The following is a 57,671-nucleotide window of genomic DNA, read 5'->3' as shown; positions in this document are numbered from 1 at the left end:
CTTGATCTGGGCATACGAACCCGGCACAAAGTCCATGTGTTCGCCCGGAGGCAGAGCCACGATAAACTCTTTGATAAACGTAGCCACGTTCTTGTTCGAGATCACCTCGCACTCCCACTCTTTCACACCCAGGATAGACTCGTCGATCTTGATAGACATATCCTGTTTCACCTTCACCTGGCATCCGAGGCGCCAGTGATCGGCCTGTTCTTTACGAGAGAAGAAACCGGTTTCGGTAGGCAAAATCTCGCCACCGCCTTCGAGCACCTGGCAACGGCACTGTCCGCATGAACCCTTACCACCACAAGCCGATGAAAGGAACACATTGTTGGCAGACAACGTACCCAGCAGAGTACCACCCTGAGATGTTTTCAGTTGTTGCTCTCCATTCATCGTAATCGTAACCTCGCCCGAAGGAGAGAGATAGCTCTTCGCAACGAGCAGTATAATGACAAGCAGGATGATCACCACAAGGAAGACTCCGATACTTGCTAATATTAAAGACGTCATTGTTTTATTCTTTTTACTTTAGTTATAATTTCAATCCAGAGAAACACATAAAGGCCATAGCCATCAGTCCTACTGTGATAAACGTAATGCCCAGACCTTTCAGCGGAGCGGGAACATCAGAGTAAGCCATCTTTTCGCGGATAGCGGCCAGACCGACGATAGCCAGCAACCAGCCAATACCGGAACCGAGTGCGTATACTACAGCACTGCCCACGCCGGTAATAGCCTGCGGGTTCGACGGATCCATCGTGATTCTCTGCTGCATGAACAGTGAAGCACCCATGATGGCACAGTTAACGGCGATCAGCGGAAGGAAGATACCCAGTGAAGCGTAGAGCGAAGGGCTGAAGCGTTCCACCACCATTTCTACCAACTGCACGATACCGGCAATAACGGCAATAAAGAGAATAAAACTCAGGAAGCTGAGGTCAACACCTTCAATGATCGCATTGGCAGCCAGCACCTTAGTTTGAAGCAAGTAGTTGACCGGCAACGTAACCACCAATACGAAAGTTACGGCGATACCCAGTCCTACAGCAGTTTTCACATTCTTCGACACAGCCAGATATGAACACATACCCAGGAAGAAGGCGAATATCATGTTGTCCACAAAGATGGAGCGGACGAATAAACTTAATAATTGTTCCATAATTTTTCTTTTACTTTCTTAGGTTGTATTACTTTTCCTGGAGTTCTTTGCAGCGGCTGCGCTGATACCAGATGATACATGCACAGATGATCAGTGCCATCGGCGGCATCAACATCAAACCATTGTTGATGTAACCCATCTTATAGAATGACTCAGGGATAATACGGAAGTTGAGCAATGTGCCCGATCCGAGCAACTCGCGGAAGAAAGCCACGATGATCAGGATCTTGGCATATCCCAGACCATTACCTACACCGTCGAGGAATGACTCCCACGGACCGTTTGCCATGGCAAACGCTTCGAGGCGTCCCATCAGGATACAGTTTGTAATGATCAGACCTACGTATACCGAAAGCTGTACGCTTACATCGTATGCAAACGCTTTCAGCACCTCACTTACTATAGTTACCAATGCGGCTACTACCACCAACTGTACGATGATACGGATACGGTTAGGAATCGTCTTACGCAGCAAAGAGATAACGACGTTTGAGAAAGCCGTAATCACAGTTACCGAAAGACCCATCACGATAGCCGGTTCCAGTTTGGCCGTTACAGCCAGTGCCGAACAGATACCGAGCACCTGCACGGTTACCGGGTTATTCAATCCCAGCGGAGTAGCGAATACTTCTTTATTCTTTTTAGAAAATAATTGGCTCATATTCTATCGTTCCTCCTTAATTATTAGTTAAAAATTTATCGTACTGGCTCAGACATGCTTTGATCATGGCGTCCACACCTTTCGAAGTGATTGTACCACCCGAAATACCGTCAACCTGATAAGCAGGGTCTGTCACCTTACCGTTTTTCTCTACAGCCAGTGCAACCTGTCCGTCTTTCAATACCTTCTTGCCAGAGAATTCATTCTGGAAAGCAGCACCCGCGATCTCGGCACCCAAGCCCGGAGTTTCGCTGGCATGCGAGAAGTAAACACCGTAAACAGTGTCTTTATCGGCATTCAAAGCCACATATCCCCAGATAGCGCCCCAAAGACCGGCACCGTAAACCGGTACCACGTATTTGGTTTCTCCGTCTACCTCACATACGAAAACGTGCAAACGATTGTTTTCCTTCGCTTCTTTTTCGTAGCTGATAGAGAAACCATCCGTATTTTCTGTCAGAGTGCCATCCACATTCATCAGCATGTCACCCTTTACATATTTATTATATTCAGCATCGGCATCTTTCACATCTCTGATGTTCAGTGCAGACAAAATTTGCTTCTTGGTGTCCAACTCCTGGTTTTTATTCTGAATGTCTTTCAGAGAAGAGCTGACAAATGCAAGCAGGAATGCCACGATAACAACCATTACCGAAGCATAAATGATAGTATAAGAGTTACTATTTGTATTCATCTTTCTTGTTCGGTTTAATTGTTAGACTTAATGGCGCGCTTTTCACGCAGCTTGATGTTGCTCTGAACCACACAATAGTCGATCAGCGGAGCGAAGATGTTCATCAGCAGGATAGCGAGCATCATACCTTCGGGATAACCCGGGTTCAACACGCGGATGATGATGGCCATCGCACCGATCAGGAATCCGAAGATGTACTTACCGGTTTCCGTACGTGCGGATGTCACAGGGTCGGTAGCCATAAACACAGCACCGAAGCAGAAACCACCCAACACCAGGTGTTCGTACCAAGGCATGTGAGCCATGGCAGTGTCGGGACCCACAGTATTGAAGATCCATCCCATGAATGCACCGCCGACGAATACCGAAAGCATTGTTCTCCAGCTTGCGATACCTGTCCACAGCAGAATAACGGCACCAATCAGAATAGCAATCACACTGGTTTCACCGATAGAGCCCGGAATCAGACCGGTCACCATATCCCACGAGAAAGCCGGGAAGCCATTGGGATCGGTAGCAGTAGACGCCACACCCAGCGAAGTGGCCGCTGTCAGTCCGTCTACCGTGTTACCCAATCCGAAGATGCTGTCTTGTGCCACCCAAACGGCGTCACCCGACATCTTGGTAGGATAAGCGAAGAACAGGAATGCACGGGTCACAAGGGCAACGTTGAACACGTTCATACCTGTACCTCCGAACACTTCTTTCGCAAAAATAACAGCGAATGCAGTGGCTATGGCCAGAATCCACAACGGGCAGTCTACCGGTACAATCATCGGGATCAGGATACCCGAAACGAGGAATCCTTCCTGAATCTCTTCCTTCTTCCATTGTGCCACCACGAACTCAATGCCCAGACCCACTACATAAGATACGATAATCTTAGGCAGAATGGCCAGGAAACCGTAAATGAACATTTCGATGAAGCCACCCTGAGCTCCGGTGTGAGTGAAATGCTGGTAACCTACGTTGTACATACCAAACAGCAAAGCCGGTATCAACGAAATAACCACAATCGACATGATACGTTTGCTATCAATCGAGTCGTGGATGTGCGCTCCCGATTTCGAAGTGGTGTTGGGCACGAACAGGAAAGTTTCGAAGCCATCGAACACCGAACGAAACGCGTGGAGTTTGCCGCCCTCTTCAAAGTTCGGCTTTATCTTATCGAGATAATTTCTTAACGCTTTCATTAATTATGAATTATAAATTATGTGTTATGAATTACATCATTTCAGCACGAAGCATATCGAGTCCGGCACGAACGATGCGTTGCAATTCCAGTTTCGAAGAGTCGACAAATTCGCACAAAGCAAAGTCTTCGGGCGCCACTTCGTAGATACCCAGAGCTTCCATGCGGTCGATGTCCCCGGCAATGATTGCTTTGATCAGGAATTCAGGCAGAATGTCCATCGGGAATACTTTGTCGTATTCGCCGGACATAATCATGTGGCGTTCGCCTCCCTTGATACGGGCATCGAGCACATACTCCTTCTTATTCCCCATCAACCAGCTGAAATACGAGCGGTTGACGCTGAACTGATTGAAACGGGGCATAATCCATCCCAGCATTTCGTGGATGTCGTCACCTTCGGGAATCACTGTGAGCTGGCTGTCGAAAGCGCCCAGGAATCCGTTCGGCTTCACTTGTTTGCCTGTCAGCACATTGCCGCTGATGTAACGCAACTCTTTGTCCTTCGTCACGTTTCCGGCAAACACATGAGTCAGCAGTGCGCCGACTTTCAGTTTGCAATAAGCAGGTTTCACCACTTCAGATCCTGTAACGGCTACGGTACGGGTCAGGTCCACCCGTCCGGTATTGAACAGACGTCCGATGAAGATTACGGCTTCCGCGCCGATAGTCCACACCGTCTCACCTTTCACTACGGGAGCTACGTGATTGATTTGTACCCCTACATTTCCGGCAGGGTTCGGTCCGTCAAATACGGTTACTGTGACATTTTTAACCTGTGTCAGGGCTGTCGATTTTTGTTTGATGCTGATACCCAGATACGTTTTGGCTATTTTAGCCAGGGCATCCAGTCCTGTCTGGAAATTAGCTTCTTCCCCTTTCAGAACGTATTCGAAATCGGGTGCCAGCGGGTTGCTGTCGAAAGCAGAGATGAAGATAGCCCGCGGAGCGACTGTCGGATCGGCAATCACGTCATACGGACGCTGTTTCATAAATGCAAACATACCAGCTTCCAAGAGTGCAGCTTTCACAGCCTCGCCATCGAGTTTGGATACGTCCTTCTTGCCGAATTCTTCGTAATCCTGCTCTGCGGCAGCCTCCACCACGATGTTCAGCACCTTACGGCGTGCACCGCGCTCCACGCTTGTTACAACGCCGCTAACGGGCGAAACAAATTTCACTTCAGGATGATTCTTGTCGATAAACAAGGGTCCCCCGGCCATCACATATTCCTGCTCTTTCACCACCACCTTCGGAGTCACTCCTGGGAAATCATCGGGTACGAGTGCGTAGAATCCCGGTTCTTTCACCGTTGAGAGCTCTTCAGCAGCTTTTCCTTTCAGGTTGATGTCAAGGCCTTTACGTAACTTTATTACATTTGCCATGTGATTATATAAAATAATGGTTTCATAATTTGCCCGCAAAAGTAATAAATAATAATGTGAATAAAGAGGAAAAATGAAAGGAATTACGGAAATTTCTCCGTAATTCACCCTTTGAACAAGCATCAATAGATAAAAAAGGCTAAAAAAACGAGGAAGGGTTTTGAACGATCGACGATGAACGGTTGTTGAACGATGGACCGTTAACGGTGATTAACTGTGAACTATTAACGGTGGTTAATTCTAAACGATCAGTGTTTTTAAACGAGGAACGGTTAACAACGGATAACGAAGGGATGCAGAGAGATGTAGCAGAAGAAGATGACGGAAGGAAGCAATCTCCGGCAGCACTGAGGGATAATTTTAAGAAAAAAGGGTGTAGCCATACGGGGCTGAAGGTGTAGCCTTAACACAAAAAGGGTGTAGCCCTCCTTCCCGTATGGCTACACCCTTTCATTTCTATGTTACCGATTACCGGCCCATCCATCGACGGTCAATCCGTATTTATTTCCGACCGTTGATCGTTCGCCGTTCAACAACCGTTCATCGCCGATCGTTCAAAAGCGTTCACTGTTCCGGTGCAAACATCGGGTCCCAAGCAGGCAAACGGATTGGTTTCTGTTTCAGGATTTCCAACACCTTGGGAGTTGCGAATTTCTTCTCCACTACCAGGCGGAACATGTATTCATCAAACCATTCATCCGTCATAATCAGATGTCCCTGATAGCCGTTGGTTGCCCCCCAACTGTTTTCTACCATCCATTTCACCGGTTTATTATCTTTGACATCCACCGCCATCAGAGTCATGGCATGGCTCGATCCACTGGCAAACGTCTGCACGCGTTGTTTTTTGTCCATCCCGAAGGTAGTTCCCATCAGCGATGCATAATCATAATTGTTCACGTCGAGCAATCCTCGCTCCGAGTTCAGGAATTTGCCCACATCGCACGAGAAATACATCATTGTGCTGTCCTTCAGTGATGCGATGGCCATCTCCTTGATTTCGTCAGCAGGCAGATTGACGTAGGTCCAGTTACGTCCGTCGTAGCGGTGGCGGTCAAAATCAATTTCGTAACATTTATAATATTCGCGGCTCGGATCATTCATCAGCATCACGTAGTTATCCAGCAGGTTCTTGTCACCATATTTTTCCAGGAAAGACATCGGCGTATATTGTGCAGTCTCTACCGGATTTCCCTTCTCGTCCTTGCGTGTCCAGGTAAACTCGGTGGGAGGAATGCCCAGGTTGAGCACCAGCATACGGTATACGGTGCCCAGCATCTCCGTCTTGTCCTTCTCGAGCGCAGGCTGTTTGGCCCCCTTTGCGGCGCGGTCGCGCAGTTGCAGACCATACTCACGCAGTTTTTCGGCAATCAGCCCTGCCATGCGCGATGTATTCTCACTGCTGTTCGTCTCGGGCATCACCTCTTTGGGTACCAGGCCATATTTAGAGACAATGTCGGCCACCCCGGTAAACGTGCCGCCATCACTCAGCGGATTGCGGAAGAGCCATTCCACCATTTTGTCATCCATCGGCTTTTCGCGGGTATCGATAACGCCCTGCAGGAAAAGATTGGCCTTCTCCAGCTGATCCCAGAAGAAGTTGTAGTTCTGCGAAAATTCAAAAGACCCCAGTCCATACCGGGCTATTGCTTTGGCACGCATCACGTTCAGCCCGGTGAACAGCCAGCAACGGCCCGACGACTTCTGATCTGTAATTCCTTTTGAGTCAACTTTGATGGAAAAGTGAGTATCCATCCCCTTCAGGTTGTCCTGATTCAGCGCCAGCTTGCGGATGTCATTGTTACCGATTGCATTGCGGATGGCTTTGTCGGTTGTCGTGCCTTGGTAGCTTTGTTTGATTTGGTTCAGCATTTCCGGACTGATACCTCCCTTGTCTTGCTGCGCGCATACGGTTAGGAATGCGGCACTTAGAGCAAAAACAGATAATATTCGTTTATTCATGTGGTAAAGTAATTTGGTTAATAAAGGAGTCTTCTCCTTTTTCTTTTGCAAAAATAGTATCCTTTTCCGGAACTTTTGTCACAGTATTTAGATTTATTATCTATTTGGATGAAAACTTATCCAAATAAAATAGTTTCCTTTGCACCAATATTCATACAAAGCAATGAAAAGATATATAATAGGTATATTGATGGCGATCATGCCTGCCGCATTCGTTGCGGCCCAAGACAAAGGCATTTCAACAGTAAAAGACGGACAGACAGCCGTCGGCAACACATTCAACACGGACACAGCCAAGCAAGACAGCACCCCTGCCCTTTCGAAACGTGAACTGCGGCGTCAGCGGGTAGCCCGGCGCAACCTTCATTACAACATTCTCGGAGGGCCCAGCTACACCCCTGACTTCGGCCTGCTGATTGGCGGAAGCGCTTTGATGACTTTTCGTATGAACCCGAGCGACACCACCCAGCAACGCTCCGTGGTACCTGTAGCCATCGCACTGATGTTCAACGGCGGACTCAATTTGTTCTCCAAGCCGCAACTATTCTTTAAAGGCGACCGCTTCCGCATCTTCGGACAGTTCAGTTACAAAAATACACAAGAAAACTTTTACGGCATCGGTTACAGCACCAATAAAGATTATGTGCGCAGCGACACCACCAGCCAGTACCGATACAGTGGATTACAGATCAACCCCTGGTTCCTGTTCCGCCTGGGTGAAAGCAATTTCTTTGCCGGCCCGCAGGTCGACCTCAACTATGATCACATGTACGATCCGGCCAAATACCTTGTCGACCAGCCCTCTTACAAAGCTGCCGGCGGCACGGACAAAGGCTATAAGAACTTCAGTTCCGGTGTCGGCTTCCTGCTGACTTACGACACACGCGACGTGCCCGCCAACGCCTATCGGGGCATGTACCTCGACTTCCGTGGCATGATGTACCAGAAGTTCCTGGGAAGCGACAATAATTTCTACCGCCTGGAGATAGACTACCGCCAATACAAGACTCTGCGCAAACGTGGCGTGCTTGCCTGGACGGCACAAACGAAAAACGTATTTGGCGACGTCCCTCTCAACAAATACGCTCTCAGCGGTACTCCGTTCGATCTCCGAGGTTACTACATGGGCCAATATCGTGATAAGTCGTCACATGTCGTCATGGCGGAATATCGTCAGATGATCAATACGGACAAAGGCAACTGGGTGAAGCGCATGCTCAACCATGTGGGCTATGTGGCTTGGGCGGGATGCGGATTCATGGGCCCTAACCCGGGAAAAATAGAAGGTGTCCTGCCTAACATGGGTGTGGGTCTCCGCATTGAAGTGCAGCCCCGCATGAACGTCCGCCTCGACCTGGGACGCAACATGGTGAACAAGCAAAATCTGTTCTACTTCAACATGACAGAAGCATTCTGAGAACCTGTTTTATATTCTTCCTGAATAAATTCTCAATATAGGTTCGACCTGTTTTTGAGTTTCTTTTCAGTCTGTCTCCCCGTTTTTATGCGTCACATAGCCTGCTATGCTCCCACAAAGACGGGGAAATATCCTTGAAAACAAATCTTCCCTCCCGACAGAACTTAAACAGGCACTAAATAAAATATTACTGCATTCGATGCTTTATTTCTAAAAAAAGGGGTATATTTAGGGCATTAGTTGCAAATTTATCTTATATTTGCACGGATTTCACAAGCAAACAGACAATATATACAAATAAGTACATCGATATGAAAAGAGTTTTATTCATACTATGTAGTATACCCCTACTTCTATTTTCACCGGTTTCTTTCGCAAATGCCCAGGAAACCAGTGATTTCTCAAAACTAAACCCGGAAGATTACACCAACATTTCACTTCCTCCCCTCGATCTGTTATTCGAAAACGCCAAAGGAGGACCGATCTATGAACTTGCCAGTGTAAAAGAGCAGATCGAACGCAAACTGCTGGCAAAAGAAAGACGGTCGGTACTTAGCTTTTTTAATATACGGGGAAGTTATCAATGGGGAAAGTTCGGTAACGACTATACATTTACCGATGTTTCAACACCTATTTTATATAATTATTCTACTTCCAAACAGCAGACATACACTGTAGGAGCGGCCGTGAATATTCCTCTTGACGAGTTATTCGACCTTGCTCCACGTGTAAGGCGCCAGAAGCTAAATGTGAAAACAGCAGCTTTAGAGCGCGAAGCCAAATTCGAAGATATGAAAAAAGAAATTATTGAGCTTTACGCAACAGCGACATCCCAATTAAGTGTTTTGACATTACGTGCGGAAGCTTTAGAATTAGCTACTGTTCAATACAGTATTGCCGAAAAAGATTTTGCAAATGGAACAATAGAATCAAGCACTTTATCTGTAGAAAAAGGAAGACAATCAACAGCTTTAGAAGCTTTTGAAAAGAGCCGGTTTGAGTTAACCAAAAGTCTAATGATCCTTGAAGTTATAACCCGTACACCAATTCTACGAAAATAAACATAACATTATGGACTATATACTCTATCTTTTCCGATCATTATACCGTGTCAAATGGTGGATTCTATTAGGAACTCTCATCATATCTGCTATTGCCTATTACTTGACAGGAAATATGAAGGGTGGCTATAATGTAGAGGCAACTCTCTACACAGGAGTTGTGTCTGGCTATAGTATCGAAGAAAATACTAAAGTAGACTGGGCCTTAGCTCAAAATTCCATGGATAACCTTATCAATATAATACAGGCTGAGAGCACTTTAAAACGTGTATCTTTACGACTCTTTTCACGTGTTTTGGTCAAAGGAGACCCAAATAAAGACAACGAAGGCATAACCTCTGCCTGTTACAACTTCACTTACAATCATATGAAAAATAGTAAGGATGGTAAAACTCTTATCTCTCTTATTGATAGAAGTAGTGAAGATAAAACGATGGAGAACTTCCAAAAGTATGAACGTCCGGATATGAACAACTACATTTATGGGCTGTTCTATTTTCAACATATTTATTATAGCTATAAAGCCCTAAAAAACATCAAGGTAGACCGCAAAGGAAGCAGCGATTTATTAAGAGTAAGCTATCAATCCGGTGATCCTGGTATTGCATATAACACTGTTGAAATTCTCATGAAAGAGTTCGTCAATGAATATCAGGCATTACGTTATGGAGGTACTGACAAAGTTATAGAATATTTTAGATCAGAATTAAAACGAATCGGTAAAGAATTGACAAATTACGAAGACGATCTTACACAATATAATGTCACTAATCGTATTATAAACTATTATGATGAAACAAAAGAAATAGCAGCTATCAACAAAGAGTTCGAACTGAGAGAGCAAGATGTACTATTCAACTACAACAGTTCCAAAGCAATGCTGAACGAACTTGAAAAGCAAATGGACAGTAACATTAAACGGGTCATTCACAACGTTCAATTAGTGGACAAAATAAACCAAGCCTCTGATCTAACAGGCAAAATCACTCAGATGGAAACAATTTCCACCTCAAGTGAGGACAGTGGTAGACAACTCTTAGAATACAAAAACAAATTATTACAAACCAGACGAGATCTATCAGAGATTTCCAACCAATACGTAGCTGGTCAATATACAAAGGAAGGTCTAAACAAAGGTACTATTGTAGAACAATGGTTAGATCAGCTTTTATTATTTGAAAAAGCAAAAGCTGAACTAAAAATAGTACAAAAAAGCCGCAATGAATTAAATGCAAAATACTTGCATTTCGCTCCTGTGGGTACTACTATTAAAAGAAAAGAAAGAATTATCAACTTTACAGAACAAAACTACCTGACCAATCTAAAAAGCTACAATGATGCATTATTGCGTAAAAAAAGCTTAGAAATGACAGCCGCCATTCTAAAAGTACTTAATCCTCCTGCTTACCCAATTAATTCAGAGTCGACTAATCGTCGCAAAATTGTTATGATGATTGGCGTAGGTAGTTTTATAGGGTTAATTGCCTTTTTCTTACTGATAGAATTTATCGACCGTACTCTAAGAGATTCGGTTCGTACGCGAAAACAAACAGGAAGTCCTGTATTAGGTGCGTACCCTGCTCCTATGAAGTTCAGTCCCATCAGTAAACAATGCGAAGACATTGCTACTCGATATATGAGTAGTTCTATTCTTCGATTCTTTACGCAAAAGAAAGAAGGAATGCCATACATTTTGAATATGCTCAGTACAGAAGATGGAAGTGGGAAAACCTATTTAGCCAACAGACTAAAAGCATATTGGGAAGGTATAGGTCTACATGTACGTATGCTGAGTGACGGGACTGATTTTGATTCTAATTCTTCGAAATATGCTTTGGCAAACACAATAACAGACCTGTATATACCACAAGAAGAAGATATTTTAATTATTGAGCAACCAAGTTTGAATCGTGCCAACATACCTGTATCTATACTACAAGACGCACAATTAAATTTAGTAATAGCGTCTGCAGATCATGGCTGGAAAGATATAGACAAAATGTTGTTACAAAAATTAAAAGCTCAATTAGGCAAAGCGCCATATCTCTATCTTAATTGGGCCCCTAAGTACGAAGTTGAAACTTATACGGGAATGTTGCCCCCATATACATTCTTACATAAACAATTGTATCGTTTATCACAATTAGCTCTGACAGAAAGTTTCATCCGTTGGAAAAAGAATTCAAGAAAAAATTATCAGGACGACGATAACGATGACGATGAATAACGAAGAAGAAATATACAATAGAGACCCACATCAATCCAGTCGTAGTTTTTATGTTCTATTCGCTCTTCAATTTTTGCCAATATTGGCAAGCATATTCATTGAAGTGAAGCTTGGGATAGCTACTTTGGCAATAATAGTGCCCATGACTTTTATTACTTTAATTGCCTGTAGTAATCGTCAGACAGATTGGTCGCATTCTCGCAATATAATATTATTACTTTTTTTCATATGGGGCATATATTGTTTATTGGAAATATCAAATCCTAATAACGTACAGGAAGCCTGGAATATTAGTATTGGACATTATTTATTCATTCCTATTATATGTGCAGTTCTCGTACCGATTTCTATCCGTGACCGTAAAGGTATTGAATCTTTATTATTCATTTGGGGAATCTTTATATTGATAGTTACCATCAAAGGCTATTGGCAAAAGAATCATGGTTTTACCGATAAAGAACTTTATTTCCTTTATACATTAGGTGGTGCCCGTACACATATAATATGGTCCGGTATCCGTTATTTTTCTTGTTTCTCTGATGCGGCCAATTATGGAGTTCACTCGGCTATGGCAGCCAGTGCTTTCGGTATCGCAATGTTTTATGTTCAAAAAAGATGGATGAAAGTTTTTTTTGCATTTATCATGATTTGCGGTATATATGGTATCGGAATCTCCGGTACACGTGCTGCAGTTGCAGTTCCAATTGGCGCTATTCTTATGTATGTTTTAATATCGAAAAACACTAAATCCATTATAACAAGTAGCGTCATCTTAATAGGTGTCTTTTCCTTTTTCTACTTTACCAATATTGGTAATGGCAACCAGTATATACGTAAAATGCGTTCGGCTTTTCGTCCTACAGAAGATGCTTCTTATCAAGTACGAGTGGAGAATCGAAAAAAAATGAAGGTATTAATGGATGAAAGACCAATGGGATATGGTTTAGGACTATCCAAAGGTGGAAGATTTAACCCCAAAGAACAAATGCCCTATCCACCGGATTCTTGGTTAGTAAGTGTTTGGGTAGAAAGTGGAATTATTGGATTGACATTATATTTACTGATTCATGGAGCTCTTTTTGCCTGGTGCTCTTGGATACTGATGTTTAAAATCATGAACCAACGTTTAAGAGGATTATTAGCAGCATGGCTTTGTACAAATGCAGGCTTTTTTATTGCTGCATACGCCAATGACGTCATGATATATCCAAATCCTTTTATTATTTATACAGGTTTTGCACTCTGCATAACTGCTACAAATATTGATCCTGTCATGCAAAAAGAAGATGATGAGATGAATAGAGAGAAAAAAGAGATTGATTATTAACGAAATAAAAATGGATCCGATTTATCACAAAAACAAACATTCATGAAACAAACGCCTCCTTTGATATCTTTTATCACCATCTGTTACAATGGGCTGGACGACACTTGCATGTTGATAGAATCGCTACGCGACACGATCAGTTCCGTCAGTTATGAAATCATTGTGGTGGACAACGCATCCCGCCAGGATGAAGCCTCCCTGATACAGGAGCGGTATCCCTTTGTACGGACTCTCCGCAGCGAGAAAAACCTCGGATTCTCGGGAGGAAACAATCTCGGAATACAGATAGCACAAGGAAAATACCTGTTCCTGATCAATAACGACACCTACCTGACCGAAGACGGACTGCCCGCCCTGATAGAACGGTTGGAGAGCGATCCCCGCATCGGGGCTGTATCACCTAAAATCCGTTTTGCCTTTCCGCCGCAAAGCATTCAATTTGCCGGATATACCAAGCTCAGCCGGTATACGATGCGCAATAAAGCATTGGGCATGGGATGTCCGGACGACGGGACTTTCGACACTCCACGCCCCAGCGCCTACCTTCACGGAGCTGCGCTGATGCTGAAACGGGAGGTCATCTGGAAAGCCGGACTGATGCCGGAGATCTATTTTCTCTATTACGAGGAGCTGGACTGGTGTACCAGCATGACGCGTGCCGGCTATCAGCTGTGGTACGAGCCGCGCTGCACCATCTTCCACAAAGAGAGCCAAAGTACCGGGCGGCAAAGCCCTCTCCGCACCTTTTATATGATGCGAAACCGAATGCTTTACGCCTGGCGCAACCTCCCGGGAATGGAACGTTGCTTGGCTATCGCTTACCAAATGCTGATCGTAGCTCCCAAAGACAGCCTGTGCTTCGTCCTGAAAGGAGAGCCCAAGCTGGCAAAAGCCGTCTGGCACGGAGTGAAGGGTTTCTGGAAGCTGTGTTGAGTGACAGTCCACCACAGATTACACAAATTAGCACACAGAGGAATCATTTTTTTGGGGATATCCATAAACGAGAAAGTGAAATCCTGTGGAACTCTCTGAGATTCTATAGGATTCTGTAAAACTCTGCCGAAATGATCCTCTGTGTAATCTGTGGTGAACCGCAGCTGAACCGATTTACACAAATATATCGACCCATAACCTACATTAAGACTTATGATACTCATACTAACCTTGATCGACTGGATCCTGTTCGTTCCGTTGGCACTTTGCGTAGCCTATCTGCTAGTGTACGCTATTGCGTCCAAATTCTATCGTGCGCCCCACTATCCGGAAGCGGACAAATTGCACCGCATCGCCGTCTTCTTCCCGGCCTACCGGGAAGACAAAGTCATCATTGACTCCGTACGCTCTTTCCTTGAGCAGGACTACCCCAAAGAAATGTACGATGTATACGTCATCTCCGACCACATGCAGGACTCCACCAACAAAGCCCTGAGCCGACTCCCTATCCGCCTGCTGGTGGCTACCTACGAAGACAGTTCCAAGGCCAAAGCCCTCCTACTGGGCATCAGCACCATCGAGGAAGACGGAAAGGCGAAAGGACTAGGCAACCGCCAATTGGCCTTTATGTATGACATTGCCGTGGTGATGGATGCCGACAACGTGACCGTACCCGGATTCCTTTCCGAGGTGAACCGTGCCTACTCCGCCGGAGTGCAGGCGATGCAAGCCCACCGCACAGGCAAAAACCTGAATACGGACATTGCCTTGCTCGACGGAGTGAGCGAGGAGATCAACAATGGATTTTTCAGGAGCGGACACAACGCCCTCGGATTGTCTGCCGGACTGGCAGGCTCGGGCATGGCTTTTGATTACTTCTGGTATTACGATGCCGTGCAAAGCCTGGAAACCGCAGGAGAGGACAAAGAGCTGGAACTTACGCTACTTGAGTGCAGGATGCACACCGTCTATCTGGAAAACCTACCTGTCTACGACGAAAAAACGCAAAAAAAAGAGAACATCAAGAATCAGCGCCGGCGCTGGATGGCAGCGCAATTCGGCATCTTGTGTGAGGGACTGTCCTTCATAAAAAGCGTCAAGCAGATGGAAGGATGGTGGCGGTGGTGGCCCTCTTTCGATCTGGTCGATAAAATCATCCAATGGATGCTCCCTCCGCGCCTGGTGCAACTGGTAGCCGTTTTCGGATTCACTCTGCTTACCACACTGGTCCACCGTCCGGTAGCGTCTAAATGGTGGATATTGTCGGCAGCACAGGTTGCCGCCATGTTTATCCCTGTTCCAGCCCGCCTGCTCAACGGTAGGCTACTAAAAGCACTAATGCAGGTGCCTTCGCTGGCATTGGGGACCATAGCCAGCCTGTTCCACCTCAAAGGGGCCAATAAGAAATTTATACATACCGAACACGGTGAGTGATACGGGTTACCACAGATTTACACGGAGTTTCGGTTTCTCGTTCACGGGTATCCCGAAGAAAATAAATCCTCTGTATAATCCAGTGTAAATCTGTGGTACCCCCCGTCAACCGTACACTACCCGCAGCAAAACCTTAAAACAAGGACACGCCTTGATCCACTATTCGGGTTCTATCTCTCCATCGCCGTTCTGATCGGGGTTCAAATCACAATGGGCACCCATTTCGTAACCAGGATAAACTACCAGGAGCATACGCACCAGTACCTGCAGCGAGTAAATCAACACATTATTACCTCTCAACTTTTCCATATTTTACGAGAAAATAACCGTTTTCCTTAAATCTTTTTATGTATCTTTGCTAGATTGAAACATCATCACACTCAAAAAGAATGGAACAATGCAATGAACGTCCTAAAGTTAGCGTTATTATCCCTGTATATAACACCTGTAATTACGTACAGGAAGCACTGGAAAGTATTTGTCAGCAGACACTGGAAGAATTGGAAATTATCGTAATTGATGACGGCTCTACCGATTGTAGTAGAGCAATCGTGGAAGAAATTGCAATCAAGGACACACGGATTCAAGTTTATAAACAATCTAATCAAGGACTTTCTATAACACGTAATCAGGGACTGAAATTTTCTACTGGGGAATATATTTATTTCATGGATAGTGATGACTTTTTAGAGCCTGATGCACTTGAATTATGTTATCGTAAATGCACAAAAGAAGCTCTTGATTTTGTTTTCTTCGATGCTGAAACGTTCACAATTGAACCGAACATACCCGAAAGCTCCTTCGACTACCAAAGAACTTTAGATCTACCTGAAAAGATATGTTCAGGCATAGACATGTTAAAAACACAACTAAAAACATACAAGTTCAAATCATCGGTTTGCCTAAACTTATTTCACCGAGAGTTCATTTGTGAAGAGAGACTTTCATTTTATCCCGGTATATTACACGAAGATCAACTCTTCATGATACAAGCTTATTTGCATGCTTCTAAAACAGGATTCATTCGTCGTTCTTTCTTCCATAGGCGTATCAGAACAAACTCTATCATGACTAAAAAATTCACATGGAAAAATATGGAAGGATATCTTACTGTAACTAACGAATTATTAAGAGAACTCCCAATTTATCCAAAAACATATCACCATACAATATTCTTTTTTTTACGACAGATGCTGGATGCAGCTGTATGGCAAGCACATACATTATCTTTACCTCAACGTATAAAACTATTCAGCCTCTGTCTCAAATATTATAGGCCATATGTAACTATGCGAACGCTAATGGTATTATTACTAAAAACATCCATCCATCCCAGACAATAAAGAAACAACATATTTCTAATTATAAATCCAACGCCCTCACCTTCTCCATTGGAAAAGCAGAGTAGCTTTAAAAATAAATTTATGACTTCACTCAAGCACCAACTATTCTCGGGGGTATTCTATACCGCCCTTGCCAAATACAGTGGCATACTCGTATCACTTGTCGTAGCAGGCGTATTGGCACGCCTAATTTCACCAGACGACTTTGGTGTAATGGCTGTAGCAACAGTAATCATTGCCTTTTTCAATCTATTCACCGATGTAGGACTATCACCTGCCATTATCCAACACAAAAGTCTAACCAAAGAGAATTTATCAGGACTCTTCTCTTTCACAGTCTGGACGGGTATCGGTCTGGCATTTCTTTTCACAGTTGCCTCATGGCCCATAGCGGCTTACTATAATCGGGAAATCCTGCGCATACTATGTCAATTACTAGCTATAAACCTATTTTTTGCTTCAGCTACTATTGTTCCCAATGCTTTGTTTTATCGCAATAAAGAATTTAAATTTATTGCCTTGAGAAGTTTCGTTATACAGATAGCCACTGGTATAGCAGCTGTCATAGCAGCCCTATGTGGAGCCGGGCTTTATGCACTAATTATAGGTCCTATTTTATCGGGTATCCTAATATTTGTGGTTTCCATACATCATTATCCACAACGTCTGAAATTTACACTTGGGCTGGATGTATTGCGCCAAATCTTCTCTTATTCTGCCTATCAATTCCTGTTTAACATTATTAACTACTTTAGCCGTAACCTGGATAAACTATTAATCGGTAAATACATGGGGATGTCTCCTTTAGGTTACTATGAAAAATCGTATCGCCTGATGATGCTACCCTTACAGAACATCACACAAGTAATCACTCCCGTAATGCATCCCATCTTCAGCGACTATCAAAATGATCTTGAACGCTTGGCTTCAGGCTACGAACGCATTGTACGTTTCTTGGCTTTCATTGGACTGCCATTAAGTGTATTACTCTACTTTACAGCCAGCGAAGTAACATTGATTATTTTTGGCGACCAGTGGATACCATCAATCCCTATATTTCAAATACTCACATTATCGGTAGGCATTCAGATTATTCTGTCTTCCTCTGGTTCGATTTTTCAAGCAGCTGGCGATACAAAAAGCCTATTTGTGTGTGGTTTGTTTTCATCTGCGCTCAATGTAACTGGTATCTTACTGGGTATTTTCTGGATTGGCACACTTGAAGCCGTAGCATCATGTATCACACTTACATTTACTGTTAATTTCATACAATGTTATTGGATAATGTATCAAGTAACACTACATCGCAGCCTGCGCAATTTTGTAGCTCAACTGATATCGCCGCTTGTTATCAGCATCTTGCTGACTGCCGTACTCTATCCACTCAGTCTACTAACAGAAGGAGGAAACATTTTTCTGACCTTAATTGTAAAGAGTATTATATTTTTCATTATATTTGGGTGCTACATACAGTTAACCGGTGAATACGACATCATCGGTAAGACCAAAAGCATCATAAACAAAAACAAAGAATGAAAGCACTGTTTCTTGTATTTCACGGATTCGACGAAGCAAACGGAATCAGCAAAAAAATCCAACACCAAATAAAAGCACTAAAAGAGTGCGGTTTAGACGTATGTACCTGCTATTATGAACAAACATCAGATGGACATTGGAAGTGGATAGCTGACAATAACATTTTAGTCGATTTCGGACATAGCACATGGGGAAAAATAAGAAAACGTATATGTTTTAAGCCCATAAGAGATTTTATAATTTCTGAAGGAATCAGCTTTATATATATCCGTTCTTTTCATAATGCTAATCCATTTACAATACAATTGGTCAGTCAGCTTAAGAAACATGATGTAAAAGTAGTAATGGAAATTCCAACATACCCTTATGATCAGGAATATATAACTTTCAAGATGAAACTTGACCTATTGGTTGATAAATGTTTTCGCCATCATTTAGCAAAATTACTTGATGGGATCATCACATTTTCAGATGCCAAAACCATCTTTGGAGGACCTACTATTCGTATCTCAAATGGAATTGATTTTGATTCAATACTACCTAAAAAACAAATAAATGATACAACTTATGAACTACATTTAATTGGAGTGGCAGAAATACATTATTGGCATGGATATGATCGTATTATCAAAGGATTGGCAGAATATTATCTTACAAAACCTCAATACAAAGTATATTTTCACATTGTAGGCGAATTAAGCGGAGAACGTGAACGTCAAGAAATATTGCCAATAATCAAACAGAATGCCTTAGAGCCTTATGTTATTTTATATGGAAACATGCATGGAAACGACCTCGACCAACTATTTTCTAAGGCAGATATGGGCATAGGTAGCTTAGGACGGCACCGAAGTGGAATTACTCATATAAAGACTCTAAAAAACAGAGAATATGCAGCCCGAGGTATCCCGTTTGTCTATTCAGAAATTGATGCAGACTTTGACCACTGCAATTATGTACTTAAAGTACCAGCCAATGAAACTCCAATTAATATACATGAATTGATATCTTTTTATCATAGCCAATCATGGAACATAAATGTTATTCGTCATTCCGTAGAAAATTTATCATGGAAAATGCAAATGCAAAAAGTTATCAATGAAACTTATAAATAAATTAAATACTTAATAAAAACATGAAACGCGTTTTATTTGTTAATAATTACGACATGATAAAATCCAGAGAATCATACAATAATGGGAACTCTGCAAGTCATCATCAATTCGGAACTAATGAGCTTCTTGAAACTGGTGAATACGCTATCGACTATATGCTGATTACTCCTAAAAATCACAAAAATAAAATATTCAAATTAGTGTCACTTCTACCTTTATGGTTTAAACTCTATTGGAAAGCGCGCAATTATGATATTGTATATGGAGGAGCGGATTTTACAGTAGACTTTTTGGGAATATTAAAACAAATAAAATTATTTCGTCCAAAACTTATTGCCATATTTTATCACCCTCCATTCACCATAAGGCTGAAATTAGAGCAATATGATCATCTTATTTTCATCAGCCAATTTGCTCATCAAGCCATGTGTAAGGAGCTGCCCCAAAAAGCTAATATGCTAGAATTTATGCAATGGGGACCAGATCATAAGTTTTATGAACGCCTAGCCCCTATACTTAATTTCCAAAGACAATATGAGAACATCATATTCATTAGTAATGGTAAAACCCGACGTGACCACGAGACATTAGTGAGTGCTGCTGAGAAGACAGCAAGCCATACAATTATCGTTAGTGACAACCAAAGTATTCCTACAAATTACAAAGAAGGCAAATATACTCAAATCCATATTCAAGAGAAACCCGATGACACTAGAATGGTGCCCTTACTCAATAGCTGTTCCGTTTTAGTTATTCCAACTCCCCCATATGAGCATCCACTTGCAGCTATAGGAATGACTAGTTTTGTCGATGCATTAGCCTTGGGTATGCCTATTATCGCAGCTGATAATACAGCATACAGAGATATTATCATTGAGAACAACATGGGAAAGATCTACAAAGCAGGGGATGTTGATGATTTAGCAAATGCCATGAATTATTTTAAAAAATCACCAGAAAGAATTGTTGAATGTGGAAAAAATGCATGGCTATTTGGCAAAAAGAATGACATAAATCATTTCGGACAAAAACTACGTAAGTTATTTGAATCATGAAAAATAATATCAAAATAGCTTATTGCATTCCGTCTTTATACTATCCAAGTGGTATGGAACGGGTTTTAACATTAAAGGCCAATTACTTTACTGAGTTCTTTGGCTATGAGATACATATCATTTTAACGGATGGAGAAAATAGACCTCCATACTATGAGTTGCATCCCAATATTACAATCCATCAACTTGGAATCAATTACGATCATCTATATGGAACACCTATCTATAGGCGCATCTTAGAATACTTTAAAAAACAGAGAGTCTTTCGAAGACGCTTGAACGAATGTCTAAATGAAATAAAACCCAACATTACAATATCATTATTGAGACGAGATATTAATTTTATCAATAAGATGACAGACGGAAGCATAAAATTAGGGGAGATACATTTTAATAAATCAAACTATCGCGAATTTAATCCTCCTGGACTTCCCAACTTTATAAAAAAATTAATCAAACGTTTTTGGATGAAACAACTTATATGTAAGTTACGTTCATTAGAGCGGTTTATTGTTCTTAGCCATGAAGATGCAACAGAGTGGACAGAATTAAATAATGTAACCGTTATTCACAACCCTCTTTCATTTATTCCAGAGTCACATTCTGACTGCAGCAGAAAACAAGTGATTGCAGTTGGAAGATATATGCCACAAAAAGGATTTGATCGTCTAATATCTGCATGGAAAATTGTATCCCAAAAACATCCGGACTGGATATTGCGCATATATGGTGATGGTATGCGCGAAAAACTCCAAAAACAAATTGATACGTTAGATATTGGCAAAACCTGTATATTAGAACACAGTGTACGGAATATCATAGAGAAATATTGTGAAAGTTCTATATTTGTTCTATCTTCACATTTCGAAGGATTTGGAATGGTCATCACAGAAGCAATGGTATGTGGAGTACCTCCTATAGCATTTGCTTGTCCATGTGGACCACGTGATATCATTGAAAATAATATTGATGGTATATTAGTAAGAAATGGAGATATAATAGGATTAGCAGATAAAATCTGTTTCCTTATGGAGAATGAGAGTGTACGTAAAGAAATGGGAATTCGTGCACGCCACAACGTAGAACGCTTCAAAATAGAAAACATAGCACTTCAATGGAAAAACTTATTTGAATCAGTTACTAATTAAAAGAAAAATATTATGAAATGGTACACAAAATATTTACAAGTATACGAGAAGCCTTTTTCTGAAGCTCCACAAGAGATCGTTGAAGAAGTTCGAAATAAACTGAAATTACTACAATCTGACAATCCGCTTGTAACAGTCTCTCTTATAGGATATAATGAAGAAAAACATCTACTAGCGAGTTTATGGTCTCTGAGTGAAATGAAATGTAAATATCCAATAGAAATTATTGGTACAGATAACGATTCCAAAGACCAAACAGCAACAATCTATGAAGCAACCGGCATTCCATATGTAATAGAGCATCAACATAGTTGTGGACATGCTCGCCTCTGCGGATTAAAGCGTGCCAAAGGAAAATATCACATTAATATTGACTCCGACACTATGTATCCCCCACATTATGTTGAAACAATGGTTGATGCATTAGAACGTCCTGGAATTGTAGCAGTAAGTTCATTATGGAGCTATATTCCCGATAAAGAACATTCGTGGGTCGGATTAAAAATATATGAATTCATTAGAGACATCCATTTATGGATACAATCGATCAAACGTCCTGAATTAAGTGTACGAGGACTGGTATTTGCATACCGTACAGATTACGCTCGTCAAGTGGGTATCCGCACAGATATTAGACGGGGGGAGGATGGCTCTTTAGCTTTACGACTCAAAGAATACGGAAATATATATTTTATACGCAAAAGAAAGGCACGTGCAATCACGGGATATGGTACCATCAGCGCTGACGGCTCGTTATTCAACAGTTTTAAGGTACGGGCTATTTACGCCCTCAAAAATATAGGTAGAGTATTTACGCGAAAGAAAGAATATAAGGATGAAGATGATAATTTAATAAAATCATGAAAGAAATATTCGAGAAATTACATCGTCCAATTAACCCCGCTGGGTATATCACTGAAATAGATGGATTCCGTTTCTTTGCTATCTTTACAGTCTGCCTGTTGCATCTCAATAATTTTTTTGGCAGAAGTATCGGATATGATTATTACCAAGGAGTCAAAGATATCAATTCATGGAGTTGGTTCATTAATCGATGTGGTTTAGGTGTTGAGCTTTTTTTTGCAATTAGTGGATTTGTCATAGCATTACCTTTTTTCCGTCATTATTTAGAAGGCAGTAAAAAACCTTCTTTAAAACAATATTTCTATAGAAGGTTAACTCGCTTAGAAGTACCTTTTATTTTATCATGTGTCATCATATATTTGGCATATGCCATAACTTCTCAAACAAATATACTTGCGGATATAAACCATTTATTCGCATCAATAACCTATACGCACACTCTAATTTATGGTGTATGGCCTCCTTTTAATCCAGTCATATGGAGTCTTGAAGTGGAAATTCAGTTTTACGTATTGGCTCCATGGTTAATTTTATTTCTTTTTTCCGGTTCAGGAAAATATTCATGGTATATTCGCATCACTATATTATTTTGTTTTTCATTAATATTAAAAGGTTTCTTTTATAATGAATTGAAACAATTACATTTACACCTATCTATATTAAACCATCTTCATTATTTTCTTGTAGGGTTTACCATTGCATATTTATTCTTACGACAGAAAGAACTGTTATATAGAAAATACTTCATATGGGACATTGTTGGATCCATCTGCTTTTATTTACTCTTCTATTTTATATGGAATCCTAATCAACTATACTTTTGTATAGCATTGTTTTTGTTATTTCTAAGTGTCTTCAAAGGATATTTTATAAATTGGATATGTAGAAGAAAAGTATTATACATAATAGGAGGAATGTGCTACACAATTTATTTACTACATTATCCATTATTTCATTTTACAGGCAAACTAACTAAAAAAATACTCCCATTTGACTTTTACTATTCGAACTATTTAATACAAGCTACATTATTACTTCCAATTGTATTTACAATATGTTGTTGTTACTATATATTAATAGAGAAGCCTTGTATGAACAAAAATTGGCCACAAACACTCAATGCAAAAATTAAACGTATTACCTATTTTAAAATAAAGTCATGAAAATATACATTAAAACCATAGCAATATTCCTTTTGATACTATTAGCAGCTTCATGTATCAAAGAAGTTGACTTGTATAAAGGAGGAAGTTTAAGAGAACCGGCATATTTATACCCTTTTGATCAAGAAAATAAAAATGTGACAGCCGAGATTACAATCAAAACCAATTCAACTATCAATTTAGAATTGTTAGATGTTTATTTTGCACCTCTAAAATATAACAAACATTTGCTAATTATGCTTACCCAAGACGATTGTAAGCCTAGTATCTATCCACGAACATGGGCAAGTATCAATGGAAAGCCTCTTTCGGGACAATATTACTATCATTATGAACAATTAAAGCAAGATGATCTTCCACCAGATATTTACTATTTAGGAAAAACCTTAGGATGTACTGATGGAACAGGCAAAGAAGTTAGATTTTCATTTACAGCTACATTGGCTGCAGACGATAACTACATGGCCGAAGAATCAATAATAAATTTGGGATATAGCAAAGACAATTATCGTTTTTATGGAAGAAATGGCATTTTATGGGAAGATGTAATTGATATAGTTAATTATGGCAATAGTATAGCGTTTCATAACGTAAATACTAAGGAAATACATAACATAGATAGCATACAAAAACATTATCTTATTGGGCAAGATAGCATACAAAAAAGATTATCGGGCAGGAAATGTAAAACGCTTTCAGAACCTGATGGAAACATTGATTATACTACTGCTGCAATTAACTTAGATGATATAAAAACTATCACAGCAGAACGTGGTGAAAAGGTATATCCATTTCATAATCTTACTAATCTAGAAAATCATACATTAAATAGAGTCTTTCATGATAGTCCTGATGACTTTAAACAGGTGATAGAGCAAGAACGATCTATACCCACTGTGGATCGGTGCGCTATTAACATCGGTGTACATTCTACAGATGCCTTCTGGACTGACTTTCTTCTTTGGCTGAACGACACTTATGGCAAAGATGGTGAAGATTGTATATGGATGCCTAGTCAAGAAGAATATTATGAATACAACTATTATCGCATGCATGGAAAGATTGAAAAGAGCGCAGACGGATCGACATTGAAATTGATCATCAACTTGCCGAGCCAGGAATATTTTTATTACCCTTCAGTCACCATCAACCTGAAAGGACTGAAGAAAGAAGACATCAAGTCGATAGAAAGTAACAGTGCTGTCACCGGACTGTCTTACGGAAATTATCAGGACGGAGTCATGCTGAACATTGACTGCCGACGGTTCCTGGTTGAACACGCTACGCACTTTGTAGAGCAATATGAAAAAGACAAAACAAACCAATCGAACAAAGCAGACGCACTCTACTTTGTAAACATGCTTAAAGAATCAAGTAAGAAAGCCGAATTATTGAACCGAATAAAATAAGAGATACTATGATGACAACACTGCAAATCCTTTTCTGGCTCTCCCTCTTCCTCGTATTCTATACCCACCTGGGATACGGAATACTGCTTTACATGCTGGTCAAACTGAAGGAACTCTTTGTGAAACCTGTCCGGCGACAGCTCCCCCCGGACAAAAGACTGCCGGACGTGACACTCTTCATCACAGCCTTTAACGAAGAAGAGGTGGTGGACGAGAAGATGCGCAACTGTCTCGGGCTGGACTACCCGGCGGACAAGCTGCACATCGTGTGGACCACCGATGGAAGCAACGACTCTACCAACCAGCGACTGGAAGACTGGCCGCAGGCCACCGTCCACTTCCAACCCCTGCGGCAAGGAAAAACGGCCGCCATGACACGGGGCATGATGCTGGTGGACACGCCGCTCGTAGTGTTTACCGATGCCAATACGATGCTCAACCGCGAAGCAATACGCGAAATAGTCCGGGCTTTTGAAGACCCGAAGGTGGGATGCGTTGCCGGTGAGAAAAGGATAGCCGTGCAAGAAAAAGACGGTGCGGCGGCCGGAGGAGAAGGCATATACTGGAAATATGAATCGACACTGAAAGCACTGGATGCACGCCTCTACTCCGCCGTGGGAGCCGCAGGCGAACTATTTGCCGTACGCCGGGAGCTCTTCACAGTGATGGAACCGGACACGCTGCTGGACGACTTCATCCTGTCGTTGCGCATCGCCATGCAGGGATACAAGATAGCATATTGCACGCAGGCGTATGCCATCGAAAGCGGATCGGCCGACATACGCGAGGAGCAGAAGCGGAAAGTGCGTATCGCAGCCGGTGGACTGCAATCTATCTGGCGGCTGAGAGAACTGCTCAATCCGTTCCGTTACGGAGTGCTGACGTTTCAATACGTATCGCATAGAGTGCTGAGGTGGTCTCTGGCACCGGTGCTGCTGTTCGCGCTGCTTCCACTCAACATCGCCATTCTACTGGCGGGGGGCTCCCCTGTCTGTTACGGCACCATCCTGGCACTCCAGCTCCTATTCTACATCATGGGAGGATGGGGCTACTACCTTTCTACCCGGCAAGTGAAAAACAAGCTGCTCTTCATCCCGTATTATTTCCTGTTTATGAACATTAACGTAATGAAAGGTGTTAACTACCTTCGTAAAAAGAAAGGAACAGGAGCATGGGAAAAAGCCAAAAGAACAAAAACGGAATCCTTAAACCAATAAATCGGACAAAGCATGGATAGAATATTGCATGACGTAGACAATGCCCACAAGATACTTCAACTGACATCCGACACACTGATCTTGGTGGACAAAAACGGCACGTGTCTGGACATCGACCCACACAGCGATTTGTGGTTTCTGCAAGAAGACAGACTCTTGGGGAAAAATCTGTTCAACCTGCTTCCCGACCATACCTTCCAGAAACTGCTACCGGACTTCAGGCGGGTGACCCAACAGGGGATAACGGTGAACCGCAACTACCGGCTGCCACTAGAAGGGGGCGAAACGTATTACTTCAAATGTATCATGCAGCCGTACGACGGTGACAAGGTGCTGTGCCAATATCGCGACATCACGGCGCGCAGCAACGTAAAACTGCAACTGGAACGCACCAACTACGAGCTGAAGGAGATACAAAAAGCGGCACAAATAGGGCAATGGAAATATTCATCGCGAGAGAAGACATTCTATTACCGGGGATACAACGGAATCGTATGCACGGAAGAAGAGCGGAGCATCAACTTTCAGGATTACTACGAAACCATCCTAAGCGAAGACCTGCCCGCCGTGAACACGTGGATGGAAGCCAACCGCCGCGAACTCTTAAAGGAATACATCGAATACCGCATCCTGCTGGAAGGACAGGTATATTATATGCGCCAGCAATGCTACCTGCGGAATGAAGAAGAAGATGGCAACATCGTCCTGGAAGGGTATATACAGAACATCACCGACATACAGCGGAAACGAAACGACATCAACACGCTGACGCATGCCATCAACAATGCCAAAGAAAGTGTGTACGCGGCACGCAGAGACGGCACGCTGATATTTGCCAACAGGCAGTTCAGGCTGAACCACCGGATCGCGGAACAGGCGGACTTGTCACTGATACGGGTGTTCGATGTCGTGGGCGATATGACCTGCATAGAGGACTGGGAGGAACGTTACCGCAGCATACGGGAAGGCCAGACCCTCAACTTCCTGGCCTACCAACCCCTGAAGCACGATAAAAACACACTGGCCTTTGAAGGCACCATGTACAGTGTGACAACGGACGACGGAGAAGAAACCTTCTGGTCGTTCACCCATGACATATCGGAACGTATCCGGTACGAATCGCAGATCAAACGCTTCAATCGCATCATGGATACTACGATGGAGAACATCCCGGCAGGTATCGTGGTAAAAGATATCGAGAACGATTTCAGGTACATCTACCGTAACCGGGAGTCGTACAACCGGGACATCAGCTCAGAAAACGCCATCGGAATGAACGACTTCGACTACTACCCGCCGGAAATGGCACAGCAGAAGCGAAAAGAGGATATGGAAATTGCCGCTACCGGAAAAGGGATGCACTGGATTATGGAGGGCAAGGACAAAAACGGAAATCTGCTGATTCTCGACAAGCAAAAAATCATGGTGGAAAGCGAGGACTTCTCTCCCATCATTGTCAGCATCGAATGGGACATCACCCAGCTGGAACTGATGCGCCGTGAACTGATAGAATCGAAAGAGAAAGCGGAAACATCGGACAAACTGAAGTCGGCTTTCCTTGCCAACATGAGCCACGAGATACGCACGCCCCTCAATGCCATCGTAGGATTCTCGCGCATCATCTCGGAGAGTGACAATGCGGAGGAAAGGAGGGAGTATTACGAGATTGTAGACGCCAACAACGAACGGCTGTTGCAACTGATCAACGAAATATTGGATCTTTCCAAAATAGAGTCGGGCATCGTAGAGTTCACTTACGGGCCGGTGAGGCTGCACCCACTTTGCAAAGAGATTCATGATGCACACGTATTCCGCTGTCCGCAGGGAGTGGAACTGAGGTTCGACTCGCCGGACGAAGCGCTAAGCATCCACTCGGACAAGAACCGGATCTTCCAGGTATTCTCTAACCTGATAGGCAACGCGTTCAAATTTACCACAGAAGGCAGCGTAAGCTATGGTTACAAACAGGAAGGCGAGCGAGTTGTATTCTACGTCAAAGATACCGGACTGGGTATCGAGCCCGAAAAGTTGGGAAGGGTATTTCAACGGTTTGCCAAACTGAACAATTTTGCCCAGGGTACGGGTCTGGGATTGTCAATCTGTAAAACGATCATCGAACGGCTGGGCGGAGAGATTGCGGTCTCCTCGGAAGTGGGCACAGGAACCACATTCACCTTCTGGCTGCCTCTTGAGAATGTCATACAAGATACGGAAACGGGAACGAACAGCCACTTGCCCGGCGAAGCCGTCGGAACACAGCCGTCGGAAGTGCTCCCGGCCAAAGAGGATACGCCCCGCCCCAAAGAGGAAACGACGGAAAAGGAAGAGGACCTTCGGACAACCGCAGTCGAAACAGAGAAAGCCACCATACTGATAGCCGAAGACACAGACAGCAACTTCGACCTGCTGAACGCTATTCTGGGTAGAAAATACCGCTTAGTACGCGCCAGAGACGGCATGGAGGCCGTGACCATGTATGACGAGGTAAATCCGGATCTGATATTGATGGACATCAAGATGCCTAACTTAGACGGACTGGAAGCTACCAGAATTATCAGGCAACTGTCCGCGGAAGTACCCATCATTGCACAAAGCGCATACGCTTACGAACACGACCGGAATGCAGCCGAAGAAGCCGGATGCAATGACTTTATCTCAAAACCGATCGCTCAGGAAAAGCTAAAGGAAAAGATAAAGAAATGGCTGAAATAAACCAATTCACCACGGATTACACGGATTGACACGGATTTCCTCGGAGTCTGTCTGAATTCCGCTTGAGATCAACCGGATAAATAATCAATCTGTCTTAATCCGTGTAATCTGTGGTGAACTAAAATGCGAAATTCAAAACAATGGGAAAGCAAGCTGTATCCAAACTATTTTATTGTACGTCTATTGCACTGACTTTTGTCCTGGCCGGCATCACCATTGCCGGAGCATTCGCCGGACACATACCTCCCGAACACTCCACTCTGATGCCTTTCATCGGGCTGGCGCTGTCAGGACTGTTATTAATCAATCTTGCCGCCGCCATTTACTGGGGGATTCGCCGGAGGTTCTGGATCATCATTCCGTTGATAACCATAGCTGCCAACTGGCAATATCTGGGTCGGATCTTCCAACCTCCTTTCACGGCCGGAGGAAAAGAGGCAAATACACTGAAAATAGCGACATACAACGTTGACAGTTTCGGCAACGAGCAGTCGGGATATTCGTGCAAGGAGATTGCGGCTTATATGAAAGAGCACCGGGTGGACATTATCTGCTTTCAGGAGTTTGCCGGCAACCGGTACTTTACTCCAGACAGCATACGGAACGCATTTGCAGACTGGCAGTATGCCGTCATTCCGCAAGCTCCGGACAGTACACCTATCTTGCAGGTAGCTCTGTTCAGCAAATATCCGGTGAAGGACAGCAGACTGATCACTTACCCCGATTCAAGGAATTGCAGTATGTGGTGTGATCTGGACGTAAACGGACAAACGGTTCGTGTTTTCAATAACCACCTGCAAACAACGGAGGTCAGCCAAAATAAGCGCAGACTGGAAAGGGAACTGGCTAAAAACGAACTGACAGGCAGAGAGGAAGCAGTGGCCAGACAATTGTTGGAGGGACTCAACGAGAACTTCAGGAAACGTGCGGCGCAGGCAAAGACTTTGGAACAATTAATCCGCACCACCCCCTACCCTATACTGGTTTGCGGTGACTTTAACTCTCTCCCATCGTCCTACACATACAGTACCGTGAAAGGTGACAATCTTCAAGACGGATTCCAGACTTGCGGACATGGGTACATGTATACGTTCCGGTACTTTAAACGCCTGCTGAGAATCGACTATATTTTCCATTCCAAAGAATTTAAAGGGGTAGATTACTATTCGCCTGACCTCAATTTGTGCAGTGATCATAATCCGGTAGTGATGGAGGTGAAGATGTAAACGGGAATGTATCTAAACGCCTTTTCACCCCCATAACTCTCTCGTTATAATATAAAAGAAGGCCGTCCTGATTACTCAGAGCGGCCTTTCTTAATTATAAATGAATTAGTTTTCTTATTCTACTTTCTTCAAAGAGTCTGCAACATATTCAAACTGTCCTTTACCTGTCACTTTATACTTAATGGTATATTGTGTGGTAGAAGAGCCATCGTAAATGGCAAAGTTAATTGTATAGAAGACATCTACACCTTCCACAACATCCGCACTACCATAGATTGCTTTCAATCCCGGAAGGAATGCTTCTGGCAAACGTTCGAACATCAACTTTGTCAGATCGGCATCTGACATGTTACCATAAGCGGCAGCATTTTGTTCTCTCCACTTCGCCGGGCGGAAATCAAAATTGTTCTGATAAGCAGAGCTACCATAATAATATTCATTATTACTCTTACCACTAAATATAGGCGCATATTCTTGTCCCTTATTGGCAATCACCCAATCGGTGATGGTCTGATAGAATGCAGCAGTTTCTGCATCGCCCTTTTCTGCCTTCAAAGTAACCACAGTGCTCGGGTCAAAGTTCCACTTTCCGTCAGACAATACAAACTGCTCTGTCTTATCGACAATACGTGTATTCAACTCCCATCTCGCTTTTTCGGCAGAATAAGTGTATTCATCACTGTAGATCTTCAAATCAGTACCATTATAATATCTGTAGACTACTACACGTGCATCGCCATCAACAGGATATGCCACCATCTTAGACAAATAAGCAGGCAAATAGTTCACAGCCGGAACATCAGAAGTAAAGTAGCGTTTACTCTGTCCCATATCTCCGTAATCGGCATATGTCAGGACATATACGCTATTGCTCTTATTCTTCCAGTTCTTTCCATCGTATACTTTCACCGCGTAAGTAGGAGTAGAAAGACTGTTGGCCGGAATGGAGGTACCTACCATGATGTTATCGATCTGATAAGTAGTGGTTTTCTTATTGGCACCATCACCTTCGTACTTAAAGGCTACATACACCTTCTTGCCTGCATAAGCTGACAAAGACACTTTACCTGCAGAAGCAAACGTACCGTAACCACTTGTCGGCTTGGTAGGAATGCTGAAACCAGAAGTCACATCAACCCAATTGGCAGTACCGACATTTTCACCATCGAAATTCTCTGAAATAAGCACTGACAAGCAGCTGGCATTATAGTATCCCACGGTCACGTCAAAAGCGAGATAATCACCGGCAGTAACAGAAATAGCAGGGGTAACCATCCAGCCGACGCATGCCCCTTTCGTACCGTTTGCCGAATACTGAACATACTGGTTATCATCATAAGAAGTAACCTTCCACTGAGTGTCACCGGTAGAGCTGATAAACCAGCCTTTGAGCTCTTGCAAATCTCCGGTAGGAAGCGCCTCGAAGTTTTGCCACATCAACGGATTCTCCAACTGTCCCTCTCCCAACTTATAGTCAACGAAAACAGCTGTTCCCTTTTCGGCATCTTTGAACTTTTCGTTCAGGATCTTAGACATCTGACCTTCTGTCTTTTCATTCAGATAAGGCGCAAATGCATTCTCACCATAAACCAACTTGTATTCGGCATCCGTCGGTTTCAGATATTTCACCGAAGCATACTCCGACAGCAAAGAAGACATCGCTTCTTTGTACTTATACGTAATCTTTGCACTCGAACCCTTATCAGCAGTGTAATACTTATCAAGCAAGAAAGCAGGTATGTAATCCGCTCCCGTGATCTTCTCTGTCAGATACATGTTAGTCTTCACATTCTCAAGATCCTTAGACACACCGGCATCTGTAGCAATCTTCTTATTGGTCGAATTTGAGCTGATAGTTGCATAGTCAGCATCAGTCAGCGTATACTCTATCTTCATCAAATTCGTCGGTTGGGTCATATCGTCCAATCCTTCGAAGTTGTCATCGTTATATTTACAGCCGGACAGCAGAATCAACGACACCGCTACAGGCATTAATAGATTTCTATTCATAATTTAAACTTCCTGTTTTTAGATTAGAAATTAACTTTTAATCTCAAGCTATAAGTACGGCCGAATCCGTAGAACACATTGTAAGCGGTCTTCCAATCGTGATTGCTACCATCTGTCGCATCAGAAATATAAGTCTGGTCGAATAAGTTGTTCACGTTACCTGACAGTACTGCATTCAGCTTACCAAAGTTGAATTTATAACTTGCGTTCAAATCGAAAGTACTTGCAGTCGGAATACGCCAAGGAGTAGAAAAGTCCTTCTCACTGTTCATCACCAGGTCGTTTGAGTTCAATGACCAGTCAGCATAATTACGTGCGTATAAGTTCCAGTCGATACCCAGACGAAGGGCTTTGTCGATCTTGAAAGTAGCACCCAAAGCTGCGGTAGTCTGTGCAGATCCACCCACTTTCACATCTTTCAGGTTCAGTTTCATTGTACCCGGCTCCAATCCGTTAGCTGCCGCATTTACAAGAACGGTCACATCCTTACCATCGCTTCCCTTGATAGATGCGCTGTTCACAAATTGACCTTCTACAGTGAAGCTACCCGAAGCATTGCTATCCCAACGCCAGTTACCGATAGAGAACATACCGCTCAAATCCAGCCATTGGAAAGGTTTTGCTACAAAATCAAGTTCGACACCCTGGTGCAAAGCATTCACACCCTGCATATTGATAACAGACTTGGTAGAAACCAGCTTACTTGCATCGTAAGGCTCGCTAAGGCTGCCTTCATAGTAGTTTGTGATATCCTGTGAACGGGTAGTGGTTTTGTCCATCCAACGAGTGTGGTAGGCATTGATGTTCACAGTAAGGAAGCTCGAACGATAGCCGTATCCGATTTCGAAAGAGAACACTTTCTCGTTCACTGCATCGGGGTTTGTCGCATTGCTGACTGTTGAATTAAGGAAAGCACCTCCCGAGAAGAATGGAGCACGGCTGATATAACCGATATTGGCAAACACATTATGATTTTCGGTAAGGTTGTAGTTCAAACCTCCCTTTGCATTCCAACCGATGAAGTTGACAGTTTTTGATTTGGCGTGTGCCTTGTCATAGTAAAAACGGTCGTAACGCCAGTAACCGGTATTAGAAACCGAACCGGAAATGAAGGCACTCAACTTATCTCTGTTGTATTCACCTTGAGCAAATACTCCCTCAGACATCACATAGCCATCAAAGTCACGATAAACAATATCACCTACTTTCAATTTCTGGTTCACAAATGAAGAACCGGCAGCAGCGGCGGCATTGTTTGAAGCCAAAACACTTTTTCTTGAAGAAGAGTCTACATAAAAGTCACCACCATAGAGGTCAACCAATTCATTGGTGTGTGTACCTTTATAATAACGGTAGTCTATACCACCATAGAAATCGAAGTAATCACCGAACTTAGTAGTATAAGTAGAAAGCAGACCATACCAGTTATGGAAGTTCTTAGACTTCGACATTGCCATAACCGAACCATTCTCACTCGCTTCATTCAAAGCATATATTTCATCATACGCAAATGTACCGTCGGCTTTACGGAAAGTCATATTCAGGTTACCATTGTTACTGCCATACCAGTTACTGCGATCCGCACTGGTCAATCCCTGACCGGAATAGCCATATCCACGACCGATAGAAGCATACAGAGCCGTACTCAAACTTGACTTTTCATTAATCTGCCACAAATGGTTCAATGACAACTGAGGTTTATTATACACATTATATGCCGATGACTTTCTTTGTCCGTTCAACCCGAATCCGTAGGTAGGGTTATAACGATAAGGCTTCTCACCATTCATATAATTCTTCGCAACTTCCTGCCATCCTTCAATGGTAAGTCCGTCTTTATTTCCACGCTGATTATGCCACTGGGGAGCAGCAAAAGCAGTAAATGACAACTGATGATTGTCATTGAAACGCTTTGTAATATTCACAAACCAGTTGTAGGCTTCGTAGTTGGTTCCCTGGATATAACCATCGGCCCAGGTCTTACCTCCCAAAAGGGTCATGGCCCAACCTGATTTGGTCAATCCGGTAGATACCTTGAACAGGATTTTGTTCAATCCGTCGTTACCCATACCATAAGATACGAAACCGCCTTTGTTGGCATCGATTGTATTAGTCACAATGTTGATAGAACCACCCACTGAAGGAGCCGCTACCTTTGATGCACCCAAACCACGCTGTACCTGCATGCTACGAGTCACATCACTCAAACCGGCCCAGTTCGACCAATAGATGCCACCCCATTCCATATCATTCATCGGAACACCGTTAATCATCATAGCAGAGTTCTCAGTCTTAAAACCACGTATGTTCACTTTGGAGTCACCAAAACCACCACCTTGCTTAGTTGCATAGATACCCGGAGTAGACTTCAAAACTTCAGGAAACTCCTGTGTTCCGAGCTTCTCCTCGATAAAGACAGGGTCAACTGTCGATACAGCTACCGGTGTTTTACGCGAAACAGCAACAGAAGAAGTGATGATAACGTCATTCAGCACCATTGCATCGGCTGCCATTTTTATTACGCCCAAATCTTCAGTACCACCTTTCTGGGTGATCTTCTTGCTGAATTCCTTGTAACCAAGGTACTTGATAAGCAGCGTTGAACCGGAGGCAGCTTTTTGTGTGAACATACCATCCAAGTTAGTCACACTACCCTGGGTGGTACCGACAATCGTTACGGCTGCACCAATCAATGGCTCACCTGTTTCCGCATCCACAACTTGACCTTTCACTGTTACCTGGGCAATGGCCGTAGCGGCAGAACATACCGTCAGCACTGCAACCAGCAGGAAATGAATTAGATGTCTTCTCATAATTCTCTTTGTTAGTTAATAGAACTTGTTAATTAATAAATTGTAAATAAACGTTTTGGAATACAAAGGTAATTAATATTCTTTATATATACATTACAAAGATGCTACAATTTTTTAAGAGAGATAAACATATTATAGCTCTATGAAACAAAAAAGCCCCGCAAATTGATTGCGGGGCTTACATATTGTTAAGTATTAGTCAGCTATCAGCTTTCTATATCTCACACGCTTAGGTTCTTCGTTGCCAAGTCGTTTTAATTTATTCTCTTCGTACTCCGAATAAGAACCTTCAAAGTAGAACACATTCGAATCGCCTTCGAAAGCAAGAATATGCGTACAGATTCGATCGAGGAACCAACGGTCATGCGAAATGACAACAGCACAACCTGCAAAATCTTCCAGACCCTCTTCGAGTGCACGCAGAGTATTGACATCGATATCATTGGTCGGCTCGTCGAGCAACAACACGTTTCCTTCTTCCTTCAGTGCCATAGCCAGATGCAGACGATTCCGCTCTCCACCCGAAAGCACACCACAAAGTTTTTCCTGGTCGGCTCCGGAGAAATTGAAGCGCGAAAGGTATGCACGCGCATTGATATCGCGACCTCCCATACGGATCAAGTCATTACCACCGGAGATCACCTGATAAACACTCTTGTTCGGATCGATATCCTTATGCTGCTGGTCTACATAAGCCACTTTCACAGTCTCCCCTACTTCAAACTCACCTTTATCGACTGTTTCCAGTCCCATGATCAGACGGAAAAGAGTTGTTTTACCGGCACCATTCGGACCGATAACTCCCACAATACCATTTGGAGGAAGCATAAAGTTCAGATCGTCAAACAGTAGTTTATCACCATAAGCCTTCGCCACATGTTTTGCCTCGATCACCTTATTACCCAAGCGAGGACCATTCGGAATGAAGATTTCCAACTTCTCTTCTTTCTCCTTCACATCTTCGTTCAACAGCTTATCGTACGAGTTCAAACGAGCTTTACCCTTAGCCTGGCGGGCCTTGGGTGCCATACGTACCCACTCGAGCTCACGTTCCAGAGTTTTGCGACGCTTGCTGGCAGTCTTTTCTTCCATTTCCATTCGTTTGGTCTTCTGCTCCAACCAGCTGGAGTAGTTGCCCTTCCAGGGAATACCCTCACCGCGGTCAAGTTCAAGGATCCATCCGGCAACATGATCGAGGAAGTAGCGGTCGTGCGTCACTGCAATTACCGTACCTTCGTACTGTTGCAAATGTTGCTCCAACCAGTCGATAGACTCAGCATCCAAGTGGTTCGTCGGTTCGTCGAGCAGCAAAATATCAGGCTTTTGCAATAACAGTCGGCAAAGGGCCACACGGCGGCGCTCACCACCGGACAGGTTAGCCACCGACTGATCTTCGGGCGGGCAACGAAGAGCATCCATTGCACGCTCCAATTTACTATCCAAATTCCAGGCATCCGTTGCATCGATAATGTCCTGCAACTCTCCCTGACGCGCAAAAAGTTGATCCATTTTGTCCTGATCTTCATAATATTCAGGTAAACCGAACTTCTGATTAATTTCTTCGTATTCGTTCAGGGCATCAACAATAGGTTGCACACCCTCCATTACGATTTCTTTCACAGTCTTTGTGTTATCCAGATAAGGTTCCTGTGCCAGATAGCCCACTGAATACCCGGGAGAAAAGACCACTTCCCCCTGATAAGATTTCTCCAGACCGGCAATAATCTTCAGCAAAGTAGATTTACCCGAACCATTGAGACCGATAATACCAATCTTCGCTCCATAGAAGAAAGAAAGATAAATGTCTTTTAGTACATTCTTGTTAGGTTGGAAAGCTTTGCTTACTCCCACCATCGAGAAAATTATTTTTTTATCGTCAGCCATATATAAATAATGTGTATTGATATTTATGGCACAAAGATAACAAAAATGTTCGGAATTTATTTGCAATTATGAAAAATAGCTCTATCTTTGCACCCGCTTAACAGCAATAAAGGATTGATTCGCTAGCTCAGCAGGTAGAGCACAACACTTTTAATGTTGGGGTCCTGGGTTCGAGCCCCAGGCGGATCACATAAGAACAAAGCCAAACGGCGACAAAAAAGAGACAAGTCCTACAATATCAACGTATTGTAGGACTTTTTTTATGTTTTAGTCTTGCCTGAAAGACAAAAAAGGGGCACAAAAAGACACACTTTAGTATCCAAATCGTACCCCCTTCCCCAAAAAACGATTAGGGGGTACGATTGTCGGAAAATGGCTTACTTTTAACGTAATTCTCCCACACTCTATTTAACTCATTTACAGTGATTAAAATTAGTTTTGCATCCCCAAAAAGTGAGATTATGAAAAATAAGGGTTCTTCTTCAATTTTTAGTTCTGCTTTCATTATTTCCTTTAGTTTATTTTTTTGTTGTTACATCATAGATTGCAAATAATAACAGGTGAAATAAAAAAGGAATCATCCACAACAGCCATATGGGAATCGCATCCTTCCATATACTTTGTCGGTAGTGATGCTTGATGGCCATCGCCCTGTCTTTTTTGTATCTCAACAAGCACCACAAATTGGGCGGAAGTGTTATTGCAACAAATATTGGAAAAAGAAAAATTACGATCTCCACTATCGGATGAAGATTTTCTATTAAATTCACTTTTTCCAAGATATCCCCCTAGATATCGGTATAGTGAGGAGTACAAAAAGGTAGGAGCGGCAAGAAAACAAAACCTATCCAATACAATGTTATTAACTGATTTCCAGAACTTCTTATATATCTCTTATTATATCGCTCTCCCTGATAATAAAGGTAGTCGATAAAGTTGTACCTGTATTTTTGTGTTTGCTGGATTATCCGGTTACGTTCAAAATAATTATCTTTTTTTATGCCTTTCTTCATTTATACAAAACTCCTGATATTTTGATAAGGAACAACATTCACTACCAGCAGGCTACATTAGTTACCATTCGATTTTTGTCCACGGGCTTTTCTCACTTTTCAGTAAATCCTCTGCCATATACATCATGCCTGAATTGGATGCGCTTTTACCTCCCCATAGGGCACGCCCGATGACGTAGCTCATAGCAAAGTCATGCCATGAGGAAAAATGGCTGTGCACCATTTCGTAAGCATGATTTATGTAATGCCACGCTTCGTCTTCAGAGATATACTTCATGTCATAGCAAGCACGTGCCATGAAGTTAAGACGTCCGGCATCCCAACCCGTTACACCGTAGCGCAGTAGGTCTTCCCGACAAGTGATAGTACCACACTCCAGCAATTCATCGTAGCAATCTTCGAGATTGTGCAATTGTTCCACGGCTTTGTCATAATCCTCCTGACTATCCATGTGTTGCTGGAAAATCCGGTCTTTCGCCTCCTCGTCATCCAACAGAAAAGCTTGATAAACGTGGGGGAAGTAATAAGCAAATCCCTTTTTTCCGAGGTATTCCAAAGTCTGCTTGGCATCTTGGGCATTACAGATGCCCCACCAATCGGCAAGAATGGTGGGAAGCTTATCCTTGATGTCCAGTGTCAGGGAGTTAAGATAGGCTCCCTGCTGCAAGGCATAAAGTGAACCTACGGACAGCTTCTTGTACTCCGCTTCCGTCAAGTGAGAACGGGGATTGATGCGTATGCCCTGAAAAAGGCGAATAAACTTGCGTACGGCAGGCCATACGTGACGATAAAGATAGTAAACGATGATGATTGGAGTTACTATCCAAAGCATCCAATTAAAGTCAGTCATAAATATTTTTATTGGTGGTTTGTTATTACCGTAAGAAATTTTTGCGGATGTTATTTAATACACATGCCTATTAACTTTTAGGGCTGTTTTTCACTCCTCCTCTTCTTTCTTTTTCGACAGCCCCAAAAGATTGAATATAAAATCTTTCAGATAACTCACCACACCGATAACCACTAATGCGACAATACCGTAGAAAAGGATGCTACCACCCCATTGATCCCAAAATGTAGGCTTGGGGATAAGAGTGTCCAATTCTTCTACGTTCAAGTCCCTACAAATAGCTTCTGCATATTCGTCCGAAATGTCGTAATAAGTATCAGGCTTGGACTCAGAGAATAGTACAAGGGTACGTTTGCCATCTTCTTCGATATAGCCTAAGTCTAAATGACTGCCCTCATCTGTTTTATAATAGGAACTGTCCGGAAGAGTGACTACTTTCGGGATGCTGTTGTCCACAGGGATTGTAAACCTCACACGTCGTGCTTCAACACTGCTTGCAAAAAAACAGGTAATTACCGTTAAAATAAACAAGAACTTTTTCATAATCATTCAAAATATAAAAAATTAGTAGTTGGCTTTTAGGTATTAGTCTGCCAAGACATTACATCATTAATTTGATGACGCTCCAAAGATATGAAACATTTTTTATAAAGTAAACGATCGTTTTCTTTTTAACTTTTTTTGCACTAGCTGTACGGATATAAAGAGGCCCGTGCAGCTACAAACAATAATCCCCCGTTAGACGTTATCCCACTTCATTATAAACTTATCTTATTCCTTTTAATTCTTCTTTCATTCTTCCTTTCAGATGAAAATAAGCCAGCACGCCAAGAGCGTTGAATAATGCGGTTTCATCTTGATTATGCCCTAACGCATTATAGAATTTTGCAACATTCCGATAAGCCAGAATTAGAAAGATTAAATAAACAACAGCCAAAATCCCTCCACTAAATACAAGCGTACAAATGCCTATCAATGAATTTCTATTGTATGCTTTATACTGTTTTTCAGCTTCATCATAATCATAGTTTGTTAAATAACCAAATTGTTGCAAATCTTCTCTACTCCATCCTCTCTCTCCCAATAAGTTGATAGCATAATCACGAAGCTCATCATCATAACCATAGCGCTTATAATTTTTCACTACATCTATCAACTTGTCATTATCAAATTTATTAAGAATATCAATATCTCCCATACAACTTCGTTTTATTGTTTATAATGGTTAGAAAGGAGCATCGTCAGATGCTATCTTTCGTTGTTACTAACTTATTTATAAATCTCAATCCAGTGAATAAACACCCAATCCCAATAAGCGGATAGATCATACCACATAAGACTGCAAGCATATTCAACCCTCGTTCATCTCCTGCGAAGCCGTCCAAACTGACCGCTTGCAATAACAGATTGGTTATTTGCCAATCCAATAGATGTTGGTCTAAACAGATAAAGACAAGCCACAAAAGAATAGAGCAACATTCCAAACCAAACAATAACATTATAGCTTTGGGCTGACAGAAATATAGCTTATAGACCTTGTAGATTACCAGCATATCTATAACCATAAGCATACCTAAAAAACTATCTTCCATAACACCATATATTCCAAATAGTCGCCCGAAGCCTAAGCCACCCAAAAAGAATGTTATCACTATCAGTAAAAGGCTGACAGCAGTCAATGATAGTATAGACTGGACTGTTTTATTCATCGCACGATTGTTAGTAATGGTTCAGCAGGGAACGGCTTGCCGTTATCTTGCCGTTATCTTGCGTTATTAGTGATATTGTTACCTATATTCAATTTCCATATTATTATCTTTGTTATGCTCGCTGTTAGCAAGCATTGTCCAAAAGTAAAAATTCCCACAAAATAGAAAGACATAATGAAAATGCTAAAAAGATAGCTTAATACTTCCCACAGAGTTATAGCTTCTGTACTTATCACATGAACCCCACAACAAGATAAAAAGATAATTGGAATACTGCAACCAATAGTTAAGCCTGCATGAAACAAAAATGCAGTAAGCAAGCCACACAATAAATACTTTACATAAGAAAAAGGGTGTACCCAATGCCATGCAAACCAGCTTGCAAACAGCGCCGAACAGCTCACACATATATAAGAGCCTACAACTCCCAAAAGATGCTTATAAGTATCAATTGGAAATGCTATACTCATAAACACCCATGCAGTCAGCATTGTTAAACTTACATATATAATTTTTGCTATATCCATATATCATACAATTATCACTAATGGTTAGAAAGGATCATCGTTTAGGTGGTAACTTTCGTTGTTATTGATGAATTTTATTTCATTCTTATTTCTTTCAAGTTTATAAACGTCAATTTCTCCACCGATATATTTGATATCGTCTTTATCTCTCACGGTAACAGGCTTTAATATTTCCTCTTGTGTTTCAACATATACAATACGGGGGAACGTTAAATTGCCACTAATGAATAATCGTGTGTCTATGTTATCTTTTACATAGCGATAAGAGATAGACAAATAATCTGTTTGCTGATTACCGGAAACGAATATTATTTCTTTCTTCAACTCTCCGTTTGCACAACCAACAGCTTTCATTACCACTAAAGGATATGCCGCCGCTATTTGGCTTGTTCCTGAAAGCAGGTAATATCTTTTATTCAATGCCTGAATGGAATAAATTGTATCATAACATATTCCCATATCATTATCCTCGTTTATATCGAAGAAATACAAGTGTTCTTTATCCTTATATTGAATATAAGAAGCAAACAATGGCATCGAACCACCGAAATAAGTGTTTCGGGAAAATACCCTCATATCCTCGTCTACTGATACTGCCATAGTAAATTGCCGTTCTTTTTTCCTCAATTCTATAAAATCGTATTTCATTTCTTTATCGACTGCACAAAGTTCTTCCAGCAGGATAGAGAATCTATGTTGTAAAGAATCGCAGTAATTATCATCTGTATAGGGATAATTTTGCCGTAGTATAGATAGTGTATCTTGAATAAAACAAAGCTGTTTTTCCAAAGCAAACAAGTTATTGTCGCTTTGTGCCATTGTCGTTTTCATTGCCCAAAAACAAAAGACGATACAAAATATATATTTAATCTCCATTATTTTCATTTGCTATTATCAGTAATGACTAAGCGGGGAACGCTGTTAAGCGTTATCATGCTTTGTTAGTCACATTATTATTCTTACTCATAAATTCATAACAGTCATCTAACGAATGCCGAGATAAAGCATTTTCTACCCATTTCTCATAGCTATCGGGCAGTTTTTCACATTCAGGATGTATAAGCCAATACGTTTCACCATATAGAGCAAGCATTGCCCAGTGATAAATGTTTTCGTGAGAAAAGAAAACAATATCATCAGTAGTGCTTATTGGCTGTTGGAGAGGATGAAAGTTTTTAACCAGTTGTTGTGCATTCTCTATGGTAGTATTTCCATATATAGACATGCACTCTTTCAAGAGTTTGCAAAACACTTTGAAATGAAAGATGATTTTAACATCTTCATCCTCTGCTACTATAATGTCTTTATCCATACTGTTATCATTTATAAGTTATTCCAAGTTGTGACTAATGTATTCAATAACCACACCTTATGGTGTAGTTCCTAATCTCTAATATCCACACCTCACGAATCATCCAGTGTATCAAGTGGATTGGGTATGCTCGATTTATGGGCACTCGTTACATGAAGATATATATTTGTTGTCTTAATGTCATTGTGCCCCAGCAACTCCTGTATGGTTCTTAGATCAGTACCTTGTTCCAACAAATGGGTAGCGAAAGAGTGACGGAGCATGTGTACATGTACCCGATGTTTGATACCTGCACGTTCGGCAGCCTCTTTTCAGTACTTTAACCAATGCGCTCGCCGAATATTGCTCACCGGGACTATCCCCCTCAAACAGCCATTTCTTCGGACGGTACTCTTTGTTATATGTTCGTAGCTCATTCAATACTTTTTCTGATAACAACGAATAACGGCACTTTTTCCTTTTACCCATTATGCGTACTAACATCCGTTCGCTGATGATGTCTTTCGGGATAAGGTTCAGTAGTTCGCTTCTTCTTAGTCCGACAGAATATATCAGCGAAATCATGCAATGATGTTTCAAGTTAGGCAAACAGGAGAGGATACGACTTATCTCATTACGGCTAAACACTTCGGGCAGTGTCTTGTACTCTTTGGTACCTGTGATTCCGCCGTAATATTGCCGCTTGCCACCTTCCACTTTCTCGTAGTAGAACTTGATAGCGTTAATGCGCATATTCTGTTGCGATACGGAGATTTTCTTCTCGTTCACCCAATAAAGTATATAGTGATTGATATCCGCCACTTTCAGACGGTCGATGTTACGCCCTTTGTGATACTCCATGAAATCACTGAAATAAATCCTGTAAGTCTTGATTGTCGAGGGACTGTAACGCTTCTGTTCCAGTAATTCCAAATAGCCTTTCGGCAGCACGTATTCACGTTGGGGTTTAGGATGACGAACATATACCCGGCTGTAATCAATATAAGCGTGGGGAGAGTAACGGGTGTAGAACTCCGGAAGCTGGAAAGTGGATGCTTGTATGTATGCACTTCCGTTCCCGATTGTTTTAATTCCTTTGTCTTGCGAAAGTAGCAAGGCAATAGTCTGATTATCGGCATATTCTATCCGTATATAATCCTGACCGTCTATATTTTGTTTTGTCAGTACGATACTTCCCCGTTGTTTGCTTGCATCCATGTAGGGCTTGTTTTATAACATTACAACTCTCATTAGTTAAATGATATTGCCAAAGTTATAAAACTATTCCAAATAAAGTAAACGATCGTTTTCTTTTTTATCTTTTTTTTGCACGGACAATCAGGTCAGCAAGCAATCAGCGTTAAATGGGGACTGTTTAACGCTTTAATAAGGAGTAAACGGCATGTAGATGTTTGGCAAGCCTCTGGGTGTTCAATCCGCCCATAAATGCCATTTCAAACGAAAGTCCCATGTAAACCTGCCGGAACATGACTACCGCATCCTCTACATCCACATCCTCTCTTAGTTCTCCGGTAGCTATGGCACGTTGTATAGCGGCACGCCAGTAAGCATAATCAACCTCTACAAGATTACGGAGTTTTTCTTTTGCATCAGGATCGTATTGGAGCAGTTGAAACAGAAAATGAAAATATTGGGCGTGATATGTGAACTTTCCTTGTGCCACCTTTTCCCGCTCTGCACCTATCAGGTCGCCCAGCATATCCATTGTCCGTTGTACGCCACGCACATATTCGTCTATAAATTCGGCAAATGTACCGTTTGTTTCAGTGAATTTGTTTCGTGGATTTTGCGTGCTGAACCAAAATTTATCCACTACGGCAATAAATAGTTCCTGTTTGTTCTTGTAGTATTTGAATATTCCGGCTTTCGACATTCCAAGCATCTTTCCAAGTTCCGCAAAACTGGCTTTTTCATAGTTCACGGACATAAACAGCTTGAACGCGGCTATCAGTAATTCATCACGGGTAATTTTCATTTTACAGCAGTCTTTTATATTTTCCAATCCCGAAAATACTATTTTATTCCCATACAAACCATATTAAAGGCAATAGATTAACAAAAATAAATTTGTGAACTCTGTTGGCAAATCGAAGCAAGGTCATTTTGGGACAAGTCATTTTTAGAGGGTGTCCGAAAAGGGTACCCTCTTTTTTTATGTTTCAGTCTTGCCTGAAAGACAAAATTCCGATCCTCGGATAGAAGAATAGGTTAATAATATGGTTCTCTATTGGCATACATTAAAACCAGTTTGAATAATATTTCAATAGACTCTTGACTCCAATCGTTAGTAACATCTAATCCAACCAAACTCTTTGCTTTTTCTTCGGCTAGATCATTATCCAAAAGCGACTTCATCAAATCAAGATTCTCACTAAGTACTTCTTTTATCCAATGAAGTAATTCTGTATAGAATGTCCTTGTACCATCTTCTGTAGAATAATTACCCACAGAGTTTTCTTTGGATTGGACAACCATGTAAATCATTGGCTCATCGGAAGAATTCCTCATGCCCCTCGATGGAGCAGGAGAGACACATACAACCGAACCCTCACGAACCGGGAAACAATCATCATCAATTTGAAAATCATATAAACTATTAGTGAGAAAATTTGCACATTATCAATGCGAAATGATAGTATATTCAATAGCAATATGATTCCTTAATTCATTGCATTCTTATTACCAGCCAATTCATGCTGAATAGCAAGGTGACAAGAAAATAGGTTTAATATAACTTGTTTATATTTGAACCAACAGTTATTTTTGCCCTATCGAAGGTATGGCAGCTTTATAACAAGTTATATCTGAGATAAATGAAACGCTAATATAAGATAATACAATGCCATATATTACTATTGAAGGGGGGGCACTCACCCGTGAACAAAAAAGTGAATTAATCCGAAAAGTGACAGAAGTAGCTTCGGAAGTCATGCAAATTCCTATGGAATTCTTTTTATGTACGGTCAAAGAATTACCAGATGAAAATATAGGAATAGGAGGTCGGACCATTGACTTGATTAAATAAAACTATTTGCACGATAAAAAGAAATAAGATGAATTACATGCAGATACTCTCTTGCTGGCACAAATTAGAACATTTTTCTCCAGCTATTCTACCCAAAGATAAAAGTCTTAAACCACTGAAAGAACTTCCTTGGATGCGTCCATTAGAAGCTAAAGATCCGAAAAAGACAATTCAGTATACTATCTATTTAGGGGTGTTTTCCCAGATATCTGTTTCGGATTTTGTGAAAGATTTCTTCAAAGATGAACGTAATAATCCGAACGTAACGGATGCCAAAGTATGCTATGCTTCTCTTAAATTGGATAATCTGGGAGTATATATACAAAACACATTCGGATTTTCTACTATGCCGTGGGCCTTAAGACAGTTGGAGGCGGGCAAAGCGAACACCAATTCTTGGTCGGAAGATTTTGATAAATTGAGAAAGAACCTGTTAGAGCGATTGGGCGAGAATAGGAAGGAACTTGCGGAAGATTACTCAAGTTATTTGTCGGAGACCCAAACGTTAGAAAATCTTCAACAGATACAAGCTCTAATCATACAAGACTTAAAGTGGAGCACTTCGCCGGAAACTGAAATATATGTTCGAATAGAAGAAGTATACAAAAAAAACAATACTTCAGATAAGGAAGAAGCGAATGCAGACCTATTAAACAGTTTCTACATCGACGATTTGGAGCGAATAATTACTTCATCCGTAAAAGGAAGTTACAATACCGCTTTCCGTAATTATTTGAGTGCCTGTTTGAATAAAGACTTTGTTCATTTCGATTTGTCACTTCAACCAGAGATCTTGAAAGAATGTTTAGTCCCGGAGAATTATCCGGATGGTTGCTGGCCATCTCCCCATACGGCGAGTTTGATGCAGCAATTTGCCGTGAATACGGTCAGTAAAGAATTATCAGGGGAAAAGCAGGAGGGCATATTCTCGGTAAATGGACCTCCTGGAACAGGAAAGACTACTTTATTAAGAGATATCATCGCAGCTATTCTGGTGAAACGTGCCAAAAAGATGGTTAACTTTACTGAACCGGCAAAAGCGTTCCGTAAAATAGGTGAAGTGCAAGTGAGTGAGAAGTACACGCCATTCATTTATGAACCGGATTCATCAATTTGTGACGGAGGTATAGTTGTCGCTTCCTCCAATAACGGTGCTGTTGAAAATATTTCGAAAGAACTTCCTTTAAAAAAAGAGGCAAGAGGCTATTCGGATCAGGTTGGCTATTTTCGGCAAGTGAGTGAGGAATGCGTGGGCGAAGAAAGTTGGGGACTAATTGCCGCTGTGATGGGCAATAAAGAAAATCAACGAAAATTGATATACAGCATTTGGGATGGGGACTCGGAGGAGGAAAGTTATACTTTAAAACAGCAACTAAAGGACTATAAACCAACAGAAGAAGAATGGTTGAATATTGTCGTATCTTTTAAAAATAAACTTGAAGAGGTGGAGATTGAGAAATCTCGTCTAACCGGTTTTATGAAAGATGCGGAAAGCATAGAAAAACTTCGTATCCAGCTTGAGGATGCTGAAAGCCATTTATCTCATGTCGACAAGGAACTAGAGGGACTGCTTGAGGAAAAAAATTTATTGTCTACTGAGATAAAAAGAGGTAAACAACAAAAAGAAGATGCTATGACGGAATTGAAACTGTTACAATCTACCCGCCCCGGCTTCTTTATCTATTGGTTTAATAAAACGGTACGAACTCAATATAAAAAGGCCTTAACTGCTACTCTCACGAAATATAATCAATTATCCGAAGAAATAACCAAGCAGAAAACCTCGTTGCAAGCACTTGACTTACGTGTAGAAAAACAAAGAAAAATACAAGAACAAAGCCAAAAGGACTACGACAGGATAAATAGCGACTATGCTCGATTGTCGGAATTGACCGAAGCCGCCCGTCAGGAATTGAAAGGAGCCTATGCCGATGCTTCATTTTGGAAACAGATTGAATCAAAGGAGGTACAGGAAATCTCTCCTTGGTATTCGAAGAGACTTAAACAATTACAATCTGAATTGTTCATTGAAGCAATGAAAGTGAACGAGTTGTTTATACTACGAGCCAATGCCACATCGAGCCGCATAAAAACAACGCTGGATGTTTTCTTTAATTTTCTTAAAACGGGAGGAAACCTTACGGAAAGAGAAATACAGGCAATGTGGAATACATTTTGGCTGATAGTCCCTGTCGTTTCTTCTACATTTGCGTCTATTCAACGCATGTTTAGCCAAATGAAAACAGGAACAATCCCCTGGCTATTTGTAGACGAGGCAGGGCAGGCAGTTCCACAAGCGGCGGCAGGAGCTATCTGGCGTTCCAAACGGGCTGTTATCGTAGGAGATCCTTTTCAAATAGAGCCCGTAGTTACGATTCCTGAGCAGATTGTCAATAATATCAGTCATCATTTCGGATTGGATAAAACACAGATACAGACTTCTCTTTCCGTTCAGTCTATGGCCGATCGTGCCAATCCGTATGGTTGGATAACAAATGATACTTGGACCGGATCTCCGCTACGGGTGCATCGTCGTTGTGTTGACCCGATGTTTTCCATAGCAAATGAGATCGCGTATAATGGCATGATGTATAACTCCACTTTGGCTGAAAGTTCTCAACTGTTTATGCGGAATGGATTTTTGCAAGTAGAGGGGAAAGTGAGCGGACGACATTACGTACCAGAGCAAGGTGTCTTAATCAGGCAAATGATTATTGATGAGATACACCACTTACAGGACTTGCCCGATTTGTTCGTGATCTCTCCATTTTCAGAAATACCATCTATCTTGAAAAAAGAATTGCGTCAGCCTATTAAGCAAGCACTGGCTACCTATAAATCAATAGAAGACAACGAACTAAAAAAGTGGTTGGATGCCCATATCGGAACAGTCCATACGTTTCAAGGTAAGCAGGCAGCAGGTGTAATTTTATGTCTGGGGTTGGATGAGAAGTCAAAAGGGGCTGCTTCCTGGGCTTCATCCAAACCTAACTTATTAAATGTGGCTTTAACACGCGCTAAACAACGATTTGTTGCTGTGGGAGATGGAGATATTTGGTTGCGACAACCCTATTTTAGCAAATTGAAAGCATTAAATTGAAAGTTTTACGGTATTAAAACTACCTATTTTTTCTAGGATTTTCACCATACTACTTTTTTACCATCGTGAAAGTTTACCATGGTAAACTTTCACGAAATTTAAGTAATAGATCTATGTACTTACTCAAAATATTGTCAAGGCAATTTTGTGGAATTAAAGTCCAGGAGGGTATCCGAAACATTTCGGATACCCTCCTATTATTTGTATGACAATATGCCGTTTTATCAGATAAGTCCGTATTTTTTGCCTATTTCATGGAAGACGTTTATCAACCTGTCACAGTCTTCAAACGTATGTGACGACATCACGCCAATTCTAATTCGGCACATATTAGGAGGTACAACCGGAGGAAATATGGCATTGGTAAATATATCCCTGTCATAAAGTTCCTTTGTTATCTGAGTCAATATGTATTCATCTCCCACAATCACAGGTATAATAGGAGTCATCGAATTTAATGTATTGAAGCCCAATGCTTTCAATCCATTTCTTACATATTCGGCATTCCGCTTCAGTGCATTCTGAATGTCCGTATTACGCATCTCTTTGATTACTTCAAGGGATGCTGCACAAATACTCTGGGGTAAAGAGGTAGAATACATGTTGCTACGGGCATAAACCCTCAGGTAATCAATAATGTTTTGTTTGGCAGTTATAAAACCTCCTATCGATCCTATTGCTTTACTGAGCGTTCCTGTAACGATTATATTTTCGCGCTCTTTTATATCATAATAGCTTAGCGTTCCGGCTCCGTCTCCTCCAATCACTCCCGTCGCATGGGCATCGTCTATTAAAAGCAATGCATTATATTTCTTCGTAATCTCTAAGATAGCCGGAATATCGGCAATATCCCCATCCATACTAAATACTCCGTCAGTCACCACCATCATACCATCCTTGTATTGCCCGGCATTTTCTTTTAATATTTTTTCAAGTGCTTTAGGATCATTATGCTTATATCTTACCATTTTGGCACCGGACATTAGAGCCCCGTCAATTAAACTGGCGTGGTTGAGCCTGTCATATACCAGCAAGTTGTTAGGGCGTATCAATCCTACTATCACACCTATATTGGCAGTGAAGCCAGAAGAGAATAATATAGTGTCATCAAAACCGGTCAGCTTGGCTATCTCTTTTTCCAATTCATTTTGGAATATTGTCGTTCCGCTCAATAGTGGAACCCCGCCACTTCCTACTCCATAGTCAGTTATTACACGAACCGCCTTTTCCACTACTGATGGTATGCCGGTAGCATCCAAATAACTATTGGAACCGAACATCAGCATTTTCTTTACTTCATTAGTTTTTCTATCAACAACCTCGACTTCCCTACCGCAACCGGAAACCATTGGGGATTTGACGTAGATGTGTAGCGAGTTCTCTTCGTGTAGTTGGAGTTCTTTTTGGAAATTGGAGACTTTTTCCAAAATACTGCCACCGGGGCTATTCTTACATACCGAATAGTCAATTTTGAACCTAGATATGTTCTCTTTCATTTTAGTATTTATACGTTATAAATTTGTTTGCAAAGATAATGACAAAAATAAACTAAGCAAATTAAATCGTCTATAATTGAATTAGTAAAACAGCCACATATTATATTTGAATTACTTATTTGTTGCTTGTAAGGCGTAAAATACCTATATTTGCAACATATCTCATTGTTTATACAAACAAACATGCGAAGGGAGAATCAAACTGTTGGATAAACAAGCATAAGCCTTCTTTGAACAACTCCAACTGATTCTTTAGGAATGAAATTTTATTGGAGGGAAAAACGAAAATACCTCCGGACTTCTGGTGATTAAATTTTTTATTATTTAATAAGTACTATATAATAATGATGGGACAGGGAGATAAAAAAATTCGAATAAGGAGAACCAATGAGCAGTTGGATAAGGAGGTAATATCTGAATTTGAAAAGCTTGTAGGTGAGTTTGGTTTTGGAAATGTTAATTTGAGTGCATTAATGAAAGCTGCTGACTTAGAAGCTAATGTGTTTTACAGAAGATATGGTTCGATGGATAATCTTTATGACAGACTGGCCAAGCAATACGACTTCTGGATCAATAATACCATTGATATTTCCACACTTAATACATTAGGACCTAAAAAGTTTTTTGCAGAAACGTTCAAGACATTGTTCAGGAATCTGTCAGAGAACAGTGTGATGCAAAAGTTGCTGCTTTACGAAATGACAACTATTAATAGTACTACAAAGAGATCTGCGGAAACACGGGATGTTATGAACTTAAACTTAATAACATTTTACGAAAATCTCTTTGCACCGGCGAAAATCAATATTAAAAGTATTGCGTCAATCCTAATAGGGGGAATTTATTATTTGATATTACATAAAGAGTGTGCTAAAATCTGCACAATAGACTATAAGACTAAAGAAGGAGAAAATGCTTTTTCAGAAGGAATCGACTTTTTAACTGACATTATTTTTGATAGGTTGGAGATGTATGACAGGGATAAAAAGGCAATCCGGCAAATGATATCAGATGGCATAAGTGAATCCAAAATATGCAAGTATATGGGCATCAATAAGAATGACCTGAAAACATTGCTTTCGGAATAGTCACAGGAGACTATATGGACAGATGTTTAAGGAAATCCTGAAGTTCTACAGCCTTCCTAATTCAGCAATATATTTAATGGCAATATCCATACGTAAAGACGAAGGTATTGCCATTATTCTTTTCATATAATACAATCTCAATAATCGCCTTCACGTTTTCAATAAGATTCCAAATAGGTATATATACGTCTTTTTATCAATCAGTTACACTTCTTTAATTATAAATTCTCTCAATAATAGATCCCATTATTTGTTTACGAATATATAATTATCAAAAAATATATTTTATTTTTTAAGCAAACCATTTTTCGTATATTATTTTTGTTCTATATTTGCATGCTGAGGACTATATAGAAGCCATGCACTTTTATAATGAAATGAAATCGTAGTTTTCTTGTAGTCTGTATTAAACAAATTATTAACATTTAAACTCCTAAAACATGGCATTTAGAGCAACCTTAAGCTTTGCAGGAAAAGAGTTTGACGTGCTGGATTGCACGTACAGTCTCAAGCGAGATGTGGATTCCAAAGGACGCCCATCTTCAAACATTTATGGTGGACAAATTCGTCTGCATGTGGAATCGACTGATGATACTTCCATTCTGGAGAACATGACCAATCAGTTTAAACCTCATTCCGGCAGCATCGTCTTCAAAAAAGGAGATGAAGAAGCCAAGATGAAGGAACTTACCTGGGAAAACGGATACATTACCGAATTTACCGAAAACATCGACATTGTCGGCTCGCAGCCGATGACTATCACTTTTGTCGTATCGGCTCAGGTAATCAAGATTGGTGGCGCACAATTTGAACAGAATTGGCCGAAGTAATCATGTAGTAATCATGTAGGTAACAGAAGCCATCTGCTGTTTTTTTAATATGTGGATGGCTTCTGTAGCTTAAAAACAAAAAAGACAAATGGCAATACTTGAATATGGAATTGGTGGTAATGAAGTGAAAGTTGATACTTCCGAAGCCATCGCAAACATTCCGGAGAATCGCTCCCTCATAGTTGAACAGTTAACTGCTGACGAACCTGTAACTCCTGAAGCGGTCAAAGGCTTAAGCACTATCGAAGAGGTGTTTGCGCACTTCTTGCCCAACATTGATGTTGAATTTGAAAATGAAGAAGGGCAACCGGTAAAAGAAAACTTTAGATTTAGCTCAGTGGCGGACTTCAGTGTGAAGAATATGACACAGAATAGTCCATTCCTCCATAAGTTGGATACGGAGAAAACATTCTACGAGGGGATGGTGACACAATTGCGTTCTAATAAAGTTCTACAACGAGTGTTGGAGAATCCGGAATCCAAAAAGGCGTTTATCAGCGCGCTGGAAGCATTGAGTAACGAATTAAAGACCGAATAAAAGACAATAAGAACTATGGAAGATAATAAAAATAAGTCTGAAGTTCAGGCGCAAGAAACCGTTCAAGTTTCCTATAAAGAGAAAAACAGGGAATCCTCTCTGGCTTCGGCACTGGATGTGTTGTCCAGATTCGGCGGTTTCAATTTTCTGGAATCAACAGTAGATGGTGTTCAGAACCTGAACCCCGAGCGTAAGGCACGCAAAAAGATATTCTTAACCGATGAACAGAAGCAAGAAGAACGGGAAGTGCTGAAGAATAAGATAGATATGTGGATCGACCTGCTGAACTCATCATCGGCAGTGACGGAAATGATTGCCACTTCTAAAGCTAAATCGGAAGCTGCCGCATCGCATCTTGCCAAAAGCCAATTGGTGGCAGTGCAGAGTGTGAGGGATATGGAACAGGCATACCGTGGAGTGATGTTGTTCTATAAGAATACGGAAGCGGACAAAGTGAACAACGTGACGATAGTCAATGCTTCCAAAGAACAACTGACCGACCTCGACAATCCCCGCTTCATTGATTTCGTTGCCCGCGAACTGAAACAGAACTATGACAAGTTGGATTTACGTCAAAATTACTCACTGTTAGCCATTCCGGGCTATCTTGGTTCGAATAAGGTACTTGAAAAATGGGCGAAAATCGCTTATGAAAATAAAGTGATGCTCTATACGGACTTTGCCGACCTTGATAAGCCGGAAGATGTGGTGGAACTGTTCTCTTCCTCCAATATGGCAAGTGGGGAGGCCTTCAAAAGCAATACCTGCATGACCTGCAACTGGCTGGTGGGACGTGCCGGATACCGGGAAATCGGTGAAGAGGAAGACCTCCATGTTTCTCCGTCCATTGCTTTGATGGGTAAAGTTTACACCACTCTGATGTCTCAGGTAACTGCCGGTAAGAAGTATGGCGGCATTAATGAAATAGATGCGGTGGTATTCCCGTTGAAGAAAAGCGAAATCTCACAACTGGAGAAAATGGGTTTAATTCCGATGGTCAATGAATATGGTAAAGTGATGGCGTTCTCCGCAAAGACATTGTTCAACGGTGACAATCTGGGATTGCAAACTTATTCTGTGGTACGTGTATTCGACTATATTACCAAGGTATTGTTTGATTTCCTGAACCGCCGTTCGTTCGAGAACTGGAGTTCTAAAACCGAACGTGACCTGAGAGGGCAGATTGTACAGTATCTTGATAGTGTACAGGGAGCCGACCGCCTTATCGAAAAATTCAAGATAATCCGTTTCGAGCAAGACCAAAAGCAGAAAGACCGTATTTATCTGGATATTCACATGACTCCGTTCTTCCCTGCCAAGAGCTTTGTTATCAAGTTGGACGGCACGAAAGGTGATGATGGTACAAACTGGAATACAAATTACGAACAGGCGTAATAAGAATAAAATATGGATTTTTTGAACATCAATGAAACAGTTCAGAGCGTAATCCGAATATCAAAAGGTGTCGCCCGTGAGTATGGCAATGCCAGCTATGCTCCGGCACACCTTTTGTTTGCCTTGATGCACAAAGAGGTAGGTCTGCGTTCGTTTGTCGAATCGTTGGGTAAGGATGCCGATTACTTGCGCGAATGGGCGGAGGTAAGAATAGAGGAGTACCCCAAGGCTGCCGGTGCAGGCGAGATAATGCCCGATGGGAAAGTTAACGAACTGTTTGAGCAAGCCGATAATGTACGAATCAAGTGGGGACTGCTGGAAATCAATCCACTTTGCCTGCTGGCAGCCATTGCTACACCCGAAGCAGGTTTCAGTACGGACGAGTTGCGCTCGTTCCCTATTCGGGAGCGTGAGATACATGACCTCTTCACGAGCGGAATGGGTAATATGAAAAAATCCGTAAGTACGCAGACTGACCTTCCGGGGAGTGAAGCCCCCCTATGGACAGCCGGGGCGGGCAATTTAGATAAGTACTGTACGGATAAGACTGCTCTTGCGGCAGACAAGAAAGTATATCCTATCGTGTGCCGTGACCGTGAGACACGCATGATGATGGAAATTCTGGGGCGGATGGGTAAGCCCAACGTGCTCATCATCGGCGATGCCGGTGTGGGTAAGACTGCTCTGGTAGATGGTTTGGCATGCAGCATCATTGAGGGTACAGTTCCCCAATATCTAAAGGACATGACTATCTATGAGCTTGACACAGGAACACTGATTGCGGGTGCTACCTACAAAGGCGAGATAGAAGAACGGCTGAAAGGAATCATCAAAGAATTGTCGGCTCACGGCAATGCGATTCTCTTCATTGATGAAATACATACGCTGATCGACCCCAAGTCGGGCAACAGCGGAGCGGCAAGCATCCTGAAACCGGAGCTTGCCAAAGGAAATATAACGGTAATCGGAGTCACTACGGTGGACGAATACCGTAAACTGATTGAACCGGACCATGCCCTTAACCGGCGTTTTGAAGTATTGCAAGTATCGGAACCTGACCTTGCATCCACCGTAAATATGATACAGGCAGCTTTGGAAAGATATGAAAGCTACCACGGTGTGGGGGTAGATGTAGATTCGTTGCCGGAATGCGTGGCACTCGCCAAGCGTTATGTCAAGGAACGCCGTTTGCCGGATGCCGCTATTGATTTGATAGACCGTACCCTCTCTGCGGTTAAGATGATTAACCAGAGCGGGGAAAAAGATATAAAGGGACTGGCAGAGCAGCTTGCCGCGATTGAAGCGGCGGAAGACCAGCCCGAAGCGGAGCGCACGGAGAAGTTGCGGTTAGTCAACTTCACCATGAAGAACCGGTTAAGCCCTATCCTTCTGGGAATGCTCTCCGATGGACAGAATGAACCGGAGTCATCAGACTACGGTGAATGGATGGATTATATTTTAGGTGTACTTGACCGATTGCGTGAATTGACCAAAGAGAAAATCGGGAAAATCACTTCCCATGAAGTGGCAGCCGTTATTTCTTCTTCTACAGGTATCCCTATCGGCAAGATAGAGTCGGGCGAGAAAGAGAAGTTGCTCAATATGGAAGATATTCTGCGTCGTAGAGTTGTTGGACAGGACAATGCGCTGAAGGTATTGACAGATGCCATTGTCGAATCACGAAGTGGAATGAACAAACCGGGACAACCGATTGGCTCATTCTTCCTGCTGGGACCTACCGGAACCGGTAAGACCGAGTTGGCAAAAGCATTGGCAGAAGCACTTTTCAATGACGAAAAGGCGATGATTCGTTTTGATATGTCAGAGTTTAAGGAAGAACATTCGGCAGCCCTGCTATTGGGAGCGCCTCCGGGATACGTGGGCTACGAAGAAGGTGGCGTACTCGTGAACCGGATACGTCGTCAGCCTTACGCGGTGGTGCTTTTCGATGAGATAGAGAAAGCCCATTCTTCCGTTTATGACATCTTCCTGCAAATCATGGACGAAGGCAAGCTACACGACCGTTTGGGCAAAGAGGGTGATTTTTCCAATTCTATCGTACTGTTTACATCCAATGTAGGTAGCGAATGGCTTAGCAAACAGATTAATGAGGGCAAGAATCCTTCTACCACTGACCTGATGGAAGTCATGGGCAGTTATTTCCGTCCGGAGTTTCTTGCCCGTTTGTCGGAAATCGTGCCTTTCTCTCCTATTAACGAAACAATGCTGGTTCGTATCTTTGAGATACAGTTAAAGGGAGTTATAGCATTGCTTGAGAAGCAGCATATTGACATTGAGATTACGGAGAAGGCAAAGAACCTGCTTGCTACCCGTGGCTTCACTCCGAAATACGGAGCACGTCAGGTGGCGGGTACGATACGTAACTATATCCGCCGTCCTATCTCAAAGATGATTGTTGCAGGAACATTGGCGGCAGGGAATACAGTTGTTGTCGATGTGGCGGATAATGGAGATATTGATTGGAATGTGAAATGATAAAATGAAGATACTATGTTTGGACATAAAAGTTTTTTGAGGATAGGTGCTTTGGGCGATTCCAGTATTTCGGGATTGTACAAAGACAGTTATGAACTTGAAAATTGCCATTTCAGTTTTAATCAGGGAACGAACACGGATGGCAAACCGCAAACTGATGTACGGGGTGGAACCTTGTACCTGACTTATGCCGGTTTACCGCAAGATGATATGCTCCGCTGGATACTGAACTCTAAAAAATATGAAGACGGTGCAATTGTAATATGCGATGACAGTGATGAACCTTTGGAAAAGATTTTATTTGAGCAGGCAGCCTGTACTGGATTGAATATTGAATATACGCAAAAAGGAAAAGCCTATATACATACTAAAATTATTCTCCAAGTACGAAAAATAAAGGTAGGTGAGACAACGTTTGAAAATCGTTGGACTATTAACGAATAAGTTTTTGACTATTAAAAACAAACGGTATGGAATTATTTAGTTTTCTACAAGTAGACAGCGACTTAACAGCATGGTTTATCCTTGATGGTCAGGAATATGAGATGAGCCATTTCGATATAAATTTCGCGCAATCTGTCGACCATAAAGGGCAACCGCAAGATGAAGTACGTGGTGGTATCATGTCCATTACATTATCACAAACGCTTCCTGAAAACATTTACAGATGGGGAATGACGTCCATTCCCAAAAACGGGTCTGTGATTTTTAAATCAAAGACAACAAATCCTCCCTTGAAAATTAATTTCATCAACGCATATTGCATACGATTTAATCGAAGTATAGCCAACGAAGGAGGATTAGAAAGTCAACTGGTAATATCTCCTGATGAGATGTTAATAAATGGAATTAGCTTTGACAATCACTGGGTTAAATAATCTACAATAAGATGGGTAAGGAAATAGAAATAAAGAAATTGCCAGAGTTCGAGGCTATGGTGAATGCCGGTAATACGACCTATACGGGATTGGTAGAAGGCATCGGGTATGTGTATTGGACAACAGAAACCCTATATTTTATCCGCACTAATCCAGAACAATTATGGGCGATTCCAAAATATCAGCAAATACCTTTCCCCTATTTTCAAAGGAAAGATGCAATCATTGAGACCAAAACATTACATACACTCCATGTCTTGTCAAAAGATGAACTGTTGAAATTGGATTACGATGCCTATTATGCATTTTATGGTATCGTGGAGGAGATGCTAAAATTTATTCATCGGGCGGATGCTATTAAAAGTTATTGTGAAATACCTCTTCCCATAATAAAATCCAAAGGAGCACTAAAGGGAAATGACGCAAGAAATGGGATACTATCATTAGGTAGTCAAATAAATGACCAA

At 41.8% G+C, this 57,671-nt stretch carries 48 protein-coding genes, 1 tRNA gene and 1 pseudogene (2 of these 50 running past the window's edge); 28 read left to right on the top strand and 22 right to left on the bottom strand.

Going from position 1 to position 57,671, the window contains the following annotated elements:
- The 7 genes from nqrF to BF9343_RS09665 all read right to left on the bottom strand — a co-directional run.
- A protein-coding gene (nqrF, locus tag BF9343_RS09700) for an NADH:ubiquinone reductase (Na(+)-transporting) subunit F (RefSeq protein ID WP_010992829.1) crosses the window boundary here: on the bottom strand, positions 1-510 show its beginning. The gene continues 762 nt to the left of window position 1, outside the view; only the first 510 of its 1,272 coding nucleotides appear in the window; the start codon lies at positions 508-510; the stop codon falls past the left edge of the window.
- A gap of 22 nt (positions 511-532) precedes the next feature.
- On the bottom strand, positions 533-1,159 hold the full coding sequence (gene nqrE / locus BF9343_RS09695) for an NADH:ubiquinone reductase (Na(+)-transporting) subunit E (RefSeq protein ID WP_005787208.1): 627 nt from the start codon (positions 1,157-1,159) through the stop codon (positions 533-535).
- Between the two features lie 28 nt (positions 1,160-1,187).
- Positions 1,188-1,820 carry an NADH:ubiquinone reductase (Na(+)-transporting) subunit D gene (locus BF9343_RS09690; RefSeq protein ID WP_005787205.1) on the bottom strand — a complete coding sequence of 211 codons (633 nt, stop codon included), beginning with the start codon at positions 1,818-1,820 and terminating at the stop codon, positions 1,188-1,190.
- A gap of 16 nt (positions 1,821-1,836) precedes the next feature.
- Entirely contained in the window at positions 1,837-2,514 is a 678-nt protein-coding gene (locus BF9343_RS09685) for a Na(+)-translocating NADH-quinone reductase subunit C (protein ID WP_005787203.1), read from the bottom strand.
- Between the two features lie 14 nt (positions 2,515-2,528).
- On the bottom strand, positions 2,529-3,707 hold the full coding sequence (locus BF9343_RS09680; RefSeq protein ID WP_005787201.1) for an NADH:ubiquinone reductase (Na(+)-transporting) subunit B: 1,179 nt from the start codon (positions 3,705-3,707) through the stop codon (positions 2,529-2,531).
- Between the two features lie 31 nt (positions 3,708-3,738).
- Positions 3,739-5,091 carry a Na(+)-translocating NADH-quinone reductase subunit A gene (locus tag BF9343_RS09675; protein ID WP_010992828.1) on the bottom strand — a complete coding sequence of 451 codons (1,353 nt, stop codon included), beginning with the start codon at positions 5,089-5,091 and terminating at the stop codon, positions 3,739-3,741.
- A gap of 564 nt (positions 5,092-5,655) precedes the next feature.
- Positions 5,656-7,053, bottom strand: coding sequence for a C1 family peptidase (locus tag BF9343_RS09665; RefSeq protein ID WP_005794507.1), 1,398 nt, complete (start codon positions 7,051-7,053; stop codon positions 5,656-5,658).
- A gap of 163 nt (positions 7,054-7,216) precedes the next feature.
- Here BF9343_RS09665 and BF9343_RS09660 point away from each other — a divergent pair, with 163 nt between their 5' ends.
- The 6 genes from BF9343_RS09660 to BF9343_RS09635 all read left to right on the top strand — a co-directional run bounded on the left by BF9343_RS09660 (position 7,217) and on the right by BF9343_RS09635 (position 15,452).
- Positions 7,217-8,470 carry a BamA/TamA family outer membrane protein gene (locus tag BF9343_RS09660; RefSeq protein ID WP_010992827.1) on the top strand — a complete coding sequence of 418 codons (1,254 nt, stop codon included), beginning with the start codon at positions 7,217-7,219 and terminating at the stop codon, positions 8,468-8,470.
- Positions 8,471-8,781: 311 nt separating this feature from the next.
- Positions 8,782-9,531, top strand: a complete 750-nt coding sequence (locus BF9343_RS09655) for a TolC family protein (protein ID WP_010992826.1) — start codon at positions 8,782-8,784, stop codon at positions 9,529-9,531.
- Between the two features lie 10 nt (positions 9,532-9,541).
- A complete protein-coding gene (locus BF9343_RS09650; protein WP_008768497.1) occupies positions 9,542-11,758 on the top strand; it encodes a GumC family protein in 2,217 nt (738 codons plus the stop codon).
- Positions 11,745-13,085: an O-antigen ligase family protein gene (locus BF9343_RS09645; RefSeq protein WP_032532298.1), complete on the top strand. Its 1,341-nt coding sequence runs from the start codon at positions 11,745-11,747 to the stop codon at positions 13,083-13,085. Before BF9343_RS09650 ends, BF9343_RS09645 begins: the two co-directional genes overlap by 14 nt.
- Positions 13,086-13,127: 42 nt before the next feature.
- Positions 13,128-14,018 (top strand): glycosyltransferase family 2 protein, encoded by an 891-nt coding sequence (locus BF9343_RS09640; protein WP_005787187.1) that lies wholly within the window; start codon positions 13,128-13,130, stop codon positions 14,016-14,018.
- A gap of 213 nt (positions 14,019-14,231) precedes the next feature.
- Complete coding sequence (locus BF9343_RS09635) at positions 14,232-15,452, top strand: glycosyltransferase (RefSeq protein WP_010992825.1); 1,221 nt, start codon at positions 14,232-14,234, stop codon at positions 15,450-15,452.
- A gap of 159 nt (positions 15,453-15,611) precedes the next feature.
- Here BF9343_RS09635 and BF9343_RS23650 read toward each other — a convergent pair whose 3' ends face one another.
- A complete protein-coding gene (locus tag BF9343_RS23650) occupies positions 15,612-15,761 on the bottom strand; it encodes a hypothetical protein (protein ID WP_005787183.1) in 150 nt (49 codons plus the stop codon).
- Between the two features lie 80 nt (positions 15,762-15,841).
- Here BF9343_RS23650 and BF9343_RS09630 point away from each other — a divergent pair, with 80 nt between their 5' ends.
- The 11 genes from BF9343_RS09630 (at position 15,842) to BF9343_RS09580 (ending at position 30,240) form a co-directional block, all read left to right on the top strand.
- Positions 15,842-16,795, top strand: coding sequence for a glycosyltransferase family 2 protein (locus BF9343_RS09630; RefSeq protein ID WP_010992824.1), 954 nt, complete (start codon positions 15,842-15,844; stop codon positions 16,793-16,795).
- Positions 16,796-16,876: 81 nt separating this feature from the next.
- A complete protein-coding gene (locus BF9343_RS09625) occupies positions 16,877-18,331 on the top strand; it encodes a lipopolysaccharide biosynthesis protein (RefSeq protein ID WP_010992823.1) in 1,455 nt (484 codons plus the stop codon).
- The gene (locus BF9343_RS09620) at positions 18,328-19,446 is read left to right on the top strand and encodes a glycosyltransferase family protein (protein WP_005787178.1); all 1,119 of its coding nucleotides are present in this window, start codon (positions 18,328-18,330) and stop codon (positions 19,444-19,446) included. The genes BF9343_RS09625 and BF9343_RS09620 overlap by 4 nt, the downstream gene beginning before the upstream one ends.
- A gap of 20 nt (positions 19,447-19,466) precedes the next feature.
- Positions 19,467-20,501, top strand: coding sequence for a glycosyltransferase (locus BF9343_RS09615; RefSeq protein WP_005787175.1), 1,035 nt, complete (start codon positions 19,467-19,469; stop codon positions 20,499-20,501).
- Positions 20,498-21,649, top strand: a complete 1,152-nt coding sequence (locus BF9343_RS09610; protein WP_010992822.1) for a glycosyltransferase family 4 protein — start codon at positions 20,498-20,500, stop codon at positions 21,647-21,649. The genes BF9343_RS09615 and BF9343_RS09610 overlap by 4 nt, the downstream gene beginning before the upstream one ends.
- Positions 21,650-21,661: 12 nt before the next feature.
- Complete coding sequence (locus tag BF9343_RS09605) at positions 21,662-22,513, top strand: glycosyltransferase family 2 protein (RefSeq protein ID WP_010992821.1); 852 nt, start codon at positions 21,662-21,664, stop codon at positions 22,511-22,513.
- A complete protein-coding gene (locus BF9343_RS09600) occupies positions 22,510-23,676 on the top strand; it encodes an acyltransferase family protein (protein ID WP_005787168.1) in 1,167 nt (388 codons plus the stop codon). The genes BF9343_RS09605 and BF9343_RS09600 overlap by 4 nt, the downstream gene beginning before the upstream one ends.
- A complete protein-coding gene (locus BF9343_RS09595) occupies positions 23,673-25,085 on the top strand; it encodes a polysaccharide deacetylase family protein (RefSeq protein ID WP_005787166.1) in 1,413 nt (470 codons plus the stop codon). Before BF9343_RS09600 ends, BF9343_RS09595 begins: the two co-directional genes overlap by 4 nt.
- An 8-nt stretch (positions 25,086-25,093) precedes the next feature.
- Positions 25,094-26,302 (top strand): glycosyltransferase family 2 protein, encoded by a 1,209-nt coding sequence (locus BF9343_RS09590; RefSeq protein WP_010992820.1) that lies wholly within the window; start codon positions 25,094-25,096, stop codon positions 26,300-26,302.
- 12 nt (positions 26,303-26,314) lie between these two features.
- Positions 26,315-29,014 (top strand): hybrid sensor histidine kinase/response regulator, encoded by a 2,700-nt coding sequence (locus BF9343_RS09585; protein WP_010992819.1) that lies wholly within the window; start codon positions 26,315-26,317, stop codon positions 29,012-29,014.
- 140 nt (positions 29,015-29,154) lie between these two features.
- Positions 29,155-30,240, top strand: a complete 1,086-nt coding sequence (locus BF9343_RS09580) for an endonuclease/exonuclease/phosphatase family protein (RefSeq protein ID WP_010992818.1) — start codon at positions 29,155-29,157, stop codon at positions 30,238-30,240.
- Between the two features lie 114 nt (positions 30,241-30,354).
- Here BF9343_RS09580 and BF9343_RS09575 read toward each other — a convergent pair whose 3' ends face one another.
- The 3 genes from BF9343_RS09575 to ettA all read right to left on the bottom strand — a co-directional run bounded on the left by BF9343_RS09575 (position 30,355) and on the right by ettA (position 36,947).
- Entirely contained in the window at positions 30,355-32,250 is a 1,896-nt protein-coding gene (locus tag BF9343_RS09575) for a choice-of-anchor J domain-containing protein (RefSeq protein WP_010992817.1), read from the bottom strand.
- Between the two features lie 23 nt (positions 32,251-32,273).
- Positions 32,274-35,063: a TonB-dependent receptor gene (locus BF9343_RS09570; RefSeq protein WP_005787151.1), complete on the bottom strand. Its 2,790-nt coding sequence runs from the start codon at positions 35,061-35,063 to the stop codon at positions 32,274-32,276.
- A 195-nt stretch (positions 35,064-35,258) separates the two neighbouring features.
- Complete coding sequence (gene ettA / locus BF9343_RS09565) at positions 35,259-36,947, bottom strand: energy-dependent translational throttle protein EttA (protein ID WP_005776885.1); 1,689 nt, start codon at positions 36,945-36,947, stop codon at positions 35,259-35,261.
- 116 nt (positions 36,948-37,063) lie between these two features.
- On the opposite strand from ettA, the gene BF9343_RS09560 reads away from it, so the two are divergent.
- Positions 37,064-37,136: transfer RNA gene (locus BF9343_RS09560), tRNA-Lys, on the top strand.
- 885 nt (positions 37,137-38,021) lie between these two features.
- Here the strand turns inward: BF9343_RS09560 and BF9343_RS09545 are convergent.
- From BF9343_RS09545 to BF9343_RS09505, 10 genes and pseudogenes are all read right to left on the bottom strand, one after another.
- Positions 38,022-38,810, bottom strand: coding sequence for a DUF1266 domain-containing protein (locus BF9343_RS09545; RefSeq protein WP_010992816.1), 789 nt, complete (start codon positions 38,808-38,810; stop codon positions 38,022-38,024).
- Between the two features lie 90 nt (positions 38,811-38,900).
- The gene (locus tag BF9343_RS09540; RefSeq protein WP_032575360.1) at positions 38,901-39,359 is read right to left on the bottom strand and encodes a membrane protein; all 459 of its coding nucleotides are present in this window, start codon (positions 39,357-39,359) and stop codon (positions 38,901-38,903) included.
- Between the two features lie 217 nt (positions 39,360-39,576).
- Positions 39,577-40,008: a hypothetical protein gene (locus BF9343_RS09535; protein ID WP_005800283.1), complete on the bottom strand. Its 432-nt coding sequence runs from the start codon at positions 40,006-40,008 to the stop codon at positions 39,577-39,579.
- Positions 40,009-40,051: 43 nt separating this feature from the next.
- Entirely contained in the window at positions 40,052-40,519 is a 468-nt protein-coding gene (locus BF9343_RS09530; protein WP_010992814.1) for a hypothetical protein, read from the bottom strand.
- Between the two features lie 53 nt (positions 40,520-40,572).
- A complete protein-coding gene (locus tag BF9343_RS22500) occupies positions 40,573-41,046 on the bottom strand; it encodes a hypothetical protein (protein ID WP_005794640.1) in 474 nt (157 codons plus the stop codon).
- Between the two features lie 24 nt (positions 41,047-41,070).
- Complete coding sequence (locus BF9343_RS09525) at positions 41,071-41,922, bottom strand: hypothetical protein (RefSeq protein ID WP_010992813.1); 852 nt, start codon at positions 41,920-41,922, stop codon at positions 41,071-41,073.
- 55 nt (positions 41,923-41,977) lie between these two features.
- Positions 41,978-42,358 (bottom strand): hypothetical protein, encoded by a 381-nt coding sequence (locus BF9343_RS09520; RefSeq protein ID WP_010992812.1) that lies wholly within the window; start codon positions 42,356-42,358, stop codon positions 41,978-41,980.
- Positions 42,359-42,450: 92 nt separating this feature from the next.
- A pseudogene (locus tag BF9343_RS09515) lies at positions 42,451-43,555 on the bottom strand (tyrosine-type recombinase/integrase).
- Positions 43,556-43,712: 157 nt separating this feature from the next.
- Complete coding sequence (locus BF9343_RS09510; protein ID WP_005800293.1) at positions 43,713-44,333, bottom strand: TetR/AcrR family transcriptional regulator; 621 nt, start codon at positions 44,331-44,333, stop codon at positions 43,713-43,715.
- A gap of 233 nt (positions 44,334-44,566) precedes the next feature.
- On the bottom strand, positions 44,567-44,866 hold the full coding sequence (locus tag BF9343_RS09505) for a cupin domain-containing protein (RefSeq protein WP_010992810.1): 300 nt from the start codon (positions 44,864-44,866) through the stop codon (positions 44,567-44,569).
- 331 nt (positions 44,867-45,197) lie between these two features.
- Here BF9343_RS09505 and dmpI point away from each other — a divergent pair, with 331 nt between their 5' ends.
- Positions 45,198-45,383, top strand: a complete 186-nt coding sequence (gene dmpI / locus BF9343_RS09500; RefSeq protein WP_010992809.1) for a 4-oxalocrotonate tautomerase DmpI — start codon at positions 45,198-45,200, stop codon at positions 45,381-45,383.
- 28 nt (positions 45,384-45,411) lie between these two features.
- Positions 45,412-48,483, top strand: a complete 3,072-nt coding sequence (locus tag BF9343_RS09495) for a DEAD/DEAH box helicase (RefSeq protein WP_010992808.1) — start codon at positions 45,412-45,414, stop codon at positions 48,481-48,483.
- Positions 48,484-48,707: 224 nt separating this feature from the next.
- On the opposite strand, the gene BF9343_RS09490 is transcribed toward BF9343_RS09495, so the two are convergent.
- Positions 48,708-49,979, bottom strand: coding sequence for an aminotransferase class I/II-fold pyridoxal phosphate-dependent enzyme (locus tag BF9343_RS09490; protein ID WP_010992807.1), 1,272 nt, complete (start codon positions 49,977-49,979; stop codon positions 48,708-48,710).
- A gap of 347 nt (positions 49,980-50,326) precedes the next feature.
- On the opposite strand from BF9343_RS09490, the gene BF9343_RS09485 reads away from it, so the two are divergent.
- From BF9343_RS09485 to BF9343_RS09450, 8 genes are all read left to right on the top strand, one after another.
- On the top strand, positions 50,327-51,067 hold the full coding sequence (locus BF9343_RS09485; protein ID WP_010992806.1) for a TetR/AcrR family transcriptional regulator: 741 nt from the start codon (positions 50,327-50,329) through the stop codon (positions 51,065-51,067).
- 440 nt (positions 51,068-51,507) lie between these two features.
- Complete coding sequence (gene tssD, locus BF9343_RS09480) at positions 51,508-51,897, top strand: type VI secretion system tube protein TssD (RefSeq protein ID WP_005787106.1); 390 nt, start codon at positions 51,508-51,510, stop codon at positions 51,895-51,897.
- 88 nt (positions 51,898-51,985) lie between these two features.
- Positions 51,986-52,435, top strand: coding sequence for a hypothetical protein (locus BF9343_RS09475; protein WP_005787103.1), 450 nt, complete (start codon positions 51,986-51,988; stop codon positions 52,433-52,435).
- 15 nt (positions 52,436-52,450) lie between these two features.
- On the top strand, positions 52,451-53,830 hold the full coding sequence (locus BF9343_RS09470; RefSeq protein ID WP_005794652.1) for a DUF5458 family protein: 1,380 nt from the start codon (positions 52,451-52,453) through the stop codon (positions 53,828-53,830).
- A 12-nt stretch (positions 53,831-53,842) separates the two neighbouring features.
- Entirely contained in the window at positions 53,843-56,326 is a 2,484-nt protein-coding gene (locus tag BF9343_RS09465; protein ID WP_010992805.1) for an ATP-dependent Clp protease ATP-binding subunit, read from the top strand.
- A gap of 15 nt (positions 56,327-56,341) precedes the next feature.
- Positions 56,342-56,770: a type VI secretion system tube protein TssD gene (gene tssD, locus BF9343_RS09460; protein ID WP_010992804.1), complete on the top strand. Its 429-nt coding sequence runs from the start codon at positions 56,342-56,344 to the stop codon at positions 56,768-56,770.
- Between the two features lie 26 nt (positions 56,771-56,796).
- Positions 56,797-57,204 carry a type VI secretion system tube protein TssD gene (tssD, locus tag BF9343_RS09455; protein WP_005787094.1) on the top strand — a complete coding sequence of 136 codons (408 nt, stop codon included), beginning with the start codon at positions 56,797-56,799 and terminating at the stop codon, positions 57,202-57,204.
- A gap of 11 nt (positions 57,205-57,215) precedes the next feature.
- Positions 57,216-57,671, top strand: the 5' portion of a protein-coding gene (locus tag BF9343_RS09450; RefSeq protein ID WP_010992803.1) for a hypothetical protein. Its footprint extends 411 nt past the window's final position; the window shows 456 of its 867 coding nt (coding positions 1-456); it begins with the start codon at positions 57,216-57,218; its stop codon lies off the right edge, out of view.

This window comes from Bacteroides fragilis NCTC 9343 (assembly GCF_000025985.1).
Classification (GTDB): domain Bacteria; phylum Bacteroidota; class Bacteroidia; order Bacteroidales; family Bacteroidaceae; genus Bacteroides; species Bacteroides fragilis.
Note: the sequence above shows the minus strand (reverse complement) of the source record. Positions and strands in the feature narration are given on the sequence as shown.

What these genes read in the sequence shown, in the direction of transcription:
- nqrE (WP_005787208.1), bottom strand. Translation starts at nt 1,159, where the DNA reads ATGGAACAATTATTAAGTTTATTCGTCCGCTCCATCTTTGTGGACAAC.
- BF9343_RS09690 (WP_005787205.1), bottom strand. Translation starts at nt 1,820, where the DNA reads ATGAGCCAATTATTTTCTAAAAAGAATAAAGAAGTATTCGCTACTCCG.
- BF9343_RS09685 (WP_005787203.1), bottom strand. Translation starts at nt 2,514, where the DNA reads ATGAATACAAATAGTAACTCTTATACTATCATTTATGCTTCGGTAATG.
- BF9343_RS09680 (WP_005787201.1), bottom strand. Translation starts at nt 3,707, where the DNA reads ATGAAAGCGTTAAGAAATTATCTCGATAAGATAAAGCCGAACTTTGAA.
- BF9343_RS09675 (WP_010992828.1), bottom strand. Translation starts at nt 5,091, where the DNA reads ATGGCAAATGTAATAAAGTTACGTAAAGGCCTTGACATCAACCTGAAA.
- BF9343_RS09665 (WP_005794507.1), bottom strand. Translation starts at nt 7,053, where the DNA reads ATGAATAAACGAATATTATCTGTTTTTGCTCTAAGTGCCGCATTCCTA.
- BF9343_RS09660 (WP_010992827.1), top strand. Translation starts at nt 7,217, where the DNA reads ATGAAAAGATATATAATAGGTATATTGATGGCGATCATGCCTGCCGCA.
- BF9343_RS09655 (WP_010992826.1), top strand. Translation starts at nt 8,782, where the DNA reads ATGAAAAGAGTTTTATTCATACTATGTAGTATACCCCTACTTCTATTT.
- BF9343_RS09650 (WP_008768497.1), top strand. Translation starts at nt 9,542, where the DNA reads ATGGACTATATACTCTATCTTTTCCGATCATTATACCGTGTCAAATGG.
- BF9343_RS09645 (WP_032532298.1), top strand. Translation starts at nt 11,745, where the DNA reads ATGACGATGAATAACGAAGAAGAAATATACAATAGAGACCCACATCAA.
- BF9343_RS09640 (WP_005787187.1), top strand. Translation starts at nt 13,128, where the DNA reads ATGAAACAAACGCCTCCTTTGATATCTTTTATCACCATCTGTTACAAT.
- BF9343_RS09635 (WP_010992825.1), top strand. Translation starts at nt 14,232, where the DNA reads ATGATACTCATACTAACCTTGATCGACTGGATCCTGTTCGTTCCGTTG.
- BF9343_RS23650 (WP_005787183.1), bottom strand. Translation starts at nt 15,761, where the DNA reads ATGGAAAAGTTGAGAGGTAATAATGTGTTGATTTACTCGCTGCAGGTA.
- BF9343_RS09630 (WP_010992824.1), top strand. Translation starts at nt 15,842, where the DNA reads ATGGAACAATGCAATGAACGTCCTAAAGTTAGCGTTATTATCCCTGTA.
- BF9343_RS09625 (WP_010992823.1), top strand. Translation starts at nt 16,877, where the DNA reads ATGACTTCACTCAAGCACCAACTATTCTCGGGGGTATTCTATACCGCC.
- BF9343_RS09620 (WP_005787178.1), top strand. Translation starts at nt 18,328, where the DNA reads ATGAAAGCACTGTTTCTTGTATTTCACGGATTCGACGAAGCAAACGGA.
- BF9343_RS09615 (WP_005787175.1), top strand. Translation starts at nt 19,467, where the DNA reads ATGAAACGCGTTTTATTTGTTAATAATTACGACATGATAAAATCCAGA.
- BF9343_RS09610 (WP_010992822.1), top strand. Translation starts at nt 20,498, where the DNA reads ATGAAAAATAATATCAAAATAGCTTATTGCATTCCGTCTTTATACTAT.
- BF9343_RS09605 (WP_010992821.1), top strand. Translation starts at nt 21,662, where the DNA reads ATGAAATGGTACACAAAATATTTACAAGTATACGAGAAGCCTTTTTCT.
- BF9343_RS09600 (WP_005787168.1), top strand. Translation starts at nt 22,510, where the DNA reads ATGAAAGAAATATTCGAGAAATTACATCGTCCAATTAACCCCGCTGGG.
- BF9343_RS09595 (WP_005787166.1), top strand. Translation starts at nt 23,673, where the DNA reads ATGAAAATATACATTAAAACCATAGCAATATTCCTTTTGATACTATTA.
- BF9343_RS09590 (WP_010992820.1), top strand. Translation starts at nt 25,094, where the DNA reads ATGATGACAACACTGCAAATCCTTTTCTGGCTCTCCCTCTTCCTCGTA.
- BF9343_RS09585 (WP_010992819.1), top strand. Translation starts at nt 26,315, where the DNA reads ATGGATAGAATATTGCATGACGTAGACAATGCCCACAAGATACTTCAA.
- BF9343_RS09580 (WP_010992818.1), top strand. Translation starts at nt 29,155, where the DNA reads ATGGGAAAGCAAGCTGTATCCAAACTATTTTATTGTACGTCTATTGCA.
- BF9343_RS09575 (WP_010992817.1), bottom strand. Translation starts at nt 32,250, where the DNA reads ATGAATAGAAATCTATTAATGCCTGTAGCGGTGTCGTTGATTCTGCTG.
- BF9343_RS09570 (WP_005787151.1), bottom strand. Translation starts at nt 35,063, where the DNA reads ATGAGAAGACATCTAATTCATTTCCTGCTGGTTGCAGTGCTGACGGTA.
- ettA (WP_005776885.1), bottom strand. Translation starts at nt 36,947, where the DNA reads ATGGCTGACGATAAAAAAATAATTTTCTCGATGGTGGGAGTAAGCAAA.
- BF9343_RS09545 (WP_010992816.1), bottom strand. Translation starts at nt 38,810, where the DNA reads ATGACTGACTTTAATTGGATGCTTTGGATAGTAACTCCAATCATCATC.
- BF9343_RS09540 (WP_032575360.1), bottom strand. Translation starts at nt 39,359, where the DNA reads ATGATTATGAAAAAGTTCTTGTTTATTTTAACGGTAATTACCTGTTTT.
- BF9343_RS09535 (WP_005800283.1), bottom strand. Translation starts at nt 40,008, where the DNA reads ATGGGAGATATTGATATTCTTAATAAATTTGATAATGACAAGTTGATA.
- BF9343_RS09530 (WP_010992814.1), bottom strand. Translation starts at nt 40,519, where the DNA reads ATGAATAAAACAGTCCAGTCTATACTATCATTGACTGCTGTCAGCCTT.
- BF9343_RS22500 (WP_005794640.1), bottom strand. Translation starts at nt 41,046, where the DNA reads ATGGATATAGCAAAAATTATATATGTAAGTTTAACAATGCTGACTGCA.
- BF9343_RS09525 (WP_010992813.1), bottom strand. Translation starts at nt 41,922, where the DNA reads ATGGAGATTAAATATATATTTTGTATCGTCTTTTGTTTTTGGGCAATG.
- BF9343_RS09520 (WP_010992812.1), bottom strand. Translation starts at nt 42,358, where the DNA reads ATGGATAAAGACATTATAGTAGCAGAGGATGAAGATGTTAAAATCATC.
- BF9343_RS09510 (WP_005800293.1), bottom strand. Translation starts at nt 44,333, where the DNA reads ATGAAAATTACCCGTGATGAATTACTGATAGCCGCGTTCAAGCTGTTT.
- BF9343_RS09505 (WP_010992810.1), bottom strand. Translation starts at nt 44,866, where the DNA reads ATGAGGAATTCTTCCGATGAGCCAATGATTTACATGGTTGTCCAATCC.
- dmpI (WP_010992809.1), top strand. Translation starts at nt 45,198, where the DNA reads ATGCCATATATTACTATTGAAGGGGGGGCACTCACCCGTGAACAAAAA.
- BF9343_RS09495 (WP_010992808.1), top strand. Translation starts at nt 45,412, where the DNA reads ATGAATTACATGCAGATACTCTCTTGCTGGCACAAATTAGAACATTTT.
- BF9343_RS09490 (WP_010992807.1), bottom strand. Translation starts at nt 49,979, where the DNA reads ATGAAAGAGAACATATCTAGGTTCAAAATTGACTATTCGGTATGTAAG.
- BF9343_RS09485 (WP_010992806.1), top strand. Translation starts at nt 50,327, where the DNA reads ATGGGACAGGGAGATAAAAAAATTCGAATAAGGAGAACCAATGAGCAG.
- tssD (WP_005787106.1), top strand. Translation starts at nt 51,508, where the DNA reads ATGGCATTTAGAGCAACCTTAAGCTTTGCAGGAAAAGAGTTTGACGTG.
- BF9343_RS09475 (WP_005787103.1), top strand. Translation starts at nt 51,986, where the DNA reads ATGGCAATACTTGAATATGGAATTGGTGGTAATGAAGTGAAAGTTGAT.
- BF9343_RS09470 (WP_005794652.1), top strand. Translation starts at nt 52,451, where the DNA reads ATGGAAGATAATAAAAATAAGTCTGAAGTTCAGGCGCAAGAAACCGTT.
- BF9343_RS09465 (WP_010992805.1), top strand. Translation starts at nt 53,843, where the DNA reads ATGGATTTTTTGAACATCAATGAAACAGTTCAGAGCGTAATCCGAATA.
- tssD (WP_010992804.1), top strand. Translation starts at nt 56,342, where the DNA reads ATGTTTGGACATAAAAGTTTTTTGAGGATAGGTGCTTTGGGCGATTCC.
- tssD (WP_005787094.1), top strand. Translation starts at nt 56,797, where the DNA reads ATGGAATTATTTAGTTTTCTACAAGTAGACAGCGACTTAACAGCATGG.